Annotated in this window: 52 protein-coding genes and 3 tRNA genes (2 of these 55 only partly in view); 30 read left to right on the top strand and 25 right to left on the bottom strand. The window is 62.0% G+C overall.

What is annotated here, in order from left to right; genetic code table 11:
• From ACFY9W_RS06160 to ACFY9W_RS06140, 5 genes are all read right to left on the bottom strand, one after another.
• Window positions 1–96, bottom strand: the beginning of a protein-coding gene (locus ACFY9W_RS06160) for a TRAP transporter small permease subunit (RefSeq protein WP_391127165.1). Its footprint begins 432 nt before the window's first position; 96 of the gene's 528 nt are visible here — the first part of the coding sequence; the start codon lies at window positions 94–96; the stop codon falls past the left edge of the window.
• Window positions 97–160: 64 nt separating this feature from the next.
• Complete coding sequence (locus ACFY9W_RS06155; protein ID WP_391127162.1) at window positions 161–1,132, bottom strand: TRAP transporter substrate-binding protein DctP; 972 nt, start codon at window positions 1,130–1,132, stop codon at window positions 161–163.
• A gap of 65 nt (window positions 1,133–1,197) precedes the next feature.
• A complete protein-coding gene (locus tag ACFY9W_RS06150) occupies window positions 1,198–2,079 on the bottom strand; it encodes an SMP-30/gluconolactonase/LRE family protein (protein WP_391127159.1) in 882 nt (293 codons plus the stop codon).
• A gap of 26 nt (window positions 2,080–2,105) precedes the next feature.
• Window positions 2,106–2,912: an NAD-dependent epimerase/dehydratase family protein gene (locus ACFY9W_RS06145; protein ID WP_391127156.1), complete on the bottom strand. Its 807-nt coding sequence runs from the start codon at window positions 2,910–2,912 to the stop codon at window positions 2,106–2,108.
• Window positions 2,913–3,145: 233 nt separating this feature from the next.
• A complete protein-coding gene (locus ACFY9W_RS06140) occupies window positions 3,146–4,384 on the bottom strand; it encodes an OprD family outer membrane porin (RefSeq protein ID WP_391127153.1) in 1,239 nt (412 codons plus the stop codon).
• 1,133 nt (window positions 4,385–5,517) lie between these two features.
• On the opposite strand from ACFY9W_RS06140, the gene ACFY9W_RS06135 reads away from it, so the two are divergent.
• Entirely contained in the window at window positions 5,518–5,757 is a 240-nt protein-coding gene (locus tag ACFY9W_RS06135) for a type II toxin-antitoxin system RelB/DinJ family antitoxin (RefSeq protein ID WP_391127151.1), read from the top strand.
• A 618-nt stretch (window positions 5,758–6,375) separates the two neighbouring features.
• Here the strand turns inward: ACFY9W_RS06135 and ACFY9W_RS06130 are convergent.
• From ACFY9W_RS06130 to ACFY9W_RS06115, 4 genes are all read right to left on the bottom strand, one after another.
• The gene (locus tag ACFY9W_RS06130) at window positions 6,376–6,912 is read right to left on the bottom strand and encodes a BRO family protein (RefSeq protein WP_391127148.1); all 537 of its coding nucleotides are present in this window, start codon (window positions 6,910–6,912) and stop codon (window positions 6,376–6,378) included.
• Between the two features lie 202 nt (window positions 6,913–7,114).
• Complete coding sequence (locus ACFY9W_RS06125) at window positions 7,115–8,365, bottom strand: ribonucleotide-diphosphate reductase subunit beta (RefSeq protein WP_003254823.1); 1,251 nt, start codon at window positions 8,363–8,365, stop codon at window positions 7,115–7,117.
• A gap of 511 nt (window positions 8,366–8,876) precedes the next feature.
• A complete protein-coding gene (locus ACFY9W_RS06120) occupies window positions 8,877–9,008 on the bottom strand; it encodes a hypothetical protein (protein ID WP_256665967.1) in 132 nt (43 codons plus the stop codon).
• Between the two features lie 139 nt (window positions 9,009–9,147).
• A complete protein-coding gene (locus ACFY9W_RS06115; RefSeq protein WP_391127143.1) occupies window positions 9,148–12,027 on the bottom strand; it encodes a ribonucleoside-diphosphate reductase subunit alpha in 2,880 nt (959 codons plus the stop codon).
• 817 nt (window positions 12,028–12,844) lie between these two features.
• Between ACFY9W_RS06115 and ACFY9W_RS06110 the strand changes: the two genes are divergently transcribed.
• Both ACFY9W_RS06110 and ACFY9W_RS06105 read left to right on the top strand, forming a co-directional pair.
• Window positions 12,845–13,543 (top strand): response regulator, encoded by a 699-nt coding sequence (locus tag ACFY9W_RS06110; protein ID WP_391127141.1) that lies wholly within the window; start codon window positions 12,845–12,847, stop codon window positions 13,541–13,543.
• Window positions 13,540–15,147, top strand: coding sequence for an ATP-binding protein (locus tag ACFY9W_RS06105; protein WP_391127138.1), 1,608 nt, complete (start codon window positions 13,540–13,542; stop codon window positions 15,145–15,147). The genes ACFY9W_RS06110 and ACFY9W_RS06105 overlap by 4 nt, the downstream gene beginning before the upstream one ends.
• Window positions 15,148–15,150: 3 nt before the next feature.
• On the opposite strand, the gene ACFY9W_RS06100 is transcribed toward ACFY9W_RS06105, so the two are convergent.
• Together ACFY9W_RS06100 and ACFY9W_RS06095 are read right to left on the bottom strand one after the other, a co-directional pair.
• Window positions 15,151–15,852, bottom strand: a complete 702-nt coding sequence (locus tag ACFY9W_RS06100; protein WP_391127135.1) for a 4'-phosphopantetheinyl transferase superfamily protein — start codon at window positions 15,850–15,852, stop codon at window positions 15,151–15,153.
• 173 nt (window positions 15,853–16,025) lie between these two features.
• Window positions 16,026–16,817: a dienelactone hydrolase family protein gene (locus ACFY9W_RS06095; protein ID WP_391127132.1), complete on the bottom strand. Its 792-nt coding sequence runs from the start codon at window positions 16,815–16,817 to the stop codon at window positions 16,026–16,028.
• Between the two features lie 129 nt (window positions 16,818–16,946).
• On the opposite strand from ACFY9W_RS06095, the gene ACFY9W_RS06090 reads away from it, so the two are divergent.
• From ACFY9W_RS06090 to ACFY9W_RS06075, 4 genes are all read left to right on the top strand, one after another.
• A complete protein-coding gene (locus ACFY9W_RS06090) occupies window positions 16,947–17,552 on the top strand; it encodes an outer membrane beta-barrel protein (RefSeq protein ID WP_391127129.1) in 606 nt (201 codons plus the stop codon).
• 149 nt (window positions 17,553–17,701) lie between these two features.
• Entirely contained in the window at window positions 17,702–18,379 is a 678-nt protein-coding gene (locus ACFY9W_RS06085) for a response regulator (protein WP_391127126.1), read from the top strand.
• The gene (locus tag ACFY9W_RS06080) at window positions 18,376–19,722 is read left to right on the top strand and encodes an ATP-binding protein (protein WP_391127124.1); all 1,347 of its coding nucleotides are present in this window, start codon (window positions 18,376–18,378) and stop codon (window positions 19,720–19,722) included. Before ACFY9W_RS06085 ends, ACFY9W_RS06080 begins: the two co-directional genes overlap by 4 nt.
• Window positions 19,723–20,134: 412 nt before the next feature.
• Complete coding sequence (locus ACFY9W_RS06075) at window positions 20,135–21,457, top strand: C4-dicarboxylate transporter DctA (protein WP_391127121.1); 1,323 nt, start codon at window positions 20,135–20,137, stop codon at window positions 21,455–21,457.
• A gap of 173 nt (window positions 21,458–21,630) precedes the next feature.
• Here the strand turns inward: ACFY9W_RS06075 and tsaA are convergent, their stop codons facing one another.
• The 4 genes from tsaA to ACFY9W_RS06055 all read right to left on the bottom strand — a co-directional run bounded on the left by tsaA (window position 21,631) and on the right by ACFY9W_RS06055 (window position 24,079).
• Complete coding sequence (tsaA, locus tag ACFY9W_RS06070) at window positions 21,631–22,323, bottom strand: tRNA (N6-threonylcarbamoyladenosine(37)-N6)-methyltransferase TrmO (protein ID WP_391127118.1); 693 nt, start codon at window positions 22,321–22,323, stop codon at window positions 21,631–21,633.
• Window positions 22,324–22,329: 6 nt separating this feature from the next.
• Entirely contained in the window at window positions 22,330–22,791 is a 462-nt protein-coding gene (locus ACFY9W_RS06065; protein WP_391127115.1) for a DUF1456 family protein, read from the bottom strand.
• Between the two features lie 47 nt (window positions 22,792–22,838).
• Entirely contained in the window at window positions 22,839–23,549 is a 711-nt protein-coding gene (locus ACFY9W_RS06060) for a S4 domain-containing protein (RefSeq protein ID WP_391127112.1), read from the bottom strand.
• Between the two features lie 77 nt (window positions 23,550–23,626).
• Window positions 23,627–24,079, bottom strand: coding sequence for a GNAT family N-acetyltransferase (locus ACFY9W_RS06055; protein WP_391127109.1), 453 nt, complete (start codon window positions 24,077–24,079; stop codon window positions 23,627–23,629).
• 198 nt (window positions 24,080–24,277) lie between these two features.
• Between ACFY9W_RS06055 and ACFY9W_RS06050 the strand changes: the two genes are divergently transcribed.
• From ACFY9W_RS06050 to ACFY9W_RS06035, 4 genes are read left to right on the top strand one after another with little or no spacing between them, the layout of a single operon-like run.
• A complete protein-coding gene (locus tag ACFY9W_RS06050; RefSeq protein ID WP_391127106.1) occupies window positions 24,278–24,928 on the top strand; it encodes a hypothetical protein in 651 nt (216 codons plus the stop codon).
• A 57-nt stretch (window positions 24,929–24,985) separates the two neighbouring features.
• The gene (locus ACFY9W_RS06045; protein ID WP_391127103.1) at window positions 24,986–25,780 is read left to right on the top strand and encodes a DUF6502 family protein; all 795 of its coding nucleotides are present in this window, start codon (window positions 24,986–24,988) and stop codon (window positions 25,778–25,780) included.
• Window positions 25,777–27,441: a DUF5666 domain-containing protein gene (locus ACFY9W_RS06040; protein ID WP_391127100.1), complete on the top strand. Its 1,665-nt coding sequence runs from the start codon at window positions 25,777–25,779 to the stop codon at window positions 27,439–27,441. Before ACFY9W_RS06045 ends, ACFY9W_RS06040 begins: the two co-directional genes overlap by 4 nt.
• A 54-nt stretch (window positions 27,442–27,495) precedes the next feature.
• Window positions 27,496–28,245 (top strand): hypothetical protein, encoded by a 750-nt coding sequence (locus ACFY9W_RS06035; protein ID WP_391127097.1) that lies wholly within the window; start codon window positions 27,496–27,498, stop codon window positions 28,243–28,245.
• 57 nt (window positions 28,246–28,302) lie between these two features.
• Here the strand turns inward: ACFY9W_RS06035 and rimO are convergent, their stop codons facing one another.
• Complete coding sequence (gene rimO, locus ACFY9W_RS06030) at window positions 28,303–29,634, bottom strand: 30S ribosomal protein S12 methylthiotransferase RimO (RefSeq protein WP_391127094.1); 1,332 nt, start codon at window positions 29,632–29,634, stop codon at window positions 28,303–28,305.
• Window positions 29,635–29,870: 236 nt separating this feature from the next.
• Between rimO and ACFY9W_RS06025 the strand changes: the two genes are divergently transcribed.
• On the top strand, window positions 29,871–31,781 hold the full coding sequence (locus ACFY9W_RS06025; protein WP_391127091.1) for a KUP/HAK/KT family potassium transporter: 1,911 nt from the start codon (window positions 29,871–29,873) through the stop codon (window positions 31,779–31,781).
• A 134-nt stretch (window positions 31,782–31,915) separates the two neighbouring features.
• On the opposite strand, the gene ACFY9W_RS06020 is transcribed toward ACFY9W_RS06025, so the two are convergent.
• The 5 genes from ACFY9W_RS06020 to ACFY9W_RS06000 all read right to left on the bottom strand — a co-directional run bounded on the left by ACFY9W_RS06020 (window position 31,916) and on the right by ACFY9W_RS06000 (window position 36,611).
• On the bottom strand, window positions 31,916–33,208 hold the full coding sequence (locus ACFY9W_RS06020) for an AcvB/VirJ family lysyl-phosphatidylglycerol hydrolase (RefSeq protein WP_391127089.1): 1,293 nt from the start codon (window positions 33,206–33,208) through the stop codon (window positions 31,916–31,918).
• Complete coding sequence (gene mprF / locus ACFY9W_RS06015) at window positions 33,208–35,850, bottom strand: bifunctional lysylphosphatidylglycerol flippase/synthetase MprF (protein WP_391127087.1); 2,643 nt, start codon at window positions 35,848–35,850, stop codon at window positions 33,208–33,210. The genes ACFY9W_RS06020 and mprF overlap by 1 nt, the downstream gene beginning before the upstream one ends.
• Window positions 35,851–36,112: 262 nt before the next feature.
• A tRNA-Met gene (locus ACFY9W_RS06010) sits at window positions 36,113–36,189 on the bottom strand.
• Between the two features lie 134 nt (window positions 36,190–36,323).
• Window positions 36,324–36,400, bottom strand: a tRNA-Met gene (locus ACFY9W_RS06005).
• Window positions 36,401–36,534: 134 nt separating this feature from the next.
• A tRNA-Met gene (locus tag ACFY9W_RS06000) sits at window positions 36,535–36,611 on the bottom strand.
• Window positions 36,612–36,831: 220 nt separating this feature from the next.
• Between ACFY9W_RS06000 and dinB the strand changes: the two genes are divergently transcribed.
• Window positions 36,832–37,890, top strand: a complete 1,059-nt coding sequence (gene dinB / locus ACFY9W_RS05995; RefSeq protein WP_391127221.1) for a DNA polymerase IV — start codon at window positions 36,832–36,834, stop codon at window positions 37,888–37,890.
• 129 nt (window positions 37,891–38,019) lie between these two features.
• Here dinB and ACFY9W_RS05990 read toward each other — a convergent pair whose 3' ends face one another.
• From ACFY9W_RS05990 to ACFY9W_RS05980, 3 genes are all read right to left on the bottom strand, one after another.
• Entirely contained in the window at window positions 38,020–38,973 is a 954-nt protein-coding gene (locus tag ACFY9W_RS05990; RefSeq protein WP_391127084.1) for a hypothetical protein, read from the bottom strand.
• A gap of 20 nt (window positions 38,974–38,993) precedes the next feature.
• Window positions 38,994–40,709 (bottom strand): proline--tRNA ligase, encoded by a 1,716-nt coding sequence (locus ACFY9W_RS05985; protein ID WP_391127082.1) that lies wholly within the window; start codon window positions 40,707–40,709, stop codon window positions 38,994–38,996.
• A gap of 159 nt (window positions 40,710–40,868) precedes the next feature.
• Window positions 40,869–42,137 (bottom strand): OprD family outer membrane porin, encoded by a 1,269-nt coding sequence (locus ACFY9W_RS05980; RefSeq protein ID WP_391127079.1) that lies wholly within the window; start codon window positions 42,135–42,137, stop codon window positions 40,869–40,871.
• 690 nt (window positions 42,138–42,827) lie between these two features.
• Here ACFY9W_RS05980 and ACFY9W_RS05975 point away from each other — a divergent pair.
• Together ACFY9W_RS05975 and ACFY9W_RS05970 are read left to right on the top strand one after the other, a co-directional pair.
• Window positions 42,828–43,247 (top strand): HIT domain-containing protein, encoded by a 420-nt coding sequence (locus ACFY9W_RS05975; protein ID WP_391127076.1) that lies wholly within the window; start codon window positions 42,828–42,830, stop codon window positions 43,245–43,247.
• A gap of 1 nt (window position 43,248) precedes the next feature.
• Window positions 43,249–43,455, top strand: a complete 207-nt coding sequence (locus ACFY9W_RS05970) for a SlyX family protein (protein WP_391127074.1) — start codon at window positions 43,249–43,251, stop codon at window positions 43,453–43,455.
• Between the two features lie 60 nt (window positions 43,456–43,515).
• Here the strand turns inward: ACFY9W_RS05970 and ACFY9W_RS05965 are convergent, their stop codons facing one another.
• Window positions 43,516–44,109: a cold shock domain-containing protein membrane protein gene (locus tag ACFY9W_RS05965; RefSeq protein ID WP_391127071.1), complete on the bottom strand. Its 594-nt coding sequence runs from the start codon at window positions 44,107–44,109 to the stop codon at window positions 43,516–43,518.
• A 281-nt stretch (window positions 44,110–44,390) separates the two neighbouring features.
• Here ACFY9W_RS05965 and ACFY9W_RS05960 point away from each other — a divergent pair, with 281 nt between their 5' ends.
• The 15 genes from ACFY9W_RS05960 to ybgF all read left to right on the top strand — a co-directional run.
• A complete protein-coding gene (locus tag ACFY9W_RS05960; RefSeq protein WP_003254783.1) occupies window positions 44,391–44,864 on the top strand; it encodes a Dps family protein in 474 nt (157 codons plus the stop codon).
• Window positions 44,865–45,089: 225 nt separating this feature from the next.
• A complete protein-coding gene (locus tag ACFY9W_RS05955) occupies window positions 45,090–45,419 on the top strand; it encodes a ribbon-helix-helix domain-containing protein (protein WP_391127068.1) in 330 nt (109 codons plus the stop codon).
• Window positions 45,420–45,511: 92 nt separating this feature from the next.
• Window positions 45,512–45,733, top strand: a complete 222-nt coding sequence (locus ACFY9W_RS05950) for an FmdB family zinc ribbon protein (RefSeq protein ID WP_003254776.1) — start codon at window positions 45,512–45,514, stop codon at window positions 45,731–45,733.
• Window positions 45,734–45,826: 93 nt separating this feature from the next.
• Window positions 45,827–47,602, top strand: a complete 1,776-nt coding sequence (gene aspS / locus ACFY9W_RS05945; protein WP_391127064.1) for an aspartate--tRNA ligase — start codon at window positions 45,827–45,829, stop codon at window positions 47,600–47,602.
• 114 nt (window positions 47,603–47,716) lie between these two features.
• A complete protein-coding gene (locus ACFY9W_RS05940) occupies window positions 47,717–48,463 on the top strand; it encodes a YebC/PmpR family DNA-binding transcriptional regulator (protein WP_391127062.1) in 747 nt (248 codons plus the stop codon).
• Between the two features lie 140 nt (window positions 48,464–48,603).
• Window positions 48,604–49,128 carry a crossover junction endodeoxyribonuclease RuvC gene (gene ruvC / locus ACFY9W_RS05935; RefSeq protein WP_029888028.1) on the top strand — a complete coding sequence of 175 codons (525 nt, stop codon included), beginning with the start codon at window positions 48,604–48,606 and terminating at the stop codon, window positions 49,126–49,128.
• 109 nt (window positions 49,129–49,237) lie between these two features.
• The gene (gene ruvA / locus ACFY9W_RS05930; RefSeq protein ID WP_391127058.1) at window positions 49,238–49,855 is read left to right on the top strand and encodes a Holliday junction branch migration protein RuvA; all 618 of its coding nucleotides are present in this window, start codon (window positions 49,238–49,240) and stop codon (window positions 49,853–49,855) included.
• Entirely contained in the window at window positions 49,852–50,898 is a 1,047-nt protein-coding gene (gene ruvB / locus ACFY9W_RS05925; protein ID WP_391127055.1) for a Holliday junction branch migration DNA helicase RuvB, read from the top strand. Before ruvA ends, ruvB begins: the two co-directional genes overlap by 4 nt.
• A 125-nt stretch (window positions 50,899–51,023) precedes the next feature.
• Window positions 51,024–51,476 carry a tol-pal system-associated acyl-CoA thioesterase gene (gene ybgC, locus ACFY9W_RS05920; protein ID WP_391127052.1) on the top strand — a complete coding sequence of 151 codons (453 nt, stop codon included), beginning with the start codon at window positions 51,024–51,026 and terminating at the stop codon, window positions 51,474–51,476.
• A 2-nt stretch (window positions 51,477–51,478) separates the two neighbouring features.
• The gene (gene tolQ, locus ACFY9W_RS05915; protein WP_010952367.1) at window positions 51,479–52,174 is read left to right on the top strand and encodes a protein TolQ; all 696 of its coding nucleotides are present in this window, start codon (window positions 51,479–51,481) and stop codon (window positions 52,172–52,174) included.
• A gap of 14 nt (window positions 52,175–52,188) precedes the next feature.
• Window positions 52,189–52,641 carry a protein TolR gene (gene tolR, locus ACFY9W_RS05910; RefSeq protein WP_008090221.1) on the top strand — a complete coding sequence of 151 codons (453 nt, stop codon included), beginning with the start codon at window positions 52,189–52,191 and terminating at the stop codon, window positions 52,639–52,641.
• Window positions 52,641–53,759 (top strand): cell envelope integrity protein TolA, encoded by a 1,119-nt coding sequence (tolA, locus tag ACFY9W_RS05905; RefSeq protein WP_391127047.1) that lies wholly within the window; start codon window positions 52,641–52,643, stop codon window positions 53,757–53,759. Before tolR ends, tolA begins: the two co-directional genes overlap by 1 nt.
• Window positions 53,760–53,785: 26 nt before the next feature.
• On the top strand, window positions 53,786–55,057 hold the full coding sequence (gene tolB / locus ACFY9W_RS05900) for a Tol-Pal system beta propeller repeat protein TolB (RefSeq protein WP_391127218.1): 1,272 nt from the start codon (window positions 53,786–53,788) through the stop codon (window positions 55,055–55,057).
• A gap of 54 nt (window positions 55,058–55,111) precedes the next feature.
• Window positions 55,112–55,612, top strand: coding sequence for a peptidoglycan-associated lipoprotein Pal (gene pal, locus ACFY9W_RS05895; RefSeq protein ID WP_003254755.1), 501 nt, complete (start codon window positions 55,112–55,114; stop codon window positions 55,610–55,612).
• 6 nt (window positions 55,613–55,618) lie between these two features.
• Window positions 55,619–55,965, top strand: partial view of a tol-pal system protein YbgF gene (gene ybgF, locus ACFY9W_RS05890; RefSeq protein WP_110743807.1) — the 5' portion only. Its footprint extends 460 nt past the window's final position; the window shows 347 of its 807 coding nt (coding positions 1–347); it begins with the start codon at window positions 55,619–55,621; its stop codon lies off the right edge, out of view.

Below are 55,965 nucleotides of genomic sequence, written 5' to 3'. Positions count from 1 at the left end.
CGGGATGATCAGCGACATGGTCAGGATCGACAGGCCGGCGACCCAGATACAAGCGCGGTACAGCGTGTCGTTGGCACGCAGAAAGAGGTTTTTCATGGGCATCACCAAAGCGGCAGGGCGGCGGGCGCCGCACTGCCGGGGTCGGTAGGAGAGGTCGCGCTTACTGCACCGCGTCGATACGTTTCATCAGGTCGGCGTATTGCGCGCCGTATTTTTCCCGTACCGATGCAGTGGCGTCGTAGAACGGCTTCTTGTCGACGGTGATGAACTCGACACCGGCGGCCTTGAGCTTCTCTTCGCTGGCGGCAGACTTGGCGTCCCACAGCGCCCGCTCTTCCATCTGTGCCTCACGCGCCACCTTCTTCACAAGCACCTGCTGCTCGGGGGTGAGCTTGTTCCAGGTGGTCTTGGACATCACCACCGGCTCCGGCAGGATCAGGTGGCCGGTCAGGGTGTAGTACTTGGCGCTCTGGAAGTGGTTGTGCTCGAGCAGGGTGGGCGGGTTGTTCTCGGCACCGTCGATTACCCCGGTCTGCAGCGCGCTGAAGATCTCCCCGGTGTCCATGGCAATACCGTTGCCACCCATGGCGTTCATCATGTCGATGAACAGCGGGTTGCCCTGCACGCGAATTTTCATGCCTTTAAGGTCTTCCAGGCTGCGTACGGGCTTTTTGGTGTAGATGCTGCGCGAGCCGCCGTCCATCCAGGCCAGGGCCACCAGGTTGAAGTCGGAGTTGGTGATCTTGTCGAGGATTTCCTGGCCGATGTCACCGTCGATGATCTTGCGCATGTGCTCATGGTCGCGGAACACAAAGGGCATGTTGAACACGTTCACATCCGGTACCACCGGGCCGACGATCCCCAGGCTGACGCGGGTCATCTGCACTGCGCCGATCTGCGCCTGTTCGATCACTTCCTTTTCCGAGCCCAGCACGCCACCGGCAAACATCTTGAAAGTGATGTCGCCATTGCTGGCGGCTTCGAGCTTTTTGCCCATGTTCTGCTCGGCGACCACGGTCGGGTAGCCGGCGGGGTGGATTTCGGCGAACTTGATGTCCAGTGCCGAGGCGGGCATGGCCACGCTGAAGGCGAAGGGGAGTACGGCAAGAAGCAGCTTGCGTTTGAACGTCATGATGAAACTCCGTGTTTTTTATTATCTGGTTTCGGGCGTGCAAGTGTGGGTACGGCAGGGGGCGCTCAGCCCCGGTAGGCAGGCTCCTCCAGGCCTTTGGTGCCAGGGTTGAGGGCAAACACCCCGCCCGCCAAGGGCTGGTCGCTGAGGTCAGTGCCTGCCGGGCGGATCGAGGTGACGTACAGGGTGTCCAGGTTGGCGCCGCCAAAGGCACACATGGCCGGTTTTTTCACCGGTACGCTGAGTGAGCGGTCAAGGCGGCCGTCGGGGGTAAAGCGATGGATCTGCCCGGCGTCGTTGCCGCAGATCCAGTAGCAGCCGTCCTGGTCGATGGCAGCGCCATCGGGGCGCCCTGGGTAGCCGCGCATGTCGACGAACAGCCGCTTGTTGTGCGGCGTGCCGCTGTCGATGTCGTAGTCGAAGGCCCAGACCTTCTGCACATTGGGGTGCGAGTCGGACAGGTACATGCGTGTGCCGTCGGGGCTGAAGGCCAGGCCGTTGGGCACGATCATGCCGTCCTGTTGCAGGTGCAGCCGGCCTTCGCCGTCATGCCGGTAAAGCGCACCTACGTGGGCACCTTGCTGCATGTCGAGCAGCATGGTGCCGGCCCAGAAGCGGCCCTGGCGGTCACAGCGGCCATCGTTGAAACGCATGCCGCCTTGAGCATGTGGCGCGCTGCTGAGCAAGCGGCTGTCGAGGCTGCCGTCGGCGTTGGCCCGGAGCTGGAAAATGCCGCTTTCCATACCCGCAACCCAGCCTTGGCCGCTGCGGGCGATGCAGGCCAGCATCTCGTCGCCCTGCCAGACCTGATGCATGCCATCGGCCGCCTGCCAGCGGTGCAGCTGGCGGGCTGGAATGTCGACCCAGTACAGCGCTTGTTCAGCGGGGTGCCACACCGGGCTTTCGCCGGTGCCGTTGCGGGCGTCGACGATCAGTTCGCAGTTCATGGCCGTGCCTCCTGGCGTGGGTGGGGTCAGTTGAACGGGCCGGCCACGGCAAAGGCGCCGCCCTGGTAGACCATGCTCGGGTCATCGGCGGCGGGCGCCGGCTGGGCCTCGACGGCGGCGCGGAAGGGTTCGGAGCTGTCCTTGGGCGCATAACCCAGGTGCTCGGCATGGCGGTTGTCCCACCACACGGTGCGGTTGTCGGAGGCGCCGTAGACGATGGTGTGGCCAACGTCGGGGGTGAACAGCCCGCGCTCGATCAGTTGCACCAGGTCGTCGTAGCTCAGCCAGGTGCAGAGCATGCGGGGGTTTTGCGGTTGCGGGAACGACGAGCCAATACGGATACTGACGGTTTCGATGCCATAGCGGTCGAAGTAGAAACTGGCCACATCTTCGCCATAGCACTTGGACAGCCCGTAGTAGCTGTCTGGGCGGCGCGGGGAGTGGGCGTCGATGCGTTCATCCTGGCGGTAGAAACCGATGGTGTGATTGGAGCTGGCGAAGATGATGCGCTTTACTCCGTGCTTGCGCGCCGCCTCGTACACGTGGAACACGCCGCAGATGTTGGGGCCGAGGATGTCTTCGAAGGAATGCTCGGTAGACACGCCGCCGAAGTGGATGATGGCGTCGACGCCTTCGACCAGGGCATGCACCGCTGCTTTATCCGCCAGGTCGCAGGTGATGACCTCTTCATGCGGGCCTGCGGCAGGTGCCATGGGGCTGATGTCGGAAAGGCGCAGGACCTCGGCGTAGCCTTGCAGGCGTTCGCGAAGGACCTTGCCCAGGCCGCCTGCGGCTCCGGTGAGCAGCAGGCGATTGAGGGGAGTAGGTGTCATGGCCGGCTCTTGTTGATAATTGTTGTAGGTTGTCGTATGACTTCGATGATTATTGGCGGTGGGTCTGGTGGTTGTCAATTAGGCTTGTGTGGCTTTTGCTGGCCTCTTCGCCGGCAAGCCAGCTCCCACAGGTACTGCACATGGCTTGAAGTTATCGCGGTTGGTGTGGGAGCTGGCTTGCCGGCGATGGGCCGCAAAGCGGCCCCAATTTCAGGTCGAGCCAGTCTTCTTGGTTACAGCAACGACAACGGGTAGTTGAAGATCAACCGGTTCTCATCAAACTCGTTATTGCTGTAATCCCGCCGAATCGACGAGTTACGCCACTTCACACTCAAATCCTTGAACGCCCCGCTCTGGATCACATACGCAAGCTCCGTCTCCCGCACCCACTCCTTGCCATCGGTCACCACCCCACTATGCACATCGCGCCCGCTGATATAGCGGTTCATCAAGCTCAGCCCCGGTACCCCGACGGTGACGAAGTTGAAGTCATGGCGCACCTGCCACGAGCGCTCGTTGGCATTGTCGAAGCTGGAGTTGTAGCTGTCGTTGGCCAGTGTCCCGCCGCTGGTACCATTGACCCGCATCCAGGTATCGCCATCGACCTTCTGCAACCCGACCCAGAAGGTGCTGCCACCATACTTGGCCGAGAACATCCCCGAGTAGGTCTTGTTGTCCAGTTCGCCGGCGCGTTTGGAGCCGTCGTCATCGCCGTGGAAGTAGCCCAGGTTGGCGCCCAGGGTCCAGTCACCCACCGGCTGGCTGTGGCTCAGTTGCAGGTACTGCTGCTGGTAAACGTCCTTCAGCACCGCATTCCACAGCCCCACCAGCGTACGGTCCTGGTTGAACTTGTATTCGCCACCGACAAAGTTGAAACGGTCCGAAACCCCACCGCCGTAGCTCATGTCTTCCATGCTGGCGTCGTTGCGCGGGCTGTTGCCGCGGAACTGGCCGCCGTACAAGGTCAGCCCGGCAATCTCGTTGGAGGTGAGCTGCCCGCCACGGAACGTCTGCGGCAACGAGCGCCCGTCGTCCGAACGCAGAATCGGCAGCACCGGCATCCACTCGCCAATCTTCAGCTCGGTTTTGGAAATCCGCGCCTTGCCTGCTACTGCCAGGCGCCCATAGTCATCCGCCGGCTTGCCATCGTCATGACGCGGCAGCAATGCCGTGCCATAGGTACCGCCACCGCCATCCAGCTTGACCGACCACAGCCCCAGCACATCCACGCCGAAGCCCACCGGCCCTTCGGTGAACCCCGAGCGGGCATCGAGAATGAAGCTTTGCGTCCATTCCTCGGCCTTGCTCTGTGGGTTGCTCGGGTTGGTGAAGTTGCGGTTGATGTAGAAGTTGCGCAGCCCGAGCGTGGCCTTGCTGTCCTCGACAAAACCCGCAGCCAGGCTGGTGCCTGGCAAGCCGGCGATAACCCCGGCGCCAAGCAGGGCGAAGGGCAGGGTGTGGCAGATTTTCATTATTGTTGTGCTCCCGAAGGGTATGGCAGCCCGTCCACCGGGCACGCACAAGCGGCCTGCGGCAGGGGCGGGTGGGTAACGGGCCGGTCAGGGCCAGAGATAAAAACGCGGTAATTGGGCGCTAGGTACTCGAGGGGGTACACCAGCAGACCGTGGGGAGAGGGGTATGCAACAGACGTGGGTGCAGCGGGATGGGTGTCGACATGGGTTCGTCCACTGAATGTTGTTTTTGTTATGTGTTGTCGTACAACTGTGGTCGATTATTAGCAAGCGAGTGGGGGGCTGTCAACGCCTGATGGCAGAGCAATTTAGGGGGTGATATGGCAATAATCGAGCTGTAGAAGCTCTACTGCGAGCGCCCTAGAGACATACTACGACTAAGGTAGTCCCTTGCACTTCTCCAGCCGCAGGGCAACGGTCTTGCACAAAATCTAAAGGTTGTCGCGATCACTGTGGGAGCGGGCTTGTCGATGCGTCGAACCGCCGCGAACACGGGCGAAGCCCGTGCCATCCCCCCATTGCCTGCAAACCGAAGACATCGTTTACAAGGCAAACCGGAGACATCATTTACAAATCCAATCCAATCACCTGTGGACCCTGCCGCTACCCTAGGCTATCTTCAGATCTGGCCTCGCCCTCGACCACTTAGACTGGCATGTCCAGTCCCGGCATCCTCGCTGGTGCCGTACCCCCTTGTCGGCGTGGGCGGGGCCTCTTCATTTGCGGAGCGACTGACCGGATGAGATCGAGCGCTCCCTGGCCCTACCGGGTGCCCACGCAAGGTGGACCGAGGCGATAGGCCGAAACAGTGTCCGGACCTGTTTCACCAACATCGATCAAAGCGCCCTTGGCGCTTTTTTCGTTTCAGGCCCTGGCGGACTCTTGCCGGCAACTGCAACGCAAATCTCCCGTGATACGCGATCCCATGTGGGAGCGGCCTAGCGTCGCGAAAGGGCCGCACAGCGGCCCCGGCAATGGCACAGGCGGTAGCATTTATGGGGCCGCCCTCACAGTGATTTGCGCTAACTGCTCAAAAGAAATTGAAACATCGATCACTTTCGGAAGGCCCAACCACCAGTGCAGAATCAACCCGCATGCTGCAATGACAAACGCCTTTACCCGAGGGCCGATCCATGGCTTCCATCACCCTGCGCATAGACGACGATCTCATGGCTCGAGCCTACAAAGAGCTAGAGCGCCTCGGCGTAACCCCCTCCGGACTCATGCACCATGCCCTGCAACATGTAGCAGAGCAGGGCAAGCTGCCCTTTGAGCAAGCCCAGATGGCCGAGGAGGATGAAGACCTTATCGCGACTGCAGATGAGCGGCTCACTTCCCCGCAGCGCGTGAAAATCACGCTGGATGACTTATAGCTCGACTTCTGTGGGGGCGGGCGTGCCCGCGGAGATTGCGACGCGGTACATGGCACCGGCTTCGCCGGTGTTCGCGGGTAACTCCGCATGCCAGTCTGTTATACAAATTAGGGCCGCTTTGCGGCCCATCGCCGGCAAGCCAGCTCCCACAGGTACTGCGCATGGCTTGAAGACCAGGTGGTTGAGGTTGCAGCATATGTCTTGTGTTGCCAGCCAGGGCTCGTCGCCGGCAAGCCAGCCCTTACAGATACTGCACATGGCTTGAGGCCGATGCGGTCGAGGTGGGAGCTGGCTTGCCGGCGATGGGCTGCAAAGCAGCCCTGGCTACCTGTTCTCGCAGGCTAACTCAGACACTCCAGCAGACTCAGTTTCCCTGTGGGAGATTGCCCAGCCCATTGGGCTGCGCTGTCGCTCAGAGAACCGATGCCGGGCGCACCGCGTACCCTGTGGGAGCGGGCGCGTCGAGGCGTCGAACCGCCGCGAAGAATCCAACGCGGTGCATGGCACCGGCTGCGCCGGTGTTCGCGGGCACGCCCGCTCCCACAGGGGCCCTGCTAAATCAGTAAGTGATGTGTAGTTCTATGAGAGCGGGTTCACCCGTGATGAGGACAGCACAGACTAAACCCCATGCATCCGCAGCGCCCGCTGCGCGCACTCCCGCCAACTCAATTTGCGCTTCTCCACCGGCCCCGGCAGTTCCACTTCCCCGGCCAACACCACTGGCATGTCCCGCATCCTCACCCAAGGCTCACTCTGCCAGTACAACAACGTCGCGCTCCGACCCCCAGGCCAGCACATCTGCCCCAGCCGCGGCGAATCGTCCACCCCATCTGCCTGAGCATCACGCAGCACCGCCACCACCTCATGCGTTAGCCACCAGCGCAAATGGCGGTTCTCCGGCACATGGTGATGCGCCAACAAGGTATAAGCCCCGGACTCGCTGACCATGGCGGTCTCCTGGTACTTGCCATATCGCAGCAGTTGCACCGTGCGGTACTGGTCCGGGTCGAGCTTGCGCATGCAGTGCTCGTCGAAGAAGTGCCCGCTCAGCCGGCCGAGTTCGTGGGCGCAGAACCAGGCTTGGGATTCGAGCCAGATAGTGTGAAGAGGGCGGTTGTGGCGGGAAAAGAGGGTCGGTGTATTGAGAGTGTCCATGTTTGGCCATCCTGATGTTGGAGAGCCGTTGCTAACGGGAACGGGGTTCCGCTGCGTGAGCGTTCTTAAGCGCCATGAAACGTTATCGCGACGCCTTCAAAGTGACAATCGCGAAGCTTGTAGGATGCTTCCTGTTCTGCCATTCCCGCGCAAATAAAAAAGGCTGCCATTCGGCAGCCTTCTCGATGATCAGCCCGGACAATCAGTCCCAGCTCAACGCCCCACCAGTCTGATACTCGATCACTCGCGTCTCAAAGAAGTTCTTCTCTTTCTTCAAGTCCATGATCTCGCTCATCCACGGGAACGGGTTGGTAGTCCCCGGGTACTCTTCCTTCAGACCAATCTGGGTCAAACGACGGTTGGCGATAAACTTGAGGTAGTCCTCCATCATCGCCGCGTTCATACCCAGCACGCCGCGTGGCATGGTGTCACGGGCGTATTCGATCTCCAGCTGGGTCCCTTGCAGGATCATCTGGGTCGCTTCTTCCTTCATTGCCGCGTCCCACAGGTGCGGGTTCTCGATCTTGATCTGGTTGATCACGTCGATACCGAAGTTCAGGTGCATCGACTCGTCACGCAGGATGTACTGGAACTGCTCGGCAACGCCGGTCATCTTGTTGCGGCGGCCCATGGACAGGATCTGGGTGAAGCCGCAGTAGAAGAAGATGCCTTCCAGTACGCAGTAGTAGGCGATCAGGTTGCGCAGCAGCTCTTTGTCGGTTTCGACTGTGCCGGTGTTGAATTCCGGATCGGAGATGGCGCGGGTGTACTTCAGGCCCCAGGCGGCCTTTTTGGCGACCGACGGGATCTCGTGGTACATGTTGAAGATCTCGCCTTCATCCATGCCCAGCGACTCGATGCAGTACTGGTAGGCGTGGGTGTGGATCGCCTCTTCGAAAGCCTGGCGCAGGATGTACTGGCGGCATTCCGGGTTGGTGATCAGGCGGTACACGGCCAGGGCCAGGTTGTTGGCAACCAGCGAGTCGGCGGTGGAGAAGAAGCCGAGGTTGCGCATGACGATGCGGCGCTCGTCTTCGGTCAGGCCATCCTGGCTCTTCCACAGGGCGATGTCGGCGGTCATGTTGACCTCTTGCGGCATCCAGTGGTTGGCGCAGCCGTCCAGGTACTTCTGCCAGGCCCAGTCGTACTTGAACGGTACCAGCTGGTTCAGGTCGGCGCGGCAGTTGATCATGCGCTTTTCGTCTACCGCAACGCGGGCAGAGGAACCTTCCAGTTCGGCCAGGCCTTCGGCAACGTCGAGGGCGTCGAGGGCGGCCTTGGCACGTTTTACTGCTTCGGAGTCAGACGCGGTGGCTGCACGGGCTTCCAGGGCGGCGGCACCACCGGCGCTGTCGAGCTTGTCGAGGGTAGCGGCGGCAGCGGCCTGCGCAGGGGTGTTGCCTTTGGCGGCTACTTCGCCGTCTTCCTTGTCGAATTCGTCCCAGCTCAGCATGGTAATTGGCTCCTGCTTGAGGGTCGCCCTGGGGCAACCGGTTGGATTTTTAAGAATGTGATGCCTGACGCAAGGCCGTTACGGCGAATGGACAGCTCGAGAGGCTGACTCTCGTTTACATCTGAATGTGTTCTGTTTGTACCTGGCCATGCCTCTGGGAGGGGCCAGGACAATTGAATGGTGCTCTTTTCAGAGGGGGCGAAGTATATCGGATTTCGCCTTGGATCGGGGCGCGTCTCTTGCGGGCGAGGGTAACTTTTTCGACCGGAATTGCATGCGTCCGTTCACCGGGTTTGTGTGGTTTGCCACGGGGGGAGAGTGTAGCGCCAACCTATATGTTGTGCCAGTTTAAATTTTCAGGCACATCATATGGTGTTTCCTGGAGGGTTGTGTTGTTTGTACCGGCCTTATCGCCGGCAAGCCAGCTCCCACAGGTACTGCGCATGGCGCAAGGGCGATGCAGTACCTGTGGGAGCCGGCTTGCCGGCGATGAGGCCAGTTCAGGCGGGCACTAGCTGCGAGGGTTATGCAGCGTTTCGACAATGTGTGTCTTGGGGTGCTTGCGTGCCTGCTCCACCGAGGTAAAGCGGCCGGTTTCTGCGTTACGGCCAATCTTGCGAGTTGCCACTTTTTTCCGCGCCATGGGCTTGCGTCCTTTTCAGAGAAGTCCTGCCCTTTTACCGAACCGCATACGCAGCGGGAAAAGGGCAGGGCTTCTCAGTGACGCGGATACAAAAATGCCGCGCGGGGCACCCTTGGGCACCCCGCGCGGCATCTAGCCCTTACTGGCAGGCTTCGCAGTCAGGCTCGTCGATCGCGCAGGCCTTCGGCACTGGCGCAGGGCCGGCTGCCTGGACCGGGGCGCTGTCGCCACCGCTGGAAACGGCGTTGAGCTTGCCGGTGTTGATGGTCGACTTCTCGGTGCTGGTCGCGGCCAGGGCACGGAGGTAGTAGGTGGTTTTCAGGCCACGGTACCAGGCCATGCGGTAGGTCACGTCCAGCTTCTTGCCCGAAGCGCCAGCAATGTACAGGTTCAGCGACTGGGCCTGGTCGATCCACTTCTGGCGACGCGAGGCAGCATCGACGATCCACTTGGTTTCCACTTCGAACGCAGTGGCGTACAGGTCTTTCAGCTCTTGCGGGATACGCTCGATCTGCTGCACCGAACCGTCGTAGTACTTCAGGTCGTTGATCATGACCGAGTCCCACAGGCCGCGGGCCTTCAGGTCGCGGACCAGGTACGGGTTGATCACGGTGAACTCGCCCGACAGGTTCGATTTCACGTACAGGTTCTGGTAGGTCGGCTCGATCGACTGCGACACGCCAGTGATGTTGGCGATGGTCGCGGTTGGCGCGATGGCCATGATGTTCGAGTTACGGATACCTTTCTGTACGCGGGCACGTACCGGCGCCCAGTCCAGGGTTTCGTTCAGGTCGACGTCGATGTACTTCTGGCCACGGGCTTCGATCAGGATCTGTTGCGAATCCAGTGGCAGGATGCCTTTGGACCACAGCGAACCCTGGAAGGTCTCGTAGGCGCCACGCTCGTCGGCCAGGTCACACGAAGCCTGGATGGCGAAGTAGCTGACCGCTTCCATCGACTTGTCGGCGAACTCGACGGCCGCATCGGAACCGTACGGAATGTGCTGCAGGTACAGCGCATCCTGGAAGCCCATGATGCCCAGGCCGACCGGGCGGTGCTTGAAGTTCGAGTTACGCGCTTGCGGCACCGAGTAGTAGTTGATGTCGATCACGTTGTCGAGCATGCGCACGGCGGTGTTCACGGTGCGTTGCAGCTTGGCGGTGTCCAGTTTGCCGTCAACGATGTGGTTCGGCAGGTTGATCGAGCCCAGGTTGCAGACCGCGATCTCGTCCTTGTTGGTGTTCAGGGTGATCTCGGTGCACAGGTTCGAGCTGTGGACCACGCCCACGTGCTGCTGCGGCGAACGCAGGTTGCACGGGTCCTTGAAGGTCAGCCACGGGTGGCCGGTCTCGAACAGCATCGACAGCATCTTGCGCCACAGGTCTTTGGCCTGGATGGTCTTGAACACCTTGATCTTGTTGTACTCGGTCAGGGCTTCGTAGTACTCGTAGCGCTCTTCGAAGGCCTTGCCGGTCAGGTCGTGCAGGTCTGGCACTTCCGATGGCGAGAACAGGGTCCACTTGCCGTCATCGAAGACACGCTTCATGAACAGGTCCGGGATCCAGTTGGCGGTGTTCATGTCGTGGGTACGACGGCGGTCATCACCGGTGTTCTTGCGCAGCTCGATGAATTCTTCGATGTCCAGGTGCCAGGTTTCCAGGTAGGCACACACGGCGCCTTTGCGCTTGCCACCCTGGTTCACGGCAACGGCGGTGTCGTTGACCACTTTCAGGAACGGTACAACGCCCTGGGACTTGCCGTTGGTGCCCTTGATGTAGGAGCCCAGCGCACGCACAGGGGTCCAGTCGTTGCCCAGGCCGCCAGCGAATTTCGACAGCATGGCGTTGTCGTGGATCGCGTGGTAGATGCCCGACAGGTCGTCCGGCACGGTGGTCAGGTAGCAGCTGGACAGCTGCGGGCGCAGGGTGCCGGCGTTGAACAGGGTCGGGGTCGAGGCCATGTAGTCGAAGGACGACAACAGGTTGTAGAACTCGATCGCGCGGGCTTCCTTGTCTTTCTCTTCCAGCGCCAGGCCCATGGCCACACGCATGAAGAACACCTGCGGCAGTTCGAAGCGCACGCCATCCTTGTGGATGAAGTAGCGGTCGTACAGGGTTTGCAGGCCCAGGTAGGTGAACTGCTGGTCGCGCTCGTGGTTGATTGCCTTGCCCAGTTTTTCCAGGTCGAAATCAGCCAGGGCCGGGTTCAGCAGCTCGAACTCGATACCTTTGGCGACGTAGGCCGGCAGGGCCTTGGCGTACAGGTCGGCCATTTCGTGGTGGGTGGCGCTGTCGGCTACGTTCAGGAAGCCCAGGCCTTCGGCGCGCAGGGTGTCCATCAGCAGGCGGGCGGTGACGAACGAGTAGTTCGGCTCGCGCTCTACCAGGGTACGTGCGGTCATCACCAGGGCGGTGTTGACGTCCTTGATGGCCACGCCGTCATACAGGTTCTTCAGGGTTTCGCGCTGGATCAGGTCGCCATCGACTTCGGCCAGGCCTTCGCAGGCTTCGCTGATGATGGTGTTCAGGCGGGCCATGTCGAGTGGCGCCAGGCTGCCGTCGGCCAGGGTGATGCGGATGCTCGGGTGCGGCTCGACCACCGAGTCGGTGTTGGCACGGGTGGCGCGCTCTTTCGCACGCTGGTCGCGGTAGATCACATAGTCGCGGGCGACTTTCTGCTCACCGGCACGCATCAGGGCGAGTTCGACCTGGTCCTGGATTTCTTCGATGTGGATGGTGCCACCCGATGGCATGCGACGCTTGAACGTGGCGGTAACCTGTTCGGTCAGGCGCGCGACGGTGTCGTGGATGCGCGACGAAGCGGCAGCGGCGCCGCCTTCAACTGCGAGGAACGCCTTGGTGATGGCCACGGTGATTTTGTCGTCGGTGTAAGGGACGACAGTGCCGTTGCGCTTGATCACACGCAGTTGGCCAGGGGCGGTGGCGGCCAGATCCTGGTTGGAATCGGCGGCCTGCGGCACCTTGGCTTGCGGGTTCTCGCGAGTTGTGTCGGTTTGCATGGGTGGGTGTCTCCACAGTTTCTATATTGTTCAGGCGCCTTTTGGGCGCCCACCGTTCCGTCCACTTGCTCGATTGCCCGGCGGGGATGCGCAATGCATGCGCATCCGCCCGCGTGGGCGTACCGACTTCGGGACAGACTCAGGAATAAGGGGCAATAGCTTGCCGCTCCCTGGCCGAAGTCAAAGGTTCTGGGCATGAAACCCCAAAAACCGGTGCTGATGAGTGCCAGGCGGTGCCTACAACACTCATACCCGAACAACGCCCTGGAAGGGCTTGCCTCGGTCGCCTCCGCAGGAGCGGTTTGGCTGCTGAAATCACCTGAAGTTCAGCCCGGAAAATAGCTTTATCTTGCGGGTTGACTTTTGTGTGTGATTTTGCACGAACCCCAACATCTAGTGGTTCGCTGCGATCGGGATACAAGATAATGCGGTATTGGGGGCTTTGCAAGGCGAGCGCCTGTGGATAACGTGTGCGTACTTTGTGAGTGAATGGTGAGTATTCGCTGTAGGCCTTGTGCCAAGTGGTTTGCAGTATTTTTCTGCGCCTTGCTGCCCCAGGGCAGTTTTTTTCGGGGGCGCACCCTACCACAAAAAACGGTTCAGTCGAGGGGCCTGTGGGCGGGTTGGCAGTGCTTGTGGTGGGACGTAGTATCCGAGGGGGATGTTGCCTTTTGGTTAAAGGGTTATGTTGCCTGTGCCGGCCCTTTCGCGGGCATGCCCGCTCCCACAGGTGCTGCACAAGTCCCCTGTGGGAGCGGGCGCGCCCGCGAAGAGGCCGGCACAGGCAACAGAAAAACAACAATTAAAGGCAGAGGCCATGGACCACCCCACCCCCCGCATCCTCATCGTCGAAGACGACCAGCGCCTGGCCGAGCTCACCGCCGAGTACCTGCAGGCCAACGGCTACGAGGTCAGCGTCGAGGGCGACGGTGCCCGCGCCGCACGGCGCATCGTCGACAGCCAGCCCGACCTGGTCATCCTCGACCTCATGTTGCCTGGCGAGGACGGCCTGAGCATCTGCCGCCGGGTGCGCAGCCAGTACCCCGGCCCGATCCTCATGCTCACCGCCCGCAGTGACGAACTCGACCAGGTGCAGGGCCTGGACCTGGGGGCTGACGACTACGTGTGCAAACCGGTACGCCCACGGCTGCTGCTGGCGCGAATCCAGGCCCTGCTGCGCCGCAGCGAGGCCGTGGACAACAAGCGCCAGGACCTGGCCTTCGGCGCCCTGCGTATCGACAACCGCCTGCGCGAGGCGCGCCTGGGCGAACAGTTGATCGAGCTGACCGGCGCCGAATTCGACCTGCTCTGGCTGTTGGCCAGCAACGCTGGGCGGGTACTTACCCGCGAGCAGATCTTCACCGCGCTGCGCGGCGTGGGCTACGACGGCCAGGACCGCTCCATCGACATCCGTATCTCGAAAATCCGCCCCAAGATCGGTGATGATCCACTTCAGCCGCGCCTGATCAAGACCCTGCGCAGCAAGGGCTACCTGTTCGTTGGCGAGGCGCCATGAACAACTCGATCTTCCTGCGTATCTACGGTGGCATGCTGGCCGTGCTGGTGTTGGTGGCGCTGCTCGGCGTACTCAGCCTGCACCTGGTGAACGAAGTGCGCGCCGCTCAACACCGCGAGGGCCTTGCCCAGGGCACCTTCAGCCTGATGGCCGACAACCTCGCGCAGCAGAACGACACCGAACGCAAGCGCTCGCTGCTGATCTGGGAGCGCCTGCTGGGCGTGCCGCTGGCGCTGCAACCCATGACCGCGCGCAGCCTCGATGGCGGCCAGCGGGCGCGGCTGTACCGTGGCCTGGTGGTGGTGGAAAAGACCGGCCCGCATGCGGCCCAAGTGCTACGCAAGGTTGGCCAGGAAGACCTCATGCTGGTGGCGCAGATCAAACAGATCAGCGAGCAGCTGGCGCGGGCTACCCTGTATCTGTTGGCCGATGAGCTGGTGCGCTACCCGGTAACCGAACAGCAGCAGCGGCTTGCACAGATCAAGCAGGAGAAGGGCTTCGGCTTTGGTGTCGCCCTGCAGCGCATCGAGCGGGTAAGCCTGGACGATGACCAGCGGCGTCGGGTCGAGGAGGGCGACACCGTGATGGCGCTGGGCAGGGATGGCGACTCGATCCGTGTATTTGCCGGGCTATCAGGTTCGCCTTGGGTGCTGGAGATCGGCCCGTTGTACCAGCTCAACCCTTATCCGCCGCAGTTGCTGGTCCTGATTGCCTTCCTGGGCCTGTGCCTGATCGGCCTGGTGGTCTACCTGCTGGTTCGCCAGCTGGAGCGCCGCGTATCGGGCCTGGAGGTTGCCGCCACACGCATCGCCCAGGGCAGCCTGGACACCCGTGTGCCCGCCGGCGACGCGGACTCGGTAGGGCGCCTGGCCGCCGCCTTCAATGGCATGGCCGAGCACCTGCAGCGCTCGCTGACCATGCAGCGCGAGCTGGTGCGGGCTGTGTCCCACGAGCTACGCACCCCGGTTGCACGCCTGCGCTTTGGCCTGGAGATGATCGAAACGGCCACCACCGAACAGGCGCGGGCCAAGCACCTAGCGGGCATGGATGGCGATATCCAGGACCTCGACAAGCTGGTCGATGAAATGCTGACCTACGCCCGCCTGGAGCAGGGCGCGCCGGCCTTGAAGTTTCAGCGGGTCGATCTGGATGCCTTGCTGGACCGCGTGATCGAAGAGCTGGCACCGTTGCGTGCCGAGGTGCGGGTGGTGCGCGGCGACTGCCAGGGGGCGGATGCCGAAGGCGCGTGGGTCGAGGCCGAGCCACGTTACCTGCATCGGGCCCTGCAGAACCTTGTAGGCAATGCCATGCGCCACGCCGAGTCCGAAGTGCGCCTGACCTACCAGCTGGGGCAGCAACGCTGCCGTATTGATGTGGAAGATGACGGCCCAGGCATCCCCGAGGGTTTCTGGGACCGCATTTTTACCCCGTTCACCCGCCTCGACGACAGCCGTACCCGGGCCTCGGGTGGGCATGGCCTGGGCCTGTCGATTGTGCGGCGGATCATCTACTGGCACGCCGGGCGGGCCACGGTGGGGCGCAGTGAGGCGCTGGGCGGAGCCTGCTTCAGCTTGAGCTGGCCCCGCCAGCAGGCACCGCTGTAAGGGTCAGACGCTGACCAGGCTGAGCAGGTGGCCGTCTTGCAGGCAGAACTGGCCCTGCAGTTCTGCGCCGTGCTGCCATTGTGGCGACAGGTCGGTGAGCAGGCGCAGGCGCGCCAAGCCATCCGCGGACCATTCCAGCACTTCGGCGTGCTCGAAGTAAAAGCGCTGGCGGGTTAGCGGGTAGAGGGTCTTGAACAGGCTTTCCTTCAGCGAGAAGGTCAAGGTGACCGCCAGGCCGAGCTGGCTACGGTCCAGGCGTTCGAGCTCGGGCGGGGTAAGGATTTCGCCCATCAGCCGTTCGGCGCGTTCGTCATCCAGCTGCGATTCCTGGTCCAGCCCCAGGCCTTGGCAGCTGCCCTCGGCGGCAACTACGGCGGCGGCCCAGCCTTTGCCATGGGTGATCGAGCCGCGGATGCCCGCTGGCCATATGGGCGAGCGGTCTTCATGAGTACCTGGCACATAGTCGCGACCGTCCAGACGCTGCAACGCGGCGCGCGCGCACACACGGCCCGCCAGGTATTCGGTTTGGCGCTTGGCTACCGAGCGTTGCAGGCTGGCGCTGGGCACGATACCGGCGCGCTGGAAGTCATCAGGCGCCAGGAGGGCGGGGTCGAAGGCACAACTGACCAGCACCGCGCCGGGGAGTGGGCGGGGCAGGGGCCAGTGGTGCTGGAGCGGGGAACAGCAGGCGGGGAGTGTGTTCATGACGGCTATTGTGCCAGTCGCGGCGGCGGTGTGGGAGATGCAATAGCCGGGGCTGCTTTGCAGCCCATCGCCGGCAAGCCAGCTCCCACAGGATCACCACAGGTCTGAGCATTGTGGGATCCCTGTGGGAGCTGGCTTGCCTGCGATGGGCCGCAAAGCGGCCCCGACGATCTCTATTTGAACACCTTCTTGAAAAACGCCTGCATGTCCGCCCAGGAGCTTTCATCCGCTGCCTTGTTATAGCCAATGTCCGGCCCACCATGCTCGCCATGGCTCAAGCGGTCAGCATCCGGGTTGGTAAACCCATGCTTGGCCCCCTCGATACTGACGAACTCGTAGTTGACCTTGGCCGCGTCCATTTCCGCCTTGAACGCCTCCACCTGCTGTTGGGTGACCATGCTGTCCGCCGCGCCATGCTCGACCAGGATATCGGCCCGTACCACGCCAGGTTTTGCCGGTGTCTGGGTAGCCAAGGCGCCATGAAAGCTCACCACACCGTCCAGTTTCTCGCCCCGGCGTGCGGCATCGAGCACCACCTTGCCGCCGAAACAGTAACCGACAGCGCCCAGTTGATGCTTGTTGGTATTCGGTTGCAGCTTCAGAAGTTCAAGGCCGGCGTCGAAGCGTGCTGCCGCCTTTGCCGGGTCCTTCATTGCAGCGGCCATGAACGCCTGGGCGTCCTGCGGGTGTTCGGTGTGCTTGCCGTCGCCATACATGTCGATGGCCAGCGCGTTGTAGCCCAGTGCCGCCAGGTCGCGGGCACGACGCTTGGCGTAGTCGTTCAGCCCCCACCATTCATGCACCACGACAATGCCGGGGCGCTTGCCCTCGACGGCGTCGTCGTAGGCGTAATAGCCCACCAGGCGATTGCCGTCGGCGTCCTGGTAGGGGATTTCACGGGTTTGTACCGCCGCTTGGGCGAGGGCGGCGCTGCACATCAGGGTCAGGGCCAGCAGGGCACGCATGTTTACTACTCCTTGTCTTGCAGACGGTTCGTTCAGCCGAGGTTCAGCCAGGGTTCAGTCGCGGTTCAGGGTGCCCTGCTTACTCTAGCTTCCAGACCGAAACAGCGCACCCAACTGGAGTACCCAGCCATGAAAACCTTCAACACCCTGCTTGCCGCCATGGCCGTCTGTGCCGCTGGCATCACCACTGCCCAGGCCGCTGATGACAACTTTGCCAGCCTGACCTACGGCCAGACCAGCGACAAGGTTCGCAAGTCGGGCCTGCTGCAGCGCAATACCGACAACCTCAACGCTGATGGCATCATCGGCAAGGACGACACCTGGGGCGTGCGCCTGGGCAAGATCAATGACCAGGGCCGCTACTACATGACCTACGACAACGTCTCGGGCGACCACAGCGGCCTCAAGCTGCGCCAGGAAAACCTGCTGGGCAGCTATGACCTGTTCCTGCCGGTGGGGGACACTACCAAGCTGTTTGGCGGTGGCAGCCTGGGCGTGACCAAGCTCACCCAGGACTCGCCAGGTGCCAGCCGTGACACCGACTACGGTTACGCCTACGGCCTGCAGGCCGGTGTGATCCAGGACATCACCGACAAGGCGTCGGTCGAACTGGGCTACCGTTACCTGCGTACCAACGCCGCGACCGAAGTGGGTGAGCGAGGTGGGCCGAAGGACGGCACCCTGCGCCTGACCAGCAGCGCGCAGACTTACCTGGCAGCCAGCTACAAGTTCTGACGGGCGAGCCGGGTTATCCTGTACCGGCCTCTTCGCGGGCACGCCCGCTCCCACAGGTACCGCACCAGTCTCATAAACTGTGCGATTCCTGTGGGAGCGGGCGTGCCCGCGAAAGGGCCGGTACAGGCAATACACATAAGGAGCTGCACATGAAACTGCTGGTGGTCGAGGACGAAGCCCTGCTTCGCCATCACCTCTACACCCGTCTGGGCGAAAGCGGCCATGTGGTCGAGGCCGTTGCCGACGCCGAAGAGGCCTTGTACCAGGCCGGGCAATACCACTTCGATCTGGCCATCATCGACCTGGGGCTGCCCGGCATCAGTGGCCTGGAGCTGATCACGCGCCTGCGCAGCCAGGACAAGACCTTCCCCATCCTCATCCTCACCGCCCGTGGCAACTGGCAGGACAAAGTCGAAGGCCTGGCCGCCGGCGCCGACGATTACCTGGTCAAGCCGTTCCAGTTCGAAGAGCTGGAAGCGCGCCTGAATGCCTTGTTACGCCGCTCCAGCGGCTTCACCCAGTCGACCATCGCCGCGGGCCCCTTGGTGCTCGACCTCAACCGCAAGCAGGCCACCTTCGACGAACAGCCCCTGGCGCTGACCGCCTACGAATACCGCATTCTCGAATACCTCATGCGCCATCATCAGCAGGTGGTGGCCAAGGACCGCCTGATGGAGCAGTTGTATCCCGGGGACGAGGAACGCGACCCCAATGTCATCGAAGTGCTGGTAGGCCGCCTGCGCCGCAAGCTTGAGGGCGAAAACGGCTTCAAACCCATCGACACCGTGCGCGGCCTGGGTTACCTGTTCACCGAGCGCTGCCGATGATCCGCTCGCTGCGGGTGCGCCTGATGCTGGCCGCCGCCGTGCTGGCGCTGTTGTTCATGCTGGCGCTGCTGCCAGCCTTGCAGAAGGCCTTCAGCCTGGCCTTGCAGGAGTCGATCGAGCAACGCCTGGCTTCGGATGTGACCACGCTGATTTCCGCTGCACGCATCGAGCATGGCCAGCTGCAGATGCCGACGCTGCTGCCGGACGAGCGTTACAACCTGCCGTACACCGGCCTGCTCGGCTACATCTTCGACCGCGACGGCAACCTGGTCTGGCAGTCGCGCGCCACCGCCGACCGGCACATCAACTATCGCCCACGCTACGACGGGCGCGGCAATGAATTTGCCCGTATTCATCAGGCCGATGGCGAAGAGTTCTTCGTCTACGACGTCGAGATCAAGTTGTTGGGTGGCCAGAGCGCCGCCTACAGCATTGTCGCCCTGCAGCCGGTGAGCGAATACAAGGCCACCCTCAATGGCCTGCGGGAAAAACTCTACCTTGGCTTCGGTGCGGCCTTGCTGGCGCTGATGGCGCTGCTTTGGGCAGGCCTGACCTGGGGGCTGCGCTCGTTGCGCCGGCTCAGTCACGAGCTGGATGAGGTGGAGTCGGGGGCGCGCGATGGCTTGAGCGGCGAGCACCCTCGTGAGCTGCTGCGCCTTACCCGCTCGCTCAACCGCCTGTTGCGCAGTGAACGTGAGCAGCGCACACGCTACCGGGATTCGCTGGATGACCTGGCGCACAGCCTGAAAACGCCGTTGGCCGTGTTGCAAGGCGTGGGCGAGAGCCTGCAGCAGCGTAGCGGCGAGCGCGAGCAGGCACGGGTGCTGCAAAGCCAGATCGAGCGCATGAGCCAGCAGATCGACTACCAGTTGCAACGCGCCAGCCTGCGCAAGAGTGGCCTGGTGCGTCACAGCGTGAGGTTGCGGCCGTTGCTCGACAGCCTGTGCAGCACCTTGGCCAAGGTTTACCGAGACAAGCGGGTGAACGTGGCGCTGGCGTTGCCCGATGCGGCGCAGGTGCCGATGGAGCAGGGCGCATTGCTGGAGATGCTGGGCAACTTGCTGGAGAACGCCTACCGCTTGAGCCTGGGGGAGGTGCGGGTGAGCCTGGAGCACGCACCCGGGCAGATCACCTTGTGTATCGAGGACGATGGGCCGGGGGTGCCGGCCGATCAGCGTGAGCGCATTCTGGAGCGTGGCGAGCGGCTGGACAGCCAGCACCCGGGGCAGGGCATCGGGTTGGCGGTGGTCAAGGACATCGTCGACAGCTATGACGCCGTGCTGAGCCTGGGGGATTCGCCTTTGGGTGGGGCGGCGTTCAGGATCACCTTCAATCTGGAGTGACTCCTTTACCTGTACTGGCCTCTTCGCGGGCTTGCCCGCTCCCACAGGTATTGCACAGGGTCTGAATGCAGCAAGGTCCCTGTGGGAGCGGGCAAGCCCGCGAAATGGCCGGCACAGGCAAACCACAAAGGGCGGATTCCCGCCAACACCCCTGTACAAATCCCGCCAACGGGCGGAAATCCGCCAGCCTTCCTCAGGCAAATCGCCCCGTCGTTGGGCATTTATCCCTAGCAAACACGGCCTTTGCACCCTTCATGGGCATTTTGGCACCACCCTTGCTATTGATCCTGTCAGAGGCCTGCCCAGGCAGCTCGAACACAACGACAAATCCCTCCAGGTGCAGGAGGGTTAGCGATTCAGGTGCCCCATCACCCTGGGAAGGGTGAACCGGCACACTTGAGGAAAATGAGCCATGACGACACGTCAGCCGCTGTACAAATCCCTGTATGTCCAGGTGATCGTTGCCATCACCATCGGCATTCTGCTCGGCCACTTCTACCCGGAAACGGGCGTCGCCCTCAAACCCTTGGGTGACGGCTTCGTCAAACTGATCAAGATGGTCATCGCCCCGATCATCTTCTGTACCGTGGTCAGCGGCATCGCCGGCATGCAGAGCATGAAGTCGGTCGGCAAGACCGGCGGCTACGCGCTGCTGTACTTTGAAATCGTCTCCACCATCGCCCTGATCATCGGCCTTGTCGTCGTCAACGTGGTCAAGCCAGGCGCTGGCATGCACATCGACGTCAGCACCCTGAACGCCAGCAGCGTGGCTGCCTACGCCGCCGCCGGCGCGCAGCAGACCACCGTCGGCTTCCTGCTCAACGTCATCCCCAACACCGTGGTTGGCGCCTTCGCCAACGGCGACATCCTGCAAGTACTGATGTTCTCCGTACTGTTCGGCTTCGCCCTGCACCGCCTGGGCAGCTACGGCAAGCCGGTGCTGGACCTGATCGACCGCTTTGCCCATGTGATGTTCAACATCATCAACATGATCATGAAGCTGGCCCCGATCGGTGCTTTCGGCGCAATGGCCTTCACCATCGGCCAGTACGGCGTGGGTTCCCTGGTGCAGTTGGGCTACCTGATGGCCTGCTTCTACATCACCTGCCTGCTGTTCGTGCTGGTGGTACTGGGTGGTATCTGCCGCGCCCACGGCTTCAGCGTCATCAAGCTGATCCGCTACATCCGTGAAGAACTGCTGATCGTGCTGGGTACCTCTTCGTCGGAATCGGCGCTGCCACGCATGCTGGCCAAGATGGAGCGCCTGGGTGCCAAGAAGTCGGTGGTTGGCCTGGTCATCCCGACTGGTTACTCGTTCAACCTGGACGGCACCTCGATCTACCTGACCATGGCTGCGGTGTTCATCGCCCAGGCCACCGACACCACCATGGACATCACTCACCAGATCACCCTGCTGCTGGTGCTGCTGGTGGCGTCCAAAGGTGCTGCCGGCGTGACCGGTTCGGGCTTCATCGTACTGGCCGCTACCCTGTCGGCCGTTGGCCACCTGCCGGTTGCCGGCCTGGCGCTGATCCTCGGCATCGACCGCTTCATGTCCGAAGCCCGTGCGCTGACCAACCTGGTAGGTAACGCCGTTGCCACCGTGGTCGTGGCCAAGTGGGTCAAGGAAATGGACAACGACAAGCTGGCCTCGGAGCTCGCCTCCGGTGGTGCACCGCTGGCCGATACCCGTCCTGTCGATGACCTGGGCGTGGCCGAAGGCCCTGCTCGTTGATCGCACTGCTGTAAAACAAAAAAGGCGACCTTAGGGTCGCCTTTTTTGTGGATGTGTTTTCAGGCCCGGCCCTATCGCCGGCAAGCCAGCTCCCACAGGGATCCCACAATGCTCAGACCTGTGGTGATCCTGTGGGAGCTGGCTTGCCGGCGATAGGGCCAGGCCTGCGATCCTTAATCTTTCACTACCTCCAACACCCGGATCACCTCCGGCTGAGGGTAATGCCAGCGCACCTGGACATCCCAGAACTTTACCCCGTACACGCGCTCCGGGGGCGGCAGCTGGTAGGCGGGCCGAGGGTCTTGCGCCAGGCATTGCTCGATCAGTTCCACCAGTGGCTCGCCCAGCCGCAATGCATGCTCGCGGGCCTGGGGCAGGGCGTTGTCGCCCCATTCCACGGCAATCGCGGCGGGCGCTGCGCTGGCCATCTGGTTGCTGGCGCCGGCAATGCTGTCGGCGTAGGGCACATAGGGCTTGATATCGAGTACCGGGGTACCGTCCAGCAGGTCGATCCCTGACAGCAGCAGGCGCCCAGGCTCCACACCCTCCAGGCGCACCACCGACTGGCCGATGCCGTTGGGCCTATGGGTGGCGCGGGTGGCGAAGACCCCCATGCTCTTGTTACCACCCAGGCGTGGTGGCCGTACCTTCAGGCGCGGTTTGTCTTCCAGGGCCTGGTGGAACAGGAACAGCAGCCACACATGACTGACCTGCTCAAGGCCTTCAACCGCATCACCCTGGTCGAACGGCGGCAGTAGCTCCAGCACACCGCGCGCTGCGGGCGCCAGCTGGGGCTGGCGCGGGATGGCGAATTTTTCCTTGAAGCAGGAGCGGACGATACCGACCGGGGCAACCGTATGCTGCATGGCCACTCAGGCGCGCACGCGCTGGGTCAGGCCCTTGAGGAAGTTGCGCAGCAGCTGGTCGCCGCACGGCCGGTAGTTGTCATGGCCGGCCTTGCGGAACAGCGCACTGAGTTCGGGCTTGCTGACCGGGAAGTTGACCGACTTCAGGATTGCGTGCAGGTCCTCTTCCTTGAGTTCGAAGGCAACCCGCAGTTTCTTGAGGACAAGGTTGTTGGTCACTGGCAGCTCGATCGGTTGCGGTGGGCGGCTGTCGTCCTTGCCGCGGCGGTAGATCACCAGCCCGTCCAGGAAATGCGCCATTACCCGTTCAGGGCAGCGCACAAAGCCTTCCTCTTCTTCCTTCTTCAGGTAGGTGGCCAGCACCAGGGGATGCACTTCGAGGCCGGAAAGCCCGATGATCTCGGCCATCTTGGCGTCGTTCACCTTGAGCATGTAGCGCAGGCTGCGCAGGACATCGTTGTGGTTCATTGCTGCAGAATCCTGTTCAGGTGCCACGCGTGTGCGTGGCGTATTGCTTAGAAACGTTCGGTTGTAGCCAGGTAGCGCCATTGGCCCAGCGGCAGCTTGCCCATCGATACGCCACCCAGGCGGATGCGGCGCATGCTGACCAGTTCCAGGCGCAGGTAGGCGCACAGCTCGGCAATTTGCCCGGGTTGCGGGTTTTTCAGCACCATGCGCAGGTGGGTCTCGTTTTGCCAGCTGGCTTTGGTTCTGGGCAGTTCGCGATCATTGCGCGTAGCCCCGCGCGCCAGGCGTTCCAGCGCCTGGGGCGTGGTTTCGCCGCGCACTTCGACGATGAACTCCTGCTCCAGGCGGCGCAGGTCGGCGTTGATCTTGCGCGTTACCCGCCAGTCCTGGGTGAATACCTGCAGGCCGGTGGCGCCGCGCTCCAGCGGCGCCACGCAGTCCTGCCGGGCAAAGTGCCCGTGCAGGGCGCGCACGCCTTCGCGGTGAGCCTCGCTGAGGCTGCCCATGTTCATGCTGGCGCGGGCGGTTTCACTGTCGATACCGGCTGGCTGGTTCATCAGCAGGGTCACCGGCTCCAGCGCTTCGGCGCGGGCGCCCGGCAGCAGTTCGACGCGCTGCTGGTCGACTTTGAACTGCGGCTGCTCGACGACCACGCCATCGACGGTTACCCAGCCGCCTTCGATATACAACTCGGCCTCGCGGCGGGAGCAACCCAACTGCTCGATAAGGCGTTTGGACAGGCGGACGGGTTCGGACATGACGGCAATTCGCAAAGGCAGGGAAAGGCCAGCATTGTACCTGCCTGAGCGGTGGAGGGGCTGGGAATCTGTGTCATTTACGCCGTTTTGCGCAGGTGCATGTGCAGCAGCGGGTAGGGCTGGCCCAGGCCGTCGGTTTCCGAGCGGCCAACCACCTCGAAGCCTTCATGCAGGTAGAAGCCCAACGCTTGCGGGTTCTGTTCGTTGACGTCCAGGCGTTCGGCGTTCAGTTCGTCTATCGCATAGTGCAGCAGGCGCTTGCCAACCCCTTGGCCACGGTAGGCTGGCGCGACGAACAGCATGTCGACGCGCCCGTTAGCGACCCCGGCAAAACCACAGATGCGTTGCCTGTCTTTGCAGCAGACCAGCATCACCGCGTCGAGGTAGCGCCGCAGCACGTGTTCGCGCAGCAGCAGGATGTAGCCCTCCGGCAGGAACAGATGGGTGGCGCGTACAGAGTCCTCCCACACCTGTACCAGCTCGTTGTAGTCGCTAAAGCGCGGAGTTTGCAACGTCAGTAGCGCGGGCATGCCGGTGGTCCTCCATGGCGATGGGGAAAACATAGCAGGCCAACCACCGGTCGGCTTGTGCGTGCTGCACTTGAAGGGCGGGGCGCTGAGGTCTATTAATTAAGCGTGGGAAAAAATCCCACGCATAGAAAAGATAAAACTCACAACAAGATTAATGACTGATTTTGCGTTCTCGTGGCGACGACCTGGAGACGGACTATGCAAATCCACCTGCTGTTCAAGAAGGCCTTGCTGGCGGTTGCCGTGGCTGGCGTGCTGTCAGCGTCCATTGTTTTGATCCCTGACTCGATTTCCCAAGGCTCCAGCGCCTATGCCAAGGATGGCGGTGGTGGTGGTCATGGCGGCGGTGGCGGCGGCGGCGGTGGTCATGGCGGTGGCGGCGGAAGCGGCGGCGGTGGTGGCCATGGCGGTGGCGGCGGAAGCGGCGGCGGTGGTGGCCATGGCGGTGGCGGCGGAAGTGGCGGCGGCGGTGGCCATGGCGGTGGCGGCGGAAGTGGCGGAAGCGGTGGCCACGGCAGTGGCGGCGACGGTGGCGGCCATGCCGGCAACAGTGGCAGCGGCCACGACGGTAGTTCAAACGCTGGACGCAGCGGCAACCATGCTGAAGCGGGTGATGATCATGGCAATCACGTGGGTGGTGAGCCCGGTGACGATCACGGCAATCACGTTGGCGGTGAGCCCGGTGACGATCATGGCAACCATGTTGGCGGTGAGCCCGGGGATGATCATGGCAATCATGTCGGCGGCGAGCCTGGCGATGATCACGGCAATCACGTGGGTGGTGAACCTGGTGACGATCGCGGCAACCATGTGGGTGGCGAACCGGGTGATGACAACAGCAGGAGCTGACAGGCGTTGATCAGCCCGACTTTACCCCCTTCGATGTTAAGCGCACTGCGGCGTGTCATGCGCCCGCTGGTGCGCTTGATGTTGCGCAAAGGGGTGACCTACACCCTGTTCGCCGACCTGCTCAAGGAAGTCTTCGTCGACGTGGCCGACCGCGAGTTTCGCCTGGACGACACCCCACCCAGCGACAGCCGCATCAGCCTGCTCACAGGTGTGCATCGCAAGGATGTCCGGCGGCTGCGCAGCGAAGGGGGCATGGCACACGAGGCCTTGCCGGCGAACATCACCCTGGGCGCACAGTTGGTCAATGCATGGACCTCCAGCCCGCCGTTCTGCTCGGCACCTGGCCAGGCGCTGGCTTTGCCACGTTTGGCGAGTGTGGGTGGCGACTGTTCATTCGATGCCCTGGTGGCCACGGTCAGCACCGATATCCGCGGCCGGGTGGTGCTGGATGAGTGGTTGCGCCTTGGCATCGTCCGGCTCGATGAGCAGGATTGCGTGCACCTGGAGGCGCAGGCATTCGTGCCGCAAAAAGGCTTTGATGAAAAAGCCGCGTACTTTGGCCACAACCTGCATGACCATGCTTGCGCAGCGGTACACAACCTCAGCGGCGAAGGCCTGCCGTTCTTTGAGCGCAGCACACACTACGATGCCCTGAGCCCGGCCAGCGTCGAGCAATTGCGTGACGTGGTTGCCAAGGACGGCATGCAGGCGCTGCTGGCCTTCAGCCGGCTAGCAGCAGATCTGGAAAGCGTTGATGAGCCCGGCATCGAGCAACGTCAACGCATCACTGTGGGGCTTTATTTCTACACTGAAGCTACCGATCCCGATTTGTCGAAGACACCCGGCCCATGACTCCGCTTGCGCGCTGCTTCAGTGTCGTCACGTTCGCCCTGGTTTTCGGGTTGAACCTGGTGATGCCTGCCGAGGTAGCCGCAGCGCCGGTTTGTGTCAGCCGTGAGGAAGTGGGTATGGCCGGCGCCGCCGGCCTGCAGTTTCCGGGCGGTACGGGTGGTACCGGCGCGCGCAGTGACAACGGTGGTGTCGGCGGCACTGGCGCACCGCTCCCGCAACGCCCCGGCGGCACAGGCGGTACTGGCGCGGTGGCCGATGGTGTGGACGGTACCTACTTCGATCACGGCAGCGGCGGGGTAGGCGGTACCGGTGCACCGATCCTGCGCCCGGGCGGTACCGGTGGTACCGGCATCGTCGGCACCATTACCGGGTTCGCCTCGATCTGCGTCAATGGCATGGAAGTGCATTACGGCAAGGACGTACCGGTGAGTGAAAACGGCGCACCCGCCAGCAGTGCTCACCTGGCGATCGGGCAGGTTGTGGCGGTGGAGGCCGTTGCCACCCAGCGCGGCCTGCAGGCAGGGCGCATCTCGATCCTGAACGTCTTCGAAGGGCCACTGACGGCACTCCCCAACGCTTCGGCCCCGTTGCGGGTCATGGGCCAACCTGTGCGGCTTGCTGCTGGCGCACGGGTGGCTGAAGGCCTGCGCCCAGGCGAGCCGGTCAGGGTCAGTGGCCTGCGCGATGCCAAGGGCGAAGTGGTGGCGACTCGCATCGAGCGGGCACCGGGCCTGCGAGAAGCCAGTGCAATTGGTGCAATCGATCGCCCTGGTAGCCTGCAAGGGCTGCAATTGGGTACCCGCGTAGCCCCCGCACGGGAAGTGCTGGTGCGTGGCCAGTGGACCGGGCGCCAGCTGGAAGTGGCGCAAACCCGTCCAGACCCGAGCCTGCCGTTTGCTGGCCGTGTGCAGCAGACCGTGGTTGAAGGGCTGGTGCAGCGTGCGCAGGCTCGGCAACTGGTGGTGGCAGGCATCAATGTGACGCTGGGGCAGGGCACTGTCATCGTTGGCAAGCCGTTGCTGGATCAGCGTGTTCGGGTCAGTGGCGTGCTCAGTGGTACGCACGAGCTGCGGGCAACCCGCGTGGAATTCCAGGATGACCGTGTCGATAACCCGGACAAAGGCCATTCGGGGCATGGCAGCGAGCACGACAGCGGCGGCTCCGGTGGGTCCAGCAGCAGTGGTGATGACACTGGCGAGTCGAACCGTGTTCGTAACGAAGGCAGTGACGATCACAGTGGGCGCAGCGCTATCGAAGACACCAGTGGGCATGGCGATGCTGCAAGCGTGGACAAGTCTGGCAAGTCAGAACATGTGGAAACTGTGGAGCAGCCGGAAAGCAGCAACAGCGGCAGGTCTGATCGGGTAGAAAGGGTTGAAGTCGAGAAGGTAGAAAAAGCCGAGAAGGTTGAGAAGGTTGAGAAGGTTGAGAAGGTTGAAAAAGTAGAGAAGGTCGAGAAGGTGGAAAAGCCTGAAAAGGTGGAGAAGGTGGAGAAAGCTGAAAGAGTCGAGAAGGTCGAAAAACCTGAAAAAGTAGAGAAAGTCGAAAAGGTTGAGAAGGTCGAAAAGCCTGAAAAGGTCGAGAAAGTTGAAAAAGTCGAGAAGCCGGAAAAGGTAGAGACCGCCGAAAAAGTAGAGCATCCAGAGCGATCAGGGCGTTAGGCAACTAGGCTGGGTTAGTCCGACCACACTTCCCGACAGGATACTGAGGTGCCGATGAGACCCACCCTTCCGCTGCTGGCCTGTCTGCTGTCATGTACCAGCGCGTCGGCCGGGGCCGACACCTTCAGCGCCGCCATCGGCATGGACTATTCAAGCGGCGACTATGGCACGGGCACCACTTCGGAAATCTGGTACGTCCCCGTGGTCGGCAAGTACGAAACAGGTCCGATGACCTACAAGGTCACCGTGCCCTGGTTACGCATCACCAACCCTGAAGTAGGCCCCAATGGCGACCCCTTGCCCGGCGGCTGCCGGCGTGTGGAGAGCGGGCTGGGTGACACGGTTGCCAGCGCCGGGTACGCCCTGCTCGATGGCAGTGACGGTGGCCTGATGCTCGACCTGATCGGCAAGGTCAAATTCCCCACCGCCGATGAAGACCAGTGCCTGGGTACCGGTGAGTATGACTACACCGCCCAGGTCGATATCACCAAAGGCTTTGGCCCGGTCACCGGTTTCGCGACACTGGGCTGGAAGAAGTTCGGTGACCCGCCCGACAGTGATTTTGACGACCCGGTATTTGTCAGCCTCGGTTTCGCAATACCCGTGGCTACGGGCACTTCGGCGGGCGCTTCCTACGACTGGCGGCAGAAAGTGGTCTCCACGGGGTCGCAGATCAAGGAACTTACCCTGTTCCTGACCCACAAGCTCAACCAGCAATGGAAAGTTCAACTCTACGCGGTCAAGGGCTTCTCGGATGCCAGCCCGGATGCCGAGGGCGGCCTGATGCTGTTTCACACGTTCTGACAAAAAAGCCCCTGCTCCGCAATGGCGGGGCAAGGGCTTTTCAGTGGTGCAGCCGTTTCAGACAGGCTCTGCCCACATGTCGTATTCGTCGGCATCCACCACGCGGCAACGTACTTTGTCGCCTGGCTTGAAGCCATGGTCGCCATCGATGAACACGCTGCCGTCGATTTCCGGGGCATCGAAGAAGCTGCGGCCAACCGAGCCTTGCTCCTCGACTTCATCGATCAGCACTTCGATTTCCTTGCCGATGCGCAGTTGCAGGCGGGCGGTGCTGATGGCCTGCTGGTGGGCCATGAAGCGGTCCCAGCGCTCCTGCTTGACGTCGTCCGGCACTTCTTCCAGGCCCAGGTCGTTGGCCGGCGCGCCTTCTACCGGCGAGTACTGGAAGCAGCCCACGCGGTCGAGCTGGGCTTCGGTAAGCCAGTCCAGCAGGTACTGGAAGTCTTCCTCGGTCTCGCCCGGGAAGCCGACGATGAAGGTGGAGCGGATCACCAGCTCAGGGCACTGCTCGCGCCAGTTCTTGATGCGCGCCAGGGTGCGGTCTTCGAAGGCAGGGCGCTTCATCGACTTGAGCACTTTCGGGCTGGCGTGCTGGAACGGGATGTCCAGGTACGGCAGGATCTTGCCAGCGGCCATCAGCGGGATCACGTCGTCGACGTTCGGGTAAGGGTACACGTAGTGCAGGCGTACCCAGGCGCCCAGGCTGCTCAGGGCCTCGCACAGCTCCAGCATGCGGGTCTTGACCGGGCGGCCGTTCCAGAAGTCGGTCTTGTACTTGACGTCGACGCCGTAGGCGCTGGTGTCCTGGGAAATCACCAGGATCTCCTTCACCCCGGCCTTGACCAGGCGCTCGGCTTCGCTCAGCACTTCACCCACCGGGCGGCTGACCAGCTTGCCGCGCATCGACGGGATGATGCAGAAACTGCAGCTGTGGTTGCAGCCTTCGGAAATTTTCAGGTACGCATAGTGACGCGGGGTCAGCTTGACGCCCTGTGGCGGCACCAGGTCGATCAGCGGGTTGTGGTCCTGGCGTGGCGGCACGACTTCGTGCACCGCGTTGACCACCTGCTCGTACTGCTGCGGGCCGGTGACCGACAGCACGCTCGGGTGCACGTCACGGATGCTGCCTTCTTCGACACCCATGCAGCCGGTAACGATGACCTTGCCGTTTTCCTTGATGGCTTCGCCGATCACTTCCAGCGACTCGGCCTTGGCGCTGTCGATGAAGCCGCAGGTGTTGACCACCACCACGTCGGCGTCCTCGTAGGTGGGCACGACTTCATAGCCTTCCATGCGCAGCTGGGTAAGGATGCGCTCGGAATCGACCAGGGCTTTTGGGCAACCCAGGCTTACGAAACCTACCTTGGGGGTGGCGGGCGTGGTGGACATGACTAACCTCGGTATTGAATGCAGGTCGCCCGGCCGGAATCGCGGGCGATCTTGACGGGCGCTTTATGGCGCCTCTGATCAAAAAGTGCGCAATTCTAGCGAGCGTAACGTCGCTTGACCAGCAGAAATACGACGAACGCTGCGCTATGCTTCGCGCCGTTGCGCGAAGGTGCCCCAGTGGGCCTTGTGCGCGAGTGAATACTAAAGGCCGTGATGGCCGTCTGCGGGAGTGGTCGATGGTTCAGGCAAGCAGTCACGCCGAGGGCGGGCACGAGGGGAAGCAGGGCGCGGCGCGGTCGCTGGGCCTGCTCGTGGCGGCGGTCGGGGTGGTTTATGGCGATATCGGCACCAGCCCGTTGTACACCCTGAAGGAAGTCTTTACCGGCGGCTATGGGGTGCCGGTCAACCATGATGGCGTGCTGGGGATCCTGTCACTGATCCTGTGGTCGCTGTTGTGGGTAGTGTCGTTCAAATATGTAATGTTCATCCTGCGCGCCGACAACCAGGGCGAGGGCGGCACCATGGCCCTGACTGCACTGGCGCGGCGGGCCACAGCGGCCTACCCGCGGTTGCGTACGCTGATGGTGATCTGTGGCCTGATCGGCGCTTCGTTGTTCTATGGCGACAGCATGATCACCCCGGCGGTGTCGGTGCTATCGGCGGTGGAGGGCATGGGCCTGGCGTTTGACGGCATTGACCACTGGGTGGTGCCGATCTCGCTGGTGGTGCTGGTGGCGCTGTTCCTGGTGCAGAAGCACGGCACCGAGAAGATCGGCAAGCTGTTCGGCCCGATCATGGTCACCTGGTTCGTGGTGCTGGGTGCGCTGGGCGTGCATGGTATCTCGCAGAGCCCGGAAGTACTCAAGGCCTTCAACCCGGGCTGGGCGGTCAACTTCTTCGTGGTGCACCCTGGCATGGGCGTGGCCATTCTAGGCGCGGTGGTGCTGGCGCTGACCGGTGCCGAGGCGCTGTATGCCGACATGGGCCACTTTGGCCGCAAGCCGATTGCCCGCGCCTGGTTCATCCTGGTGCTGCCCGCGTTGGTGCTCAATTATTTCGGCCAGGGTGCGCTGCTGCTGCAAAACCCGGACGCGGCACGTAACCCGTTCTACCTGCTGGCGCCGGGCTGGGCGCTGCTGCCGTTGGTCGGGCTGGCGACCATGGCCACGGTGATTGCCTCGCAGGCGGTGATTTCGGGGGCGTTCTCCCTTACCCGACAGGCCATCCAGCTGGGCTACATTCCGCGCATGCAGATCCAGCACACCTCCAGCGACGAGCAGGGGCAGATCTACATTGGGGCGGTGAACTGGACGCTGATGGTGGGCGTAGTGCTGCTGGTGATCGGTTTCGAGTCGTCCGGTGCACTGGCCGCGGCCTACGGTGTGGCGGTGACCGGCACCATGCTGATGACCACCATCCTGGTGTCGGCGGTGATGTTGCTGCTGTGGAAGTGGCCGCCTGTGCTGGCGGTACCGATCCTGGTGGGCTTCCTGTTGGTGGATGGCCTGTTCTTTGCCGCCAACGTGCCGAAAATCGTACAGGGCGGCGCTTTCCCGGTGCTGGCCGGTGGTGTGCTGTTCCTGCTGATGAGTACCTGGAAGCGTGGTAAGCAGATTCTGGTCGAGCGTATCGACGAAGGCGCGCTGCCGCTGCAGCTGTTCATCAGCAGTATCCGCATCCAGCCGCCCCACCGGGTCGAGGGCACGGCGGTGTTCCTTACCGCGCGGGCCGACGCCGTACCCCATGCGCTGCTGCATAACATGCTGCATAACCAGGTGCTGCACAGCCAGGTGGTGTTGCTGACGGTGGTCAGCGAAGACCGGCCGCGAGTGCCGGAGCAGGAGCGTTTTGAAGTGGAGGCCTACGGTGACGGGTTCTTCCGCGTGTTGCTGCACTTTGGCTTCATGGACGAACCGGACGTGCCGGCTGCGTTGAAACTGTGCCATCTGGATGAGCTGGACTTCACCCCGATGCGCACCACCTACTTCCTCAGCCGCGAGACGGTGATCGCTTCACGGTTGGAGGGGATGTCGCGTTGGCGGGGCAACCTGTTCGCGTTCCTGCTGAAGAATGCCAACGGTAACTTGCGCTTCTTCAACCTGCCGCTGAACAGGGTGATCGAGCTGGGGACCCAGGTCGAGATCTGATTGGCAAGGGGCTGCTTTGCAGCCCTTCGCGGGCAAGCCCGCTCCCACAAGTACTGCGCTGATATTCAACATGGCGCGGTCCCTGTGGGAGCCTGGCTTGCCAGCGATGGGCCGCAAAGCGGCCCCGATTTTTGTCAGTTCTGTTCGGCAACGCTCGACTTGCCTTGGCGCGTCTCGATCTCACCAATCAAGCGCTTGGCCAGCGCCGGGTAGTTCTCGTCGAAGTGGTGCCCCCCAGGCAGCTTCAGGCGTTCACCCACCGCAGTCTTTTCGGTGCAACCGCTTTCATCTGTCTCTTCCACGCCATACACGCACACCACCTTGGACGCCGGCAGCCTGGCCATCTCTGGCCCGGTAGGCGCTTCCTGGCCTTCCTTGCCCAACCAGCCCTCCACCTCGATCTCGAAGCTGCCGCTGCGGGCAAAGGCCAGCAACACCACGGCATCGATGCGCTGTTGGTCTTCTGCCGGCAAGCGGTTGTAGATGGCCGGCAGCACATCGGCACCGAACGAATAGCCCGTCAGCACGAAGCGCTTGGTACCCCACTTTTGCCGGTAGTGCTGCATCAGCTCGGACAGGTCGGCGGCGCTTTGCTCCGGGGTCTTGTGTTGCCAGTAGTAGCGCAGCGTGTCGATGCCCACCACCGGGTAGCCCAGTTTGGCCATTTCACCGGCCACATCCCGGTCCAGGTCGCGCCAGCCGCCATCGCCGGAGAGGAACAGGGTGACGGTATCGGTGGTTTGCCCGGCAGGTACTTCGACCACCGGGATGGCCAAGGCGTTGCCGTCGTGGCCAACCAGAGCCTGGGTCAGCTGCGCCTTCAGCACCTGTGGCAGGTGGATGTCGTAGTCGCTGATGCTGGTTTCGGCGTTGGCCTGGTCACGTACGAAGGCGGCGCTGGCGTCATCCGGGTTGTCGTTCCAGGCAACGTTCCAGTGGCCATGGGCAGCTGCCTTCGGCAGTGGGGCCTGACAGCCGGGTTGCTCCAGGCTGAAGTCCACGGAAATCGCCCGCGCCTTGTCATCGTTCTGGCTGGCCAGCCAACGCCAGGCCTGGGCGGCACCAGGGCCGATACCGGCAACCAGCGTCGGCTTTTCCGGCAGCTCGGCCAGGGCCTGGTCCATCGCCTGCTGCTGCTTGCTGCAGTCGTTCGGCGGCAGGATCACCTGCACCAACTGGGCTTCGCCGGCCTGGCTCAGGTCGATCAGTTGCTTGTCAGTCAGTGCCTGTTCTTGCGGCACCCCAATGGCTACCCGGGCCTTGGGGTGTACGCCAGGGGTGACCCGGGTGATGTTGGTGTCATTGACGCTCAGTTGCTCCAGGCGCGCCTCGGGGGCCGGGCGCGTCCACAGCCAGAAGGCCAGCGTGCCACCCAGGGCGGCCAGCAGCAGGGGAACCAGCAGGTACAGCCAATAGCGTCGGGTCATCAACGTTTCACCAATCCAGTCAGGCCGCCTGCAATCAGGGCGGCGGTGTCGGCCAGTGCCACAAGCGGGTCGAGCCCGGCCGGCACGGCCATGTAGCGGGGTTCCCAATCCGGTTGGAATTTGTCCTTGAAGCGGCGAAGCCCCTGGAAGTTGTAAAGCTGCTCGCCCCGGCGGAACACCATGGAACCCAGGCGTTGCGTCAAGGGCGCGCCGCGCCGTGGCTGCAGGCCGGACAGCGGCACCATGCCCAGGCTGAAGCGGGCGTATTCATGGTTTTTGTAATGCAGGATCAAGCCGATCATCATGAACTCCATGGTCAGCTTCGGTGCCTCGGGGTGCGCGCGCATCAGGTCGAGGCTGGCCAGTTCGTTGCCATGGGTTTCAAGCAGGTTGGCGAAGGCCACCGGGCGGCCCTGGAAGCGAATCAGGGCAATGCGGAAGTGTTGCAGGTAGTCCGGGCTGAAGCGTCCCAGCGAGAAGCCTTTTTCGCGCACGTTCTTGCCGCCTAGCCAGGCATCGGAAATTTCCTTCAGCTCTGCCAGGGGAGCGTGGCCAGGTTCGTGGATTTCCAGGCTCAGGCCGTCGCGGCCACCGCGGTTCCAGGTGTAGCGCAGGTCTTTCATCTCCTTGCCCTTGGCTTCCAGGTCGAAGCGGCGCAGGTCGACACGGGCTTCTTCGCCCAGCTTCAGCGCTGTCAGGCCGATGTCCATATAGAAGGGCAGGTTCTCGGCGCGCACCTGGTAGAACACCGGGCGGGCGTGGTGCAGGTCACACAGGTCGCGGAACTGCCAGATCATTTCGGCGCGCTCCTGGGCCGGGCCGATCGGGTCGTACAGGGCCACCAGGCTACGGCCGCGTCGGGCGTACATGAGGAAGGCATTGTCACGCGGGTGGAACAGCAATGCCTTGTCGCCGGTCAGGGCCAGGCCACCGTCGGGCTGGTCGGAGGCCAGCAGGATGCGGTTGGCGCGCTGCAGTTCTTCTTCATCGGGCAAGTGGATCACCGGCGGTGCGGTGCGCAGCAGCCAGGTCAGTGCCACGGCTGCCAACAGCAGGGCACTGCCCATGGCGGCACGCAAGCCCCGCGGGGCATCGGCATCAAGGGTAAATTGCCACCACAACTGATGGCTGTAGGGCACGTCCTGGTAGGCGAACAGCAGCAGCCATACCGAGGCACCGACTGCGCAGGCGCTGGCGACCAGGAACACCGGCGAGAATGGCAGTTCCAGCAGGCGGCTTGGGCGATAGAACGAGCGGCGGAACAGGGCCAGCAAGGTGGCGGTGAAAGTCAGCAGGCAAGCCTCTTCCCAGTCGAAACCTTTGAGCAGCGACAGCAGGGCACCCACCAGCAACAGCACCGTGGTCAGTAGCCAGGCAGCGGACAGTCGCCGGCGCAGGCCTTGGGCCAGCAGCAGGCACAGCACGCCGATCAGGCTGGCGCCGAAGTGCGAGGCATCGATCAGCCGGTGCGGTACGAGGAAGCCCATGTGCTCCAGCCGCGTGTCGATCTCGGGTGTGGCGCCCGAGAACAGCAGCACCACGCCAGAAAGGAACACCAGTATCGACAGGATCGGTGCGGCCAGCCCGGAAGCGGCCTTGATGGCTTGCTGCGCGAACAGCAGGCGCCGGGCCTCGTTGGCCAGCAACAGCACGCAGGCCAGCAGCAATGGCATCACCACGTAGATCAGCCGGTACAGCAGCAGGGCGGCCGCCAGTGGCGCGGCGCCGAGCTGGTCGGCAAAGGCCGCCAGCAGGATCGCCTCGAACACCCCGACACCGCCGGGAACGTGGCTGAGCACGCCTGCGGCCAAGGCCAGCAGGTATACCAGCACAAACGCGCCGAACGGTGGCGCCTCGGGCAGCAGCAGGTACAGCACGGTGGCGGCTGCCGCCACATCCAGCGCGGTGATCAGCAGTTGCAGGGCAGCCAGGCGCGCGCCTGGCAGGCGCAGTGTACGGCGGCCCAGTTGCACCAGCAGGTTATTGGCCAGCGGTTGTTCTGCCAGGCGCCGGCGGTACAAACCGAACAGCAGCAGGGCACTCGCCACCAGCACGGCAGTGGCGATACCCCCCAGCAAGCCAGGCGCCAAGCCCAGTGCGGTCGAGGCCGCAGGCAGGTCGCTCAGGGTCGCCAACGCGGCCAGTGGCGGCAGTGCGCAACCCAGTGACAAGCTGGCGAAAACCGTCATCCGTGCGACATCACCGGCAGCAAGCCCTTGGCGCGCATACAGCCGGTAGCGCACAGAGCCGCCCGAGAGCATCGACAAGCCGATGGCATTGCCAATGGCAAAGGCGCTGAAACCGCCCAGTACCAGGCTGCGTGCTGGCAGTTTCACACCGGCATAGCGGCTGGCCGACCACTCGTAACCCAGCAGGATCACGAAGCCGACGACCGTCGCCACAAAGGCGCCCAACAAGGACTGGGCCGGCACGCTGAGCATGGCATCGTGCAAGGCATAGATGTCCAGCTCGCTCAGCAGGTGGCGGCAGGCAATCAAGGCCATGGTGAACAGCACCAGGGTCACCGCCAGGCCGATGGGCTGGCGGTAGCGGCTCAGGCGTTCAAGCAAGGGCAGGCGCTGCACGGCACCGGGCAGCGCCGAGGCGAGCGGCACCGGAGGTTCGGGGTTGTGTGAAGTCATGAATTGCCCCGGGCATGCTGCGCGAGGTGGAGGGAAGGTGCGGCCAAGTGAAAGTCCCTTAGGAAAACGTATCCAATGTTACTCCGGCCTCAGGCGCTTTCAGCGGCCCGGCAGGGTTAAAGATAGTTCATCCAGGGCACAACGTCTCAAGCCTGCGGGTTGGCTTGCGAGCGAGGGAAAATTGGGGCGACGAAAAGCAGGGAGGGTAGAAACAACAAACCCCGCGCTGCTGTTACACAGGCGGGGTTTATTCTGACGAATATGGTTGCGGGAGCCGGATTTGAACCGACGACCTTCGGGTTATGAGCCCGACGAGCTACCAGGCTGCTCCATCCCGCGTCAGAGGTGCGCATTCTACAGCGTGCCGAGTGTATGTCAAGCACCTGGCTTTGATTTATCAAGGGTTTTTCGGCAATGCTTTTCAGCGGGCAAAGAAAAAGGCCACTGTGTTAACAGTGGCCTTTTCTTGAATCTGGTTGCGGGAGCCGGATTTGAACCGACGACCTTCGGGTTATGAGCCCGACGAGCTACCAGGCTGCTCCATCCCGCGTCAGTGGGGCGGATTCTACAGCTTGGAATGTGTATGTCAAGCGCTAGGCTTTGATTTTTCGAGGTTTTTTCGAAATTGCTTTATAGCAGGCAAAGAAAAAGGCCACTGCGTTAACAGTGGCCTTTTCTCGAATTTGGTTGCGGGAGCCGGATTTGAACCGACGACCTTCGGGTTATGAGCCCGACGAGCTACCAGGCTGCTCCATCCCGCGCCTGTGAGACCGAATTCTACGGATTTGCCGACCATTGTCAAGCACTTGTTTTGGAAAAACCTTTTTTGTTCAAACCCTTAGCGCCTGATAACAGGTCGCAGCTCAGGTGCGGCGGGGCTTTGCGGCCGATTATCGTATGGCAACACGGGTGAGCTGTTTCACAACAGGTGCATGCGATACTATCTGTATGAATTTACAGTGCTGACGGCCATCCATGTCCTTGCGCAAGATCATCCACGTTGACTGCGATTGCTTCTATGCCGCAATCGAGATGCGTGATGACCCGCGCCTGGCTGGCCGACCCATGGCGGTTGGGGGCTCGCCTGACCAGCGTGGGGTGATCGCCACCTGCAACTATGAAGCTCGCGCCTATGGCGTTCGTTCTGCCATGTCTTCCCGGCATGCGCTGAAGCTGTGCCCCGACTTGTTGATCGTCAAGCCGCGCTTCGAGGCTTACCGGGAGGCCTCGCGAGAAATACATGCCATCTTCCGCGACTACACCGAGCTGATCGAGCCTTTGTCGCTGGATGAAGCCTACCTGGATGTAAGCGATAGCCAGTGGTATTCCGGCAGTGCCACGCGCATCGCCGAGGATATCCGCCGACGGGTTTCCCGCACCTTGCATATCACCGTGTCGGCGGGCGTGGCGCCGAACAAGTTTCTGGCAAAGATCGCCAGTGACTGGCGCAAGCCCAACGGGCTGTTCGTGATTACCCCGGGCGAGGTGGAGGCATTCGTCGCCGCCTTGCCGGTGGCCAGGTTGCATGGGGTGGGCAAGGTAACGGCAGACAAGCTGGCGCGGCTGGGCATCGAAACCTGCCTGGAGCTGCGCGATTGGTCGCGGCTGGCGCTGGTACGCGAGTTCGGCAGCTTTGGCGAGCGGTTATGGGGGCTATCGCGCGGAATAGATGAGCGTGCAGTACACAATGACAGCCGCCGCCAGTCAGTCAGCGTGGAAAACACCTACGACACCGACCTGCCTGATCTGGCCAGTTGCCTGGCGCGCTTGCCTGAGCTGCTGGAGAGCCTGAACGAGCGCATCGCCCGCATGGACAGCAGTTACCGGCCGGACAAACCCTTCGTTAAGGTCAAGTTCCATGACTTCAGCCAGACCACCATGGAGCAGGCGGGTGCGGGCAGGGACCTGGAGAGTTATCGGCAGTTGCTGGGGCAGGCCTTTGCCCGTGGTGGCAAGCCGGTGCGATTGCTGGGGGTAGGGGTGAGGTTGCGTGACTTGCGCGGGGCGCATGAACAGCTGGAGCTGTTCCCGCCTAAATGAACAGGGGCCGCTTTGCGGCCCAATCGCCGGCAAGCCAGCTCCCACAGGGGTTGCACTGCCCTTGAGCTTGATGCAGTACCTGTGGGAGCTGGCTTGCCGGCGATTGGGCTGCAAAGCAGCCCCAATGTGTCAATGCGCGCCGGGGTCAGCCACCAACCGGCCAGTGGCCTTGGTCAGCGACTGCAGAAACTCCTGCTGCAGTTCCGGATCGTTGCGGGTCAGCTCGATCAGGCTTTGTTCCATTTCACTGGCTTCTTCTTCCAGGCCCAGCTCCGACAGGCGCTTGACCCGGTGTACCCACTGGCCGACATCGTCATCTTCGAGGTCATCGAAGATCAGTTCGTGGGCTTCAAGCAGCTTGTTGCGCAAGGTGGCGCTGACCAGCAGGCTGGCATCGCCGCGTACCGCATTGTCCTCGTCGAGTACCTGCAAGTGCAGGGTGCCGACGTGGTTGAGGTTCTGCTCGGAGAACGGGCTGTCGAGCAGGTTAAGGCGCAGCACGCCATTGCGGTCGGTAGTCAGTTCGTGGGTCATCTTGCCAGCCTTGACCTCGACCAGGCGTTCGCTCCAGGGCACGCTGGTGGATTCTTCGCGCTTGTTTTTCTGTACTTCGCTGATCCCTGCCAGGTTCTGCTGGGCACGGCCGTTGGACGGCACGTTCATGAACGGGTTGAGCCCGTCCACGCCGTAGCTGAGCCAGTCATGGGTAATGCTTTGCGGCAGGTTGCCCAAGGCGAAGACATTGACCACGTTGGCACCAACGCCCGCCACCACGGCCACGGCACCCAGCGGGATCTCGTAGATCTCCCGCCAGGGCTGGTATGGCGTGTAGCGGTCATAGCGCCGGGTGACTTCGAACTCGGTGACTTCGAAGCGCTTCTGCTCATGCACGCGCACACGTCGCTGCGGAAGCTCCATCACCTTCGGCTCGCCGACATCGATCTGCAGGGTGTGCTCGAGCAGTTTGCGCTCGACGCGCTCCTCATGGTCGCTGCGCTGGGACATCTGGTTGGCGCAGCCGCTGACGAGCAGGGCGCCGCACAGTGCGGCGCCCCCCAGGGTAAAGGTACTTCGCTTGTACATGATCACTCGTGCATTGGTTATCAGCGGCGAACGCGGGCCTGCAGGAAGGTCAGCACTTCATTGACGGGCAATGGCTGAGCGTCCTGCTCGGTGCGGTGCTTGTATTCCAGGTTGCCGTCGGCCAGGCCGCGATCGCTGACGACGATGCGGTGCGGGATGCCGATCAGCTCCATGTCGGCAAACTTGATACCTGGGCTGGTCTTCTTGTCGCGGTCGTCCAGCAGTACTTCGAAGCCGGCAGCGGTCAGTTCGGCGTACAGCTTGTCGGTTGCCTCGCGGACCACGTCGGTTTCGTAGCGCAGCGGCACCAGGGCGATCTGGAACGGGGCCAGGGCGTCGTTCCAGATGATGCCCTTGTCGTCATAGCTCTGCTCGATGGCGGCAGCGACCACGCGGGACACGCCGATGCCGTAGCAGCCCATGGCCAGGGTTACCGGCTTGCCGTTCTCGCCCAGTACCTGGCACTTCAGTGCCTCGCTGTACTTGGTGCCCAGCTGGAAGATATGGCCCACTTCGATGCCGCGCTTGATCACCAGGGTGCCCTGGCCGTCCGGGCTTGGGTCGCCTTCGACCACGTTGCGCAGGTCGGCAACCTGTGGAACCGGCAGGTCGCGCTCCCAGTTGACGCCAAAGTAGTGTTTGTCGTCGATGTTGGCGCCGATGCCGAAGTCGCTCATCAGGGCAACCGAACGGTCGATGATGATTTCCAGCGGCAGGTTCAGCGGGCCGAGCGAGCCGGCGCCGGCGCCAATGGCGTCGCGCAGTTCGGCTTCGGTGGCCATGACCAGCGGGTCGGCAACCTGTTCCAGCTTGGTGGCCTTGATTTCGTTCAGTTCGTGGTCGCCGCGAACGATCAGGGCGATCAGCTTGCCTTCTTCGGCGCCGCGCACGATCAGGGTCTTGACGGTCTTTTCGATCGCCAGGCCATGGTTTTCGACCAGTTGCGCAATGGTCTTGGCATTCGGGGTGTCGACCAGGCGCAGCTCCTCGGTAGGGGCTGGGCGCACGGTTTCGCGCGGGATGGCCTCGGCCTTCTCGATGTTGGCGGCGTAGTCGGAGCTGTCGCTGAAGATCACGTCGTCTTCGCCGGACTCGGCCAGTACGTGGAACTCATGCGAGTAGCTGCCACCGATGGAGCCGGTGTCGGCCTGCACTGGGCGGAAGTCCAGGCCCAGGCGGGTGAACACGTTGCTGTACGCCTGGTGCATGCGGTCGTAGGTTTCCTGCAGGGAAGCCTGGTCGGCATGGAACGAGTAGGCGTCCTTCATGATGAACTCGCGGCCACGCATCAAGCCGAAGCGCGGGCGGATCTCGTCACGGAACTTGGTCTGGATCTGGTACATGTTGAGCGGCAGCTGTTTATAGCTGGACAGCTCGTTACGGGCCAGGTCGGTGATGACTTCTTCGTGGGTCGGGCCAACGCAGAAATCACGCTGGTGGCGGTCTTTCAGGCGCAGCAGCTCGGGGCCGTACTGCTCCCAGCGGCCGGACTCCTGCCACAGCTCGGCAGGCTGGATGCTTGGCATCAGTACTTCCAGGGCGCCGGCGGCGTTCATTTCCTCGCGCACCACGGCCTCGACCTTGCGCATTACCCGCAAGCCCATCGGCAGCCAGGTGTACAGGCCAGAGGCCAGTTTGCGGATCATGCCGGCACGCAGCATGAGCTGATGGCTGATGACCACTGCGTCGGCAGGGGTTTCTTTCTGGGTGGCGAGCAAATATTGACTGGTGCGCATGGTTAGCCGTGTCGATTGCCTAAGACGTTGAAATAGCCCCGCATTGTACGGGGGTGAAACGAAGGCGTACAGGATGCCCCAGGGCGTGACACTTGTCAGCCAAGAAAAAGCCCGGCGTGATCGCCGGGCTTTTCAGGTGCGGGGCACTGCAAGCCAGGCTTACAGGATGCTCAGCGGGTACTCCACGATCAGGCGCAGTTCGTCGATCGATGGGGAGCTGTCCAGGTACACCGCATCGGAGGAGCGGTAGGTAGCCTGACGGATACGGAAGCTCAGGTCCTTGGCCGGGCCTTCCTGCAGCACGTACTTGATATCGATATCGCGTTCCCATTCTTTACCGTTGTCGCCGCTCGTAACGTTGGCGCCGGTGCCGTGTACGTAACGGGTCATGAAGGTCAGGCCTGGGATGCCGAATTGGGCGAAGTTCAGGTCGTAGCGAGCCTGCCAGGACTTCTCGTCTTCGGAGTTGAAGTCGGAACGGGCCACGGAGTTGGCCAGGAAGATGGTACCGCCGCCGTCTACGCCGTATGCGTAATCGCCGTCACCGGACACTTTTTGATAGGCCAGAGTGAAGGTGTGAGCGCCGATGTTATAGGCAGCCGACAGGCTGAATGCGCGGTTGTCGAGTTTGTCACCATCGTAGGCGCGGGCCAGGTTGCCATCGCTCTTGGTGTCATAGATGTTGAAGTCGAACACCAGGCCTTGCTTGTCGGAAATTGGCAATGCCCAGTTGACGTTGGCGTAGTACTTGCGCCAGTAGTCTTCAACCTTGGAGTAGTAGAGGCTGGTGCTCAGATTGTCGGAGAAGGCATAAGTGCCGCCGACAACGTTGGCTTCCTTCAGTTGAAGGCTATCGTGATAAGTCTGAGCCTGGGCGTTCAGCGCGGTGAAGTGACCGGCGTGCAGTGTAAGGCCATCGATTTCGTTGCTGGTGATCAGGCCACCTTGAGCAACTTCCGGCAGCAAGCGGCTGTCGTCGGTAGCAAATACTGGCAATGCGGTGAACTGGTCGCCGAATTTCAGCACAGTGTTGGAAATGCGCATTTTCACTGCGCCGCCGCCTTCGGAGTAGTCGTCCTGCGAGCGACCGTCGGAGCCCTCGGGGAACAGACCGGTGCCAGCGCGGCCTTTGCCGCTGTCCAGCTTGAGGCCCAGCATGCCGATGGCGTCGACACCGAAGCCTACGGTGCCTTGGGTGAAGCCCGATTCGAAGGTGCCGAGGAAGCCAAGGCCGGTTTCTTCAACGCGGCTCTGGGCGCCAGATGGGACGTTACGGAAGTCACGGCTGAAATACAGCATGCGGGTCTTGACGTTCAGCTTGCTGTCTTCAACGAAACCTTTGGACTCGTCTTGTGCCGAGGCCATTGCCAACTGCGAGGTCCCCGCCGTAACGGCCAGGGCGATCATGCTCCACTTCATCACGCGCATCGTGATTTGCTCCTTTGGTTTTTAGGAAGAGTACCGCTGCGTCCCAGTCTTTTAGTTATAAGGTGCAGCTCTTTCTTGTTATGTCGGCGAAAATGTATAGCACGCTGACTGTTGTTGGCGATATGGCTATAAGCACTCTTTACGGAACTTTTTTGCCATGTCGCTTTTGGGTATTTCCATGTCGCAAATCACGCCCCGGTTTATGGGTCGTACAACGCCAGCGCTGTTCCTGTCACCGTAACGAATCTGTAAGTACCGATTCCGGTTAAGGAAACTCCCTGGTAACCAATGCCGCTGTTGTTATTTGTCGCGTTCACCTGCCATTGCAGATGTCGTGCCGACTTGACGTGAAGGGAATGCAACAAGCGTGCTCAAAATTCGCAACACTTCATGAAATTTTCACAAAAACGGCTACCGAGGGTCGGAAAGCACCGTAAACACGGGGCGAGGGCAGCGCGGGCTCATGTTGGAGTCGAGAATCATTAAAATTTAAAAAGCTGCCAACAAAGTCAATGTGTTACCGCAGCATGTTCATCCAGAGTCATTTGTGGGGTGATACGTGCGGAACGGGTGATTAGGTAGCCTCATTTTGGTGCGAAAAGTAGCGCTGTGTTACCGGGAATGTGCAAGGTATCCTTGCAGCCTGTTTTCCGCTCGAAGCGGGTTGGTTTTGCCTGAAGGAGAGATACCGTGTTCGTCCTCGATTCGCGTTTGCAGCAGGATTCCCTGGTGCTGGGGGAGTTTGCGCTGTGCCAGTTGCTGCTGAGCAAGGATGCCAACTACCCATGGTTCATCCTGGTGCCCAAGCGTGCCGGTATCAGCGAACTGTTCGAGCTGGATGCGCCAGAGCAGCAGCAGTTGTGGCAGGAAACCACCCTGTTGGCTGAAGCGCTGAAAGCCAGCTACAGCGCCGACAAGATGAACGTGGCCACCTTGGGCAATGTGGTCAGCCAGTTGCACATGCATGTGATCGTACGTCAGCGTGACGACGCTGCCTGGCCTGCACCGGTGTGGGGCAAGTGCCCGGCCGTGGCCTACAGCGACGATCAGTTGCAAGCCATTCGTGAGCGTTTGCGTGGGCTGCAACTTGCTGGCTATCAGGAGGCCTGACATGTCGCTGGAATTGCGTATTGTCGAACTGGAAACCCGCCAGGCGTTCCAGGATGACACCCTTCAGGCGTTGAATGACGTGGTGTTCGAGCAGGCGCGGGTGATCGAGCGGCTGCAATCGCAGATGGCCGAGCTGATCAAGCGTTATGAAGAGATGGTTGGCCAGTACGGCAGCGAAGGGGAAGAGGCGCCACCGCCTCATTATTGACGGGTTGCAAGGGCCTATTCACCGGCATGCCGGTGAATAGGCCCTTGGGTGGTGCGGCAATCAGCGGCGGGCTACCGCAACTACATCTTCAGCTTGCAGGCCCTTGTCGCGGTGCATCACCGAAAACTCCACGCGCTGGCCTTCGACCAGAATGCGATGGCCTTCGCCGCGGATGGCGCGAAAGTGCACGAAGATGTCATCGCCCGAATCGCGGGAGATAAAACCAAAGCCTTTCGAGGTGTTGAACCACTTGACGGTGCCGGTATCACGGTTGACGCCATCTTGCGTCGTGTGCTGGCTGTTGCGAGCCTTGCGCGGTGTGCGGGCAAAGCCCACGGCCAGGTGCAGGGCCACGGCCAGTGCTGCGCAGACCAGCGCAGCAAGGTTGCCCATTTCCGGGCGGGCCAGCAGCGTCAGGGTTTGCAGTACCACTGCCACTACCAGCAAGGCGCAGGCAAGGTGCTGCAATTGCTGCCGTGCACCGCGGTAGTACAGTGGCACAACGGGGGCGAGGACCAGGTTGAGCAGGCCGAGCAGGGCCAGGTAAACCGCATCAGGTTGTTGCAGGAAGGGTGTCGCATCGGTTTTCAGGCTGGGTATGAGCGATAGCAGCAAGGCTGCCACGCCCGTCACCAGATGGACGATCTTGAACATGGGGTTGGCTCACAGTTGATAAGGCCGATCACAGGAAGAGCTGGCAGCACGGTGCGCATGAGGTGTAGAGCGCGAACACGTGGCAGGCCAGCCTATGCACCCGGCAATGACAGTCCGCACGGGTGGCACGGTGCCTATTTAACAGTAAAGCCGCAGGCTACTCAAACTGCAGGCTGCCCGCCGGGCGATGTGTTGCGCCATGTCACAGGCGATGCAGGTCAAGTGTTGCTACAGTGGTCGGCGTCCGCTTGAGTCTCAAGCCTTATGGAAAGGGGAACTTCATGGCAATCGATATCGGTATCAGTGAAGAAGATCGCAAGTCCATCGTCGATGGGTTGTCCCGCCTGTTATCGGATACCTACGTGCTGTATCTGAAAACCCATAACTTCCACTGGAACGTCACCGGTCCGTCGTTCCGCACCCTGCACCTGATGTTCGAGGAGCAGTACAACGAGTTGGCGCTGGCGGTCGATTCGATTGCCGAGCGCATCCGTGCCCTGGGCTTCCCGGCGCCGGGGTCGTATGCATTCTATGCGCGGCACTCCTCGATCAAGGAGGAGGAGGGCGTGCCCCCGGCTGACGAGATGATCCGCCAGCTGGTACAGGGCCAGGAGGCCGTGGTGCGTACCGCGCGCAGCATCTTCCCGGTGGTGGACAAGGTCAGTGACGAACCGACCGCCGACCTGCTGACCCAGCGCATGCAGGTGCACGAAAAAACTGCGTGGATGTTGCGGGTGCTGCTCGACGGCAAGTAAGCACCAAAAGCTGTCACATAACCCTGTGGGAGCGGGCGCGCCCGCGAACACCGGCAAGGCCGGCGCCATGCACCGCGTCGCCGGCTTCGCGGGCATGCCCGCTCCCACAGGGTTCGCGCTACGTTCAAGAGTTGGTTTTTGAACAGGAAAATTTTGCCGCTGCTTTAACCTCGCCCATCAGCGCTTCATAGCTCGTCTGTTACCGGTGACGAGGAAGTAGGGCGCATGATGCAAGCGAGCAAGCGTGTGGCTGGCCAGGGCAGTTGGCCAGGAAAACAGTGTGTTGATCCGTTCAAGGCGGATTTCGACATGTTGCAGATCCAGCCGGTGTCGCGCTCGGTGCGGCTCAACGGGTTTTCCACCTGCCTGCGCCTGGAGGCCGTCTACTGGGGTATCCTGGAGCGAATCGCCGCCGCCAACCGCTGTTCGGTCAGTGCCGTATTGTCCTACGTGGACCGCGAGGTGCACCTGCGTCAGGGTGGGGTTCGCAACTTCAGTGGGCTGATCCGGGTCATTTGTGTGGCCTGGCTGCAAAACCCGCCAAGTGCGCGCTGATCGCCGGGCGGGCTGCGCAGTGCTTGTTAACCATATATAATCCCGCTTTTTGCTGCCCCGGCAGCCAGCGTTATGGTTGACGAGAGACACCCATGCCCCTTTATGACTATCAATGTGCGTCCTGCGAGCATCGCATGGAAGTGCTGCAGAAGATCAGCGCCGCGCCGCTGACCGATTGCCCGGCCTGCCAGGCGCCCGCGCTGAAGAAGCTGCTGTCGGTGCCGGGCTTTCGCCTGAGCGGTAATGGTTGGTACGAAACCGACTTCAAGACCGGGGCGAAAAAGAATCTGGCAGGCGGCGACAAGGCCGACTGAGTTGAATGCTGTGACCGGGTCTTGCAGTATTAGCCCTCCGGGCGGCCAAGGCCTCCACCGAATACACGAATCACGAGAAGCGAAACCACCATCATGATGCGCAGCCATTATTGCGGCCAACTGAACGAGAGCCTGGACGGCCAGGAAGTCACCCTTTGCGGCTGGGTCCATCGTCGCCGCGACCACGGCGGGGTGATCTTCCTCGACATCCGTGACCGCGAAGGCATGGCCCAGGTCGTGTTCGACCCGGATCGCGCCGAAACCTTCGCCGCCGCCGACCGCGTGCGTAGCGAATACGTCGTGCAGGTCACCGGCAAGGTGCGCAAGCGCCCGGACGGTGCGGTGAATGCCAACATGGCCTCCGGCGCCATCGAGATCCTCGGCTACCAACTGACCGTGCTCAATGAAGCAGAAACCCCGCCGTTCCCGCTGAACGAGTACTCCGACGTTGGCGAGGAAACCCGCCTGCGCTATCGCTTCATCGACCTGCGTCGCCCAGAAATGGCCGAAAAGCTGCGCCTGCGTTCGCGCATCACCAGCAGCATTCGTCGCTTCATGGACGACAACGGCTTCCTCGACGTCGAAACCCCGATCCTCACCCGCGCCACTCCGGAAGGCGCGCGTGACTATCTGGTGCCAAGCCGTACCCACGCTGGCAGCTTCTTCGCACTGCCGCAGTCGCCGCAGCTGTTCAAGCAGCTGCTGATGGTTGCCGGTTTCGACCGCTACTACCAGATCGCCAAGTGCTTCCGTGACGAAGACCTGCGTGCTGATCGCCAGCCGGAATTCACCCAGATCGACATCGAGACCAGCTTCCTCGATGAAAGCGAGATCATGGGCTTGACCGAAAGCATGATCCGCAAGCTGTTCAAGGAAGTGCTGGACCTGGAATTCGGCGAATTCCCGCACATGACCTTCGAAGAAGCCATGCGCCGCTACGGTTCCGACAAGCCGGACCTGCGTAACCCGCTGGAACTGGTCGACGTTGCCGATCAGCTGAAGGATGTCGACTTCAAGGTATTCGCCGGCCCCGCCAACGATCCGAAGTGCCGCGTTACTGCCCTGCGTGTGCCAGGCGCTGCCAGCATGCCGCGCAGCAAGATCGACGAGTACACCAAGTTCGTTGGCATCTACGGTGCCAAGGGCCTGGCGTACATCAAGGTCAACGAGCGCGCCAAGGGCGTCGAAGGCCTGCAGTCGCCGATCGTCAAGAACATCCCTGAAGCCAACCTGAACGTGATCCTGGATCGCGTTGGCGCGGTAGATGGCGACATCGTCTTCTTCGGTGCCGACAAGTTCAAGGTCGTCAGCGAGGCCCTGGGTGCTCTGCGCATCAAGGTCGGCAACGACTTCAACCTGCACACCTGCGAGTGGGCACCGATGTGGGTTGTCGACTTCCCGATGTTCGAAGAGAACGAAGACGGCAGCTTCACTGCACTGCACCACCCGTTCACCGCGCCAAAGTGCACCCCGCAAGAGCTGGAGGCCAACCCGGCCACAGCCCTGTCCCGTGCCTACGACATGGTGCTGAACGGTACCGAGCTGGGTGGCGGTTCGATCCGTATCCACCGCAAAGAGATGCAACAGGCGGTCTTCCGCCTGCTGGGTATCGAGGCAGAAGAACAGGAAGAGAAGTTCGGCTTCCTGCTCGACGCCCTGAAGTTCGGCGCACCGCCACACGGTGGCCTGGCCTTCGGCCTGGACCGCCTGGTCATGCTGATGACCGGTGCCCAGTCGATCCGTGAAGTGATCGCCTTCCCGAAAACCCAGAGCGCCGCATGCGTCATGACCCAGGCCCCAGGCCTGGTAGATGCCAAGGCCCTGCGCGAGCTGCACATCCGACTGCGCGAACAGACCAAGGTCGAGTAAGCAGTCCCCGGGCGCATCCACATGGATGCGCCTTTGCGTTTCGGCGCAGGTATTTTCCCGTCCCGCCCCGTACAGGGGCGGGGCTGTTTGTGAAACAAAGGATTCGGAGTCGTTATGGCTGGTCATTCCAAGTGGGCGAACATCAAGCACCGCAAAGAGCGCCAGGATGCCAAGAGAGGCAAGATCTTCACCAAGTGGATCCGTGAGCTGACGGTTGCTGCCAAGCAAGGTGGTGCTGACCCGGCATCCAACCCGCGCTTGCGCCTGGCACTGGACAAGGCCTTGGGTGCCAACATGAGCCGCGACATCATCGATCGCGCCGTGGCCCGCGGTGCTGGCACCAACGAAAGCGACAACGTCGAAGAGCTCAGCTACGAAGGTTACGGTCCGGGCGGCGTGGCGATCATGGTCGAAGCCATGACCGACAACCGCAACCGCACTGCTGCCGCTGTGCGTCATGCCTTCACCAAGTGTGGCGGCAACCTGGGTACCGACGGTTCGGTGGCTTACCTGTTCGAACGCAAGGGGCAGATCAGCTTTGCGCCCGGCGTTGAAGAAGACGCGTTGATGGAAGCGGCGATGGAGGCCGATGCCGACGACGTGGTGGCCAACGATGACGGTTCGTTCGATGTATTCACTTCGTTCAACAGCTTCTACGCCGTGCGTAATGCCCTGGAAGAGGCGGGGTTCAAGGCAGCAGATGCGGAAATCGTCATGCAGCCGACCACCAGCGCCGAACTCGACCTGGAGGGCGCCGAGAAGGTGCTCAAACTGATCGACATGCTCGAAGACCTGGATGACGTGCAGAACGTCTATTCCAATGCCCAGATTTCCGACGAGATCATGGAAAAACTCGGCTAAGGTTCTTCCGTTGGCCTTGAAGGCCTATTCGCGGGCAAGCCCGCTCCCACAGGTATTGCATCAGGCTCGGCTTTGATGCACTCCCTGTGGGAGCGGGCTTGCCCGCGAATAGGCCGGTACATTTTGAACATGCAGGCGCTATGACTCTGATTCTTGGTATCGACCCCGGCTCGCGCATCACCGGCTATGGCGTGGTACGCCAGACCGCCCGTGGTTGCGAGTACGTGGCGTCGGGCTGCATCCGCACCGGCAGCGGCGAGCTGCACGAGCGGTTACAGATCGTTTTTCGTGGTGTCAGTGAAATCATCACCCAGCACGGCCCCGTGACCATGGGCATCGAGCGGGTGTTCATGGCCCGCAATGCCGACTCGGCGCTCAAGCTCGGCCAGGCCCGTGGCGCGGCCATCGTTGCCGCCGCCGAAGCTGGCCTGGAAATCGCCGAGTACAGTGCCACCCAGGTCAAGCAGGCCGTCGCCGGCACCGGTGGGGCCAACAAGGAGCAGGTGATGATGATGGTCATGCACCTGCTGAAACTCACGCAAAAGCCGCAGATCGATGCCTCCGATGCACTGGCCATCGCCCTGTGTCACGCCCATACCCGTTCCAGCCTGGTGCCACATGGCCTGGCCACGGCGCGGCGACGCGGCGGGCGCTTGCGTCTGTAGGCGCTTCATGCGCTGATACACATTTTGTCCGGGTGAAGCGTTCACCCGCTGCATTTGCTGATAGGGTTGAGCGGTCTTTGACCCGCTCCCCGAGAGGAAGGATCGGAACGTGATTGGACGTTTGCGCGGCACCCTGGCGGAAAAACAGCCGCCGCACCTGATTATCGACGTCAACGGCGTGGGTTACGAACTGGAAGTTCCCATGACCACGCTGTACCGTCTGCCCAAAGTGGGCGAAACCGTCACCGTGCACACCCACCTGGTGGTGCGCGAAGACGCCCACCTGCTTTACGGCTTTGCCGAAAAGCGCGAGCGCGAGCTGTTCCGCGAGCTCATCCGCCTCAACGGCGTGGGGCCGAAGCTGGCATTGGCGCTGATGTCTGGCCTGGAGGTCGACGAACTGGTGCGCTGCGTACAGGCCCAGGACACATCGGCCCTGGTGCGCGTGCCCGGTGTCGGCAAGAAAACTGCCGAGCGCCTGCTGGTCGAGCTCAAGGACCGCTTCAAGGCCTGGGAAACCTCCCCAGCCATGTTCACCCTGGTCTCCGATGGCCCGTTGCCGGTCGCCAGCGAATCCACCGCAGAGGCTGACGCCGTCAGCGCGCTGGTCTCGCTGGGCTACAAACCGCAGGAAGCGAGCAAGGCAATTGCCGCGATCAAGGACAAGGCCGGCCTGAGCAGTGAGGAGCTGATCCGCCGCAGTCTGAAAGGGATGATTACCAAGTGATCGAAGCCGACCGCCTGATCGCCGCCAGTGGCCGCGACCGTGAAGAGGTTCAGGACCGGGCAATCCGCCCGCTGAGCCTGGACGAGTACATCGGGCAGCCGGTGGTGCGTGAACAGATGTCGCTGTTCATCCAGGCTGCCCGTGGCCGTAGCGAGTCGCTCGACCACACTTTGATCTTCGGCCCACCGGGTCTGGGCAAGACCACCCTGGCCAATATCATCGCCCATGAAATGGGCGTGTCGGTGAAGAGCACTTCGGGGCCGATTCTTGAGCGCCCCGGCGACCTGGCGGCCATGCTGACCAACCTCGAGCCGCACGACGTGCTGTTCATCGACGAAATCCACCGCCTGTCGCCGGTCGTCGAAGAGGTGCTGTACCCGGCCATGGAAGACTTCCAGCTCGACATCATGATCGGCGAAGGGCCTGCCGCCCGCTCGATCAAGCTCGACCTGCCGCCGTTTACCCTGGTCGGTGCCACCACCCGTGCCGGCATGCTCACCAACCCGTTGCGTGACCGCTTCGGTATCGTCCAGCGCCTGGAGTTCTACAGCGACAAGGACCTGGCCACCATCGTCAGCCGCTCGGCCAACATCCTGGGCCTGGTGATCGAAGACCAGGGCGCCTACGAGATTGCCCGGCGTGCCCGTGGCACGCCACGTATCGCCAACCGCCTGTTGCGCCGCGTGCGCGACTACGCCGAGGTGCGCGGCAAGGGCCAGATCACCAAGGCCGTGGCCGACATGGCGCTGAACCTGCTGGATGTCGACGAGCGCGGGTTCGACCATTCCGACCGCCGCCTGCTGCTGACCATGATCGAGAAGTTCGATGGTGGCCCGGTAGGGGTGGACAACCTGGCTGCAGCCATCAGCGAAGAGCGCCATACCATCGAGGACGTGCTTGAGCCGTACCTGATCCAGCAAGGCTATATCATGCGCACCCCGCGTGGCCGCGTGGTTACCCGGCATGCCTACCTGCACTTTGGCCTGAACGTACCCGGGCGTCTGGGGGAGGGTGGAGATTTTTCCGAAGCAGGCGATGAATGACAGATCAAAACCGGCTTTTCGTGGTCCTACCGCTGGCATGCCGAAGGTGCGCTGGCAATAAGACATTAATGAAGAAAAAACAGTTGCCACAGCGGATTGGCAAGCTGAGGAGTAAGCACTAGAGTATGCGCGCGCAAAATGGCCTGGAACCGTTCGCACACCGTTGTCGCGTCTATTACGAAGATACCGATGCCGGTGGCGTGGTGTATTACGTCAATTACCTGAAATTCATGGAGCGCGCGCGCACCGAACGCCTGCGGCAGCTGGGCTTTTCCCAGTCGCAACTGGCGCAAGACAACCTGTTGTTCGTGGTCCATTCCAGCGAAGCGCGTTATCACGCGCCGGCGCGGCTGGATGACGAACTGCGGGTCACCGCGCACGTACTTGAACTCAATCGCGCCAGCCTGCGTTTCGTACAGCAGGTCTGGCGAGAAAAGGATGAAACGCTGCTCTGCGAAGGGCAGTTCCTGGTGGCAGCCGTGCGCGCCGACACTTTCAAACCCCGAGCCATACCCCCCCAGCTACGCGACGCCTTTGCGGCGGACGGCTCGGGTAATCAATCGAATGCAGGAGAATAAGCGTGGAAGCTAACGTCGTCGACCATACCTCCATGTGGAGTCTGGTCAGCAATGCCAGCGTGGTGGTACAGCTGGTAATGCTGACCCTGGTGGCCGCCTCGGTCACTTCATGGATCATGATCTTCCAGCGCAGCACCATGCTGCGTGCCGGTCGTCGTGCGCTGGATGCCTTCGAGGAGCGCTTCTGGTCGGGTATCGACCTGTCCAAGCTGTACCGCCAGGCAGGCAGCAACCCAGACCCGGACTCAGGTGTCGAGCAGGTTTTCCGTGCCGGCTTCAAGGAGTTTTCGCGCCTGCGCCAGCAGCCAGGCGTTGACCCGGACGCCGTCATGGAAGGCGTTGGCCGTGCCATGCGCGTGGCCATTTCGCGCGAGGAAGAAAAACTCGAGCAAAGCCTGCCGTTCCTGGCCACCGTTGGTTCCACCAGCCCGTACATCGGCCTGTTCGGTACCGTGTGGGGCATCATGAACTCGTTCCGCGGCCTGGCCAGCGCCCAGCAGGCCACCCTGGCCACCGTTGCCCCGGGTATCGCCGAAGCACTGATCGCCACCGCCATTGGCCTGTTCGCCGCAATCCCGGCGGTCATCGCCTACAACCGGTTTGCCGCGCGCAGCGAAGTGCTGATCGGTCGTTACTACACCTTCGCCGACGAGTTCCAGGCGATCCTGCACCGCAAAGTGCACACCAGCGAAGAGTAATCAGGTAGAAGCCCATGGCCCGAGTTCGCCACAAACGCAAGCCCGTCGCCGAGATGAACGTGGTGCCCTACATCGATGTGATGCTGGTGCTGCTGGTCATCTTCATGGTGACGGCGCCCATGCTCAATCAGGGCGTGAAGGTCGACCTGCCCAAGGTTTCCAGCGAAGCCTTGCCGCAGGACAACAACGTCCAGATCCTCACCATTTCCATCAAGGCCGACAAGACCTATTACTGGAACCTTGGCAGCGAAGTCGATACCGACAAGCAGATGGACAAGGCCATGACCTTGCCTGACATGACCAGTGCAGTGACCAAGATCATTGCTGCCGGCCGTGACCAGGGCAAGCAGACCCAGGTGTTCATTCGTGGCGACAAGGCTGTCGACTATGGCGCGGTCATGGGTGCCATGGGCGGGTTGCAGAAGGCCGGTGTCGGTAACGTTGGCCTGATTACCGAGGCGCCCTGATGCAACAGCGAGAGCCATCCGCCTCGGAAAGCTACTTCTGGCCCAGTGTCTGGGCCATCGGCCTGCATGTGCTGGTGTTCGGCTTGCTGTTCGTCAGTTTTGCGATGACGCCTGAACTGCCGCCTTCCAAGCCGATCGTTCAGGCTACCCTGTACCAGCTCAAGTCCAAGAGCCAGGCGACCACCCAGACCAACCAGAAGATTGCCGGGGAAGCGAAGAAAACCGCGTCGCGCCAGACCGAAGTCGAGCAGCTGGAGCAGAAAAAGGTCGAGCAGGAGGCTGTGAAGGCCGCGGAACAAAAGAAAGCCGACGCTGCTCAAAAGGCCGAAGAGGCCCGCGAAGCTGCCGAAGCGAAAAAAGCCGAAGACGCTGCCAAGGCCGCAGACGCCGCCAAGGCTGCCGAGGCCAAGAAAGCCGCTGAAGCCAAGAAGGCCGACGAGGCGAAGAAGGCCGCCGAGAAACAGCAGGCCGACATCGCCAAGAAGAAGGCTGAGGAAGAAGCCAAGAAAAAAGCCGAAGAAGAGGCCAAGAAGGAGGCCGCTGAAGAGGCGAAGAAACAAGCCGCCGAGGACGCCAAGAAAAAGGCAGCCGAAGAGGCCAAGAAGAAAGCAGCCGAGGACGCCAAGAAGAAAGCGGCGGCCGAGGACGCGAAGAAGAAGGCAGCTGAAGAGGCCAAGAAAAAGGCCGCTGCAGACGCCCAGAAGAAAAAGGCACAGGAAGCGGCCCGCAAGGCGGCTGAAGACAAGAAAGCCCAGGCCCTGGCCGAGCTGTTGTCCGATACCACCGAGCGGCAGCAGGCGCTGGCCGACGAGCAGGGTGACCAGGTGGCCGGCGACTTCGACGACCTGATCCGCATGCGCGCGGCCGAGGGCTGGGCACGTCCGCCTTCCGCGCGCAAGGGCATGACGGTGGTCCTGCAGATCAACATGTTGCCGGACGGTACCATCACCAGTGTCAGCGTGGCCCGTTCCAGTGGTGACGGCCCGTACGACAGTTCGGCGGTGGCTGCGGTGAAGAACATTGGTCGTTTGACCGAGATGCAGGGTATGAAGCCGAGCGATTTCAACCAATATCGTTCGTTCAAGATGACATTTACACCTGAGGATCTAGCGTTGTGATTAAACGTCTGAGAGGACTGCTGGTCATGCTGTGCTGCGTGGCAGGCATGGCCGTAGCAGAGGAAAAGAACATCCTGGTCACCAGCGGCAGCGACCGGGCAACCCCCATCGCAGTAGTGCCGTTCGGTCTGCAGGGCGGCAGCGTGTTGCCAGAAGACATTGCCGACATCATCGGCAACGATCTGCGCAACTCCGGCTACTACTCGCCGATTCCGCGGCAGAACATGATCAGCCAGCCGTCGCAGGCCAGCGAAGTCATCTTCCGTGACTGGAAGGCGCTGGGTGCCCAGTACGTGATGGTGGGCAGCATCGTGCCGTCGGGCGGTCGCCTGCAGGTGCAGTACGCGCTGTTCAACGTCGCTACCGAGCAGCAAGTGCTGACCGGCAGCGTGGCGGGCAGCACCGACCAGCTGCGCGACATGGCGCACTACATTGCCGACCAGTCGTTCGAGAAGCTCACCGGCATCAAGGGGGCGTTCTCCACCCGTATGCTGTACGTGACGGCCGAGCGCTTCTCCACCAACAACACCCGCTACACCCTGCAGCGTTCGGACTACGACGGTGCGCGTGCGGTTACCTTGCTGCAATCGCGTGAGCCGATCCTGTCGCCGCGCTTTGCGCCAGATGGCAAGCGTATTGCCTATGTTTCGTTCGAGCAGAAGCGTCCACGCATCTTCATCCAGAACATCGATACCGGCCGCCGCGAGCAGGTGACCAACTTCGAAGGCCTGAACGGCGCACCAGCCTGGTCGCCGGACGGCTCGCGCCTGGCGTTCGTATTGTCGAAAGACGGCAACCCGGACATCTATGTGATGAACGTGGCATCGCGCCAGATCAGCCGTGTTACCGCAGGCCCGGGTATCAATACCGAGCCGTTCTGGGGTAAAGATGGCAACACCCTTTACTTCACGTCCGACCGTGGCGGCAAGCCGCAGATCTACAAGCAGTCGGTCGGTGGCGGTGGTGCCGAGCGCGTAACCTTCGTAGGTAACTACAACGCCAACCCGAAACTTTCGGCGGACGAAAAGACCCTGGTGATGATCCATCGCCAACAGGGTTTTACCAACTTCAAAGTGGCGGCACAGGACTTGCAACGCGGAAGTGTAAAGATTCTGTCTGAAACAAGTCTTGATGAGTCTCCCACTGTTGCGCCAAACGGCACCATGCTAATCTACGCCACCCGCCAGCAGGGCCGGGGAGTCTTGATGCTCGTGTCGCTTAATGGCCGCGTGAGGCTCCCACTTCCTACCGCTCAAGGCGAAGTCAGAGAACCGTCCTGGTCCCCTTACCTGAACTGATTGCGGCGTAATACGTTTTGCTTAACACACTGGGGTTTCATTAGGAGTTTCACGATGGAAATGCTGAAGTTTGGTAAATTTGCTGCGCTGGCTCTGGCCATGGCCGTAGCTGTAGGTTGCTCCTCGAAGGGCGGTGACAACGCAGGCGAAGGCGCTGCTGTAGACCCTAACGCTGGCTACGGTGCCAACACTGGCGCAGTTGACGGCTCCCTGAGCGAAGAAGCTGCCCTGCGCGCAATCACCACCTTCTACTTCGAATACGACAGCTCGGACCTGAAGCCAGAAGCCATGCGCGCTCTGGACGTTCACGCCAAGGACCTGAAAGCCAACGGCAACCGCGTTGTTCTGGAAGGTAACACCGACGAGCGCGGCACCCGCGAGTACAACATGGCTCTGGGTGAGCGTCGTGCCAAGGCCGTTCAGCGCTACCTGGTTCTGCAGGGCGTTTCCCCTGCTCAGCTGGAACTGGTTTCCTACGGCGAAGAGCGTCCAGTTGCCACCGGCAACGACGAGCAGTCCTGGGCTCAGAACCGTCGCGTAGAACTGCGTAAGTAAGTTCTTATGCGTATGTGCCGCCGTGTAGTAACCGTCCTCGCACTCAGCCTGCCGCTCGCGGCCTGGGCTGAGGTCCCTGTAGTAGATGACAACGCAGGCAGTTATCCGCCTGCGGGTTATGGCACGAGCGGCGCCTATGCCGGGTCGGGGGCTTCGGCCCCTGCCTCTGCACAGGGCCAGCTGTTCATGCAGCTGCAACAGATGCAGGACCAGCTTTCCCGCCAGCAAGGCATCATCGAAGAGCTGCAGAACGATGTGTCGCGCATGAAGCAGGAAAACCTGGAGCGATACCAGGACCTGGACCGTCGCATCAACAGTGGCGCTGCGCCTGCCGCAACCCCTGACAATTCCTC

It is taken from the genome of Pseudomonas sp. NPDC008258, from assembly GCF_042956345.1.
In the GTDB taxonomy this organism is placed as follows: Bacteria; Pseudomonadota; Gammaproteobacteria; order Pseudomonadales; family Pseudomonadaceae; genus Aquipseudomonas.
Note: the sequence above shows the minus strand (reverse complement) of the source record. Positions and strands in the feature narration are given on the sequence as shown.

Excerpts from the sequence above, each read along its gene's own strand:
- ACFY9W_RS06155 (WP_391127162.1), bottom strand. The coding sequence starts at position 1,132 with ATGACGTTCAAACGCAAGCTGCTTCTTGCCGTACTCCCCTTCGCCTTC.
- ACFY9W_RS06150 (WP_391127159.1), bottom strand. The coding sequence starts at position 2,079 with ATGAACTGCGAACTGATCGTCGACGCCCGCAACGGCACCGGCGAAAGC.
- ACFY9W_RS06145 (WP_391127156.1), bottom strand. The coding sequence starts at position 2,912 with ATGACACCTACTCCCCTCAATCGCCTGCTGCTCACCGGAGCCGCAGGC.
- ACFY9W_RS06140 (WP_391127153.1), bottom strand. The coding sequence starts at position 4,384 with ATGAAAATCTGCCACACCCTGCCCTTCGCCCTGCTTGGCGCCGGGGTT.
- ACFY9W_RS06135 (WP_391127151.1), top strand. The coding sequence starts at position 5,518 with ATGGCTTCCATCACCCTGCGCATAGACGACGATCTCATGGCTCGAGCC.
- ACFY9W_RS06130 (WP_391127148.1), bottom strand. The coding sequence starts at position 6,912 with ATGGACACTCTCAATACACCGACCCTCTTTTCCCGCCACAACCGCCCT.
- ACFY9W_RS06125 (WP_003254823.1), bottom strand. The coding sequence starts at position 8,365 with ATGCTGAGCTGGGACGAATTCGACAAGGAAGACGGCGAAGTAGCCGCC.
- ACFY9W_RS06120 (WP_256665967.1), bottom strand. The coding sequence starts at position 9,008 with ATGGCGCGGAAAAAAGTGGCAACTCGCAAGATTGGCCGTAACGCAGAA.
- ACFY9W_RS06115 (WP_391127143.1), bottom strand. The coding sequence starts at position 12,027 with ATGCAAACCGACACAACTCGCGAGAACCCGCAAGCCAAGGTGCCGCAG.
- ACFY9W_RS06110 (WP_391127141.1), top strand. The coding sequence starts at position 12,845 with ATGGACCACCCCACCCCCCGCATCCTCATCGTCGAAGACGACCAGCGC.
- ACFY9W_RS06105 (WP_391127138.1), top strand. The coding sequence starts at position 13,540 with ATGAACAACTCGATCTTCCTGCGTATCTACGGTGGCATGCTGGCCGTG.
- ACFY9W_RS06100 (WP_391127135.1), bottom strand. The coding sequence starts at position 15,852 with ATGAACACACTCCCCGCCTGCTGTTCCCCGCTCCAGCACCACTGGCCC.
- ACFY9W_RS06095 (WP_391127132.1), bottom strand. The coding sequence starts at position 16,817 with ATGCGTGCCCTGCTGGCCCTGACCCTGATGTGCAGCGCCGCCCTCGCC.
- ACFY9W_RS06090 (WP_391127129.1), top strand. The coding sequence starts at position 16,947 with ATGAAAACCTTCAACACCCTGCTTGCCGCCATGGCCGTCTGTGCCGCT.
- ACFY9W_RS06085 (WP_391127126.1), top strand. The coding sequence starts at position 17,702 with ATGAAACTGCTGGTGGTCGAGGACGAAGCCCTGCTTCGCCATCACCTC.
- ACFY9W_RS06080 (WP_391127124.1), top strand. The coding sequence starts at position 18,376 with ATGATCCGCTCGCTGCGGGTGCGCCTGATGCTGGCCGCCGCCGTGCTG.
- ACFY9W_RS06075 (WP_391127121.1), top strand. The coding sequence starts at position 20,135 with ATGACGACACGTCAGCCGCTGTACAAATCCCTGTATGTCCAGGTGATC.
- tsaA (WP_391127118.1), bottom strand. The coding sequence starts at position 22,323 with ATGCAGCATACGGTTGCCCCGGTCGGTATCGTCCGCTCCTGCTTCAAG.
- ACFY9W_RS06065 (WP_391127115.1), bottom strand. The coding sequence starts at position 22,791 with ATGAACCACAACGATGTCCTGCGCAGCCTGCGCTACATGCTCAAGGTG.
- ACFY9W_RS06060 (WP_391127112.1), bottom strand. The coding sequence starts at position 23,549 with ATGTCCGAACCCGTCCGCCTGTCCAAACGCCTTATCGAGCAGTTGGGT.
- ACFY9W_RS06055 (WP_391127109.1), bottom strand. The coding sequence starts at position 24,079 with ATGCCCGCGCTACTGACGTTGCAAACTCCGCGCTTTAGCGACTACAAC.
- ACFY9W_RS06050 (WP_391127106.1), top strand. The coding sequence starts at position 24,278 with ATGCAAATCCACCTGCTGTTCAAGAAGGCCTTGCTGGCGGTTGCCGTG.
- ACFY9W_RS06045 (WP_391127103.1), top strand. The coding sequence starts at position 24,986 with ATGCGCCCGCTGGTGCGCTTGATGTTGCGCAAAGGGGTGACCTACACC.
- ACFY9W_RS06040 (WP_391127100.1), top strand. The coding sequence starts at position 25,777 with ATGACTCCGCTTGCGCGCTGCTTCAGTGTCGTCACGTTCGCCCTGGTT.
- ACFY9W_RS06035 (WP_391127097.1), top strand. The coding sequence starts at position 27,496 with ATGAGACCCACCCTTCCGCTGCTGGCCTGTCTGCTGTCATGTACCAGC.
- rimO (WP_391127094.1), bottom strand. The coding sequence starts at position 29,634 with ATGTCCACCACGCCCGCCACCCCCAAGGTAGGTTTCGTAAGCCTGGGT.
- ACFY9W_RS06025 (WP_391127091.1), top strand. The coding sequence starts at position 29,871 with ATGGTTCAGGCAAGCAGTCACGCCGAGGGCGGGCACGAGGGGAAGCAG.
- ACFY9W_RS06020 (WP_391127089.1), bottom strand. The coding sequence starts at position 33,208 with ATGACCCGACGCTATTGGCTGTACCTGCTGGTTCCCCTGCTGCTGGCC.
- mprF (WP_391127087.1), bottom strand. The coding sequence starts at position 35,850 with ATGACTTCACACAACCCCGAACCTCCGGTGCCGCTCGCCTCGGCGCTG.
- ACFY9W_RS05990 (WP_391127084.1), bottom strand. The coding sequence starts at position 38,973 with ATGTACAAGCGAAGTACCTTTACCCTGGGGGGCGCCGCACTGTGCGGC.
- ACFY9W_RS05985 (WP_391127082.1), bottom strand. The coding sequence starts at position 40,709 with ATGCGCACCAGTCAATATTTGCTCGCCACCCAGAAAGAAACCCCTGCC.
- ACFY9W_RS05980 (WP_391127079.1), bottom strand. The coding sequence starts at position 42,137 with ATGCGCGTGATGAAGTGGAGCATGATCGCCCTGGCCGTTACGGCGGGG.
- ACFY9W_RS05970 (WP_391127074.1), top strand. The coding sequence starts at position 43,249 with ATGTCGCTGGAATTGCGTATTGTCGAACTGGAAACCCGCCAGGCGTTC.
- ACFY9W_RS05965 (WP_391127071.1), bottom strand. The coding sequence starts at position 44,109 with ATGTTCAAGATCGTCCATCTGGTGACGGGCGTGGCAGCCTTGCTGCTA.
- ACFY9W_RS05960 (WP_003254783.1), top strand. The coding sequence starts at position 44,391 with ATGGCAATCGATATCGGTATCAGTGAAGAAGATCGCAAGTCCATCGTC.
- ACFY9W_RS05955 (WP_391127068.1), top strand. The coding sequence starts at position 45,090 with ATGATGCAAGCGAGCAAGCGTGTGGCTGGCCAGGGCAGTTGGCCAGGA.
- ACFY9W_RS05950 (WP_003254776.1), top strand. The coding sequence starts at position 45,512 with ATGCCCCTTTATGACTATCAATGTGCGTCCTGCGAGCATCGCATGGAA.
- aspS (WP_391127064.1), top strand. The coding sequence starts at position 45,827 with ATGATGCGCAGCCATTATTGCGGCCAACTGAACGAGAGCCTGGACGGC.
- ACFY9W_RS05940 (WP_391127062.1), top strand. The coding sequence starts at position 47,717 with ATGGCTGGTCATTCCAAGTGGGCGAACATCAAGCACCGCAAAGAGCGC.
- ruvC (WP_029888028.1), top strand. The coding sequence starts at position 48,604 with ATGACTCTGATTCTTGGTATCGACCCCGGCTCGCGCATCACCGGCTAT.
- ybgC (WP_391127052.1), top strand. The coding sequence starts at position 51,024 with ATGCGCGCGCAAAATGGCCTGGAACCGTTCGCACACCGTTGTCGCGTC.
- tolR (WP_008090221.1), top strand. The coding sequence starts at position 52,189 with ATGGCCCGAGTTCGCCACAAACGCAAGCCCGTCGCCGAGATGAACGTG.
- tolA (WP_391127047.1), top strand. The coding sequence starts at position 52,641 with ATGCAACAGCGAGAGCCATCCGCCTCGGAAAGCTACTTCTGGCCCAGT.
- tolB (WP_391127218.1), top strand. The coding sequence starts at position 53,786 with ATGCTGTGCTGCGTGGCAGGCATGGCCGTAGCAGAGGAAAAGAACATC.
- pal (WP_003254755.1), top strand. The coding sequence starts at position 55,112 with ATGGAAATGCTGAAGTTTGGTAAATTTGCTGCGCTGGCTCTGGCCATG.